At 48.4% G+C, this 57,671-nt stretch carries 48 protein-coding genes and 3 tRNA genes (2 of these 51 running past the window's edge); 23 read left to right on the top strand and 28 right to left on the bottom strand.

Features of this window, described 5'->3' with window-relative positions:
- The 4 genes from AMJAP_RS01065 to argA form a co-directional block, all read left to right on the top strand.
- A protein-coding gene (locus tag AMJAP_RS01065; RefSeq protein WP_019621030.1) for a TIGR00153 family protein crosses the window boundary here: on the top strand, window positions 1-517 show its 3' portion. The gene continues 164 nt to the left of window position 1, outside the view; the window shows 517 of its 681 coding nt (coding positions 165-681); its start codon lies off the left edge, out of view; the stop codon is at window positions 515-517.
- A 42-nt stretch (window positions 518-559) separates the two neighbouring features.
- Window positions 560-1,825 (top strand): inorganic phosphate transporter, encoded by a 1,266-nt coding sequence (locus tag AMJAP_RS01060; protein ID WP_019621031.1) that lies wholly within the window; start codon window positions 560-562, stop codon window positions 1,823-1,825.
- Between the two features lie 104 nt (window positions 1,826-1,929).
- The gene (gene argE / locus AMJAP_RS01055; protein WP_019621032.1) at window positions 1,930-3,081 is read left to right on the top strand and encodes an acetylornithine deacetylase; all 1,152 of its coding nucleotides are present in this window, start codon (window positions 1,930-1,932) and stop codon (window positions 3,079-3,081) included.
- A 2-nt stretch (window positions 3,082-3,083) separates the two neighbouring features.
- On the top strand, window positions 3,084-4,421 hold the full coding sequence (gene argA / locus AMJAP_RS01050) for an amino-acid N-acetyltransferase (protein WP_019621033.1): 1,338 nt from the start codon (window positions 3,084-3,086) through the stop codon (window positions 4,419-4,421).
- Here the strand turns inward: argA and AMJAP_RS01045 are convergent.
- The 7 genes from AMJAP_RS01045 to AMJAP_RS01015 all read right to left on the bottom strand — a co-directional run bounded on the left by AMJAP_RS01045 (window position 4,418) and on the right by AMJAP_RS01015 (window position 8,781).
- Window positions 4,418-5,767, bottom strand: coding sequence for an ATP-binding protein (locus AMJAP_RS01045; protein ID WP_019621034.1), 1,350 nt, complete (start codon window positions 5,765-5,767; stop codon window positions 4,418-4,420). The two genes, argA and AMJAP_RS01045, sit on opposite strands and share 4 nt — an antisense overlap.
- On the bottom strand, window positions 5,764-6,456 hold the full coding sequence (locus tag AMJAP_RS01040; RefSeq protein ID WP_019621035.1) for a response regulator transcription factor: 693 nt from the start codon (window positions 6,454-6,456) through the stop codon (window positions 5,764-5,766). Before AMJAP_RS01040 ends, AMJAP_RS01045 begins: the two co-directional genes overlap by 4 nt.
- Before the next feature lie 38 nt (window positions 6,457-6,494).
- Window positions 6,495-6,803 (bottom strand): PepSY domain-containing protein, encoded by a 309-nt coding sequence (locus AMJAP_RS01035; protein WP_019621036.1) that lies wholly within the window; start codon window positions 6,801-6,803, stop codon window positions 6,495-6,497.
- Window positions 6,804-6,855: 52 nt separating this feature from the next.
- On the bottom strand, window positions 6,856-7,404 hold the full coding sequence (locus AMJAP_RS01030; protein WP_019621037.1) for a glycine zipper 2TM domain-containing protein: 549 nt from the start codon (window positions 7,402-7,404) through the stop codon (window positions 6,856-6,858).
- Between the two features lie 177 nt (window positions 7,405-7,581).
- Window positions 7,582-7,779 carry a YgaP family membrane protein gene (locus AMJAP_RS01025; protein ID WP_019621038.1) on the bottom strand — a complete coding sequence of 66 codons (198 nt, stop codon included), beginning with the start codon at window positions 7,777-7,779 and terminating at the stop codon, window positions 7,582-7,584.
- Between the two features lie 89 nt (window positions 7,780-7,868).
- Window positions 7,869-8,534 carry a Crp/Fnr family transcriptional regulator gene (locus tag AMJAP_RS01020; protein ID WP_019621039.1) on the bottom strand — a complete coding sequence of 222 codons (666 nt, stop codon included), beginning with the start codon at window positions 8,532-8,534 and terminating at the stop codon, window positions 7,869-7,871.
- Entirely contained in the window at window positions 8,527-8,781 is a 255-nt protein-coding gene (locus AMJAP_RS01015; protein ID WP_156815142.1) for a hypothetical protein, read from the bottom strand. Before AMJAP_RS01015 ends, AMJAP_RS01020 begins: the two co-directional genes overlap by 8 nt.
- A gap of 205 nt (window positions 8,782-8,986) precedes the next feature.
- Between AMJAP_RS01015 and ilvD the strand changes: the two genes are divergently transcribed.
- On the top strand, window positions 8,987-10,822 hold the full coding sequence (gene ilvD / locus AMJAP_RS01010) for a dihydroxy-acid dehydratase (RefSeq protein ID WP_019621041.1): 1,836 nt from the start codon (window positions 8,987-8,989) through the stop codon (window positions 10,820-10,822).
- Window positions 10,823-10,877: 55 nt separating this feature from the next.
- Here ilvD and AMJAP_RS01005 read toward each other — a convergent pair whose 3' ends face one another.
- Window positions 10,878-11,627: a sulfite exporter TauE/SafE family protein gene (locus AMJAP_RS01005; RefSeq protein WP_019621042.1), complete on the bottom strand. Its 750-nt coding sequence runs from the start codon at window positions 11,625-11,627 to the stop codon at window positions 10,878-10,880.
- Between the two features lie 103 nt (window positions 11,628-11,730).
- Window positions 11,731-12,966 (bottom strand): EAL and HDOD domain-containing protein, encoded by a 1,236-nt coding sequence (locus AMJAP_RS01000; protein WP_019621043.1) that lies wholly within the window; start codon window positions 12,964-12,966, stop codon window positions 11,731-11,733.
- 259 nt (window positions 12,967-13,225) lie between these two features.
- Between AMJAP_RS01000 and AMJAP_RS00995 the strand changes: the two genes are divergently transcribed.
- From AMJAP_RS00995 to AMJAP_RS00985, 3 genes are all read left to right on the top strand, one after another.
- Entirely contained in the window at window positions 13,226-13,954 is a 729-nt protein-coding gene (locus AMJAP_RS00995) for an SH3 domain-containing protein (protein ID WP_019621044.1), read from the top strand.
- Window positions 13,955-14,249: 295 nt separating this feature from the next.
- Window positions 14,250-15,746 carry an ArnT family glycosyltransferase gene (locus tag AMJAP_RS00990; protein WP_019621045.1) on the top strand — a complete coding sequence of 499 codons (1,497 nt, stop codon included), beginning with the start codon at window positions 14,250-14,252 and terminating at the stop codon, window positions 15,744-15,746.
- 3 nt (window positions 15,747-15,749) lie between these two features.
- Window positions 15,750-16,445 carry a phosphatase PAP2 family protein gene (locus tag AMJAP_RS00985; protein WP_019621046.1) on the top strand — a complete coding sequence of 232 codons (696 nt, stop codon included), beginning with the start codon at window positions 15,750-15,752 and terminating at the stop codon, window positions 16,443-16,445.
- Window positions 16,446-16,707: 262 nt separating this feature from the next.
- Here the strand turns inward: AMJAP_RS00985 and AMJAP_RS00980 are convergent, their stop codons facing one another.
- The 5 genes from AMJAP_RS00980 to AMJAP_RS00960 form a co-directional block, all read right to left on the bottom strand.
- The gene (locus AMJAP_RS00980) at window positions 16,708-18,351 is read right to left on the bottom strand and encodes an AMP-binding protein (protein ID WP_019621047.1); all 1,644 of its coding nucleotides are present in this window, start codon (window positions 18,349-18,351) and stop codon (window positions 16,708-16,710) included.
- A 162-nt stretch (window positions 18,352-18,513) separates the two neighbouring features.
- Window positions 18,514-19,281, bottom strand: coding sequence for a 3-hydroxyacyl-CoA dehydrogenase (locus AMJAP_RS00975; protein WP_019621048.1), 768 nt, complete (start codon window positions 19,279-19,281; stop codon window positions 18,514-18,516).
- Window positions 19,282-19,316: 35 nt separating this feature from the next.
- Entirely contained in the window at window positions 19,317-20,474 is a 1,158-nt protein-coding gene (locus AMJAP_RS00970; protein ID WP_019621049.1) for an acyl-CoA dehydrogenase family protein, read from the bottom strand.
- Between the two features lie 108 nt (window positions 20,475-20,582).
- The gene (locus tag AMJAP_RS00965) at window positions 20,583-21,770 is read right to left on the bottom strand and encodes an acetyl-CoA C-acyltransferase (RefSeq protein ID WP_019621050.1); all 1,188 of its coding nucleotides are present in this window, start codon (window positions 21,768-21,770) and stop codon (window positions 20,583-20,585) included.
- Window positions 21,771-21,859: 89 nt separating this feature from the next.
- Window positions 21,860-22,633 carry an enoyl-CoA hydratase gene (locus AMJAP_RS00960; protein WP_019621051.1) on the bottom strand — a complete coding sequence of 258 codons (774 nt, stop codon included), beginning with the start codon at window positions 22,631-22,633 and terminating at the stop codon, window positions 21,860-21,862.
- Between the two features lie 192 nt (window positions 22,634-22,825).
- On the opposite strand from AMJAP_RS00960, the gene AMJAP_RS00955 reads away from it, so the two are divergent.
- On the top strand, window positions 22,826-23,830 hold the full coding sequence (locus AMJAP_RS00955; RefSeq protein ID WP_019621052.1) for an AraC family transcriptional regulator: 1,005 nt from the start codon (window positions 22,826-22,828) through the stop codon (window positions 23,828-23,830).
- A gap of 123 nt (window positions 23,831-23,953) precedes the next feature.
- Here AMJAP_RS00955 and AMJAP_RS00950 read toward each other — a convergent pair whose 3' ends face one another.
- Together AMJAP_RS00950 and AMJAP_RS00945 are read right to left on the bottom strand one after the other, a co-directional pair.
- Window positions 23,954-24,496 carry a YcbK family protein gene (locus tag AMJAP_RS00950; protein WP_019621053.1) on the bottom strand — a complete coding sequence of 181 codons (543 nt, stop codon included), beginning with the start codon at window positions 24,494-24,496 and terminating at the stop codon, window positions 23,954-23,956.
- A gap of 132 nt (window positions 24,497-24,628) precedes the next feature.
- Window positions 24,629-25,888, bottom strand: a complete 1,260-nt coding sequence (locus AMJAP_RS00945; RefSeq protein ID WP_083935284.1) for a L,D-transpeptidase family protein — start codon at window positions 25,886-25,888, stop codon at window positions 24,629-24,631.
- Between the two features lie 323 nt (window positions 25,889-26,211).
- Here AMJAP_RS00945 and AMJAP_RS00940 point away from each other — a divergent pair, with 323 nt between their 5' ends.
- Window positions 26,212-28,929 carry a sensor domain-containing protein gene (locus AMJAP_RS00940; RefSeq protein ID WP_019621055.1) on the top strand — a complete coding sequence of 906 codons (2,718 nt, stop codon included), beginning with the start codon at window positions 26,212-26,214 and terminating at the stop codon, window positions 28,927-28,929.
- A 286-nt stretch (window positions 28,930-29,215) separates the two neighbouring features.
- On the opposite strand, the gene AMJAP_RS00935 is transcribed toward AMJAP_RS00940, so the two are convergent.
- From AMJAP_RS00935 to AMJAP_RS00915, 5 genes are all read right to left on the bottom strand, one after another.
- Window positions 29,216-30,133 carry a pseudouridine synthase gene (locus tag AMJAP_RS00935; RefSeq protein ID WP_019621056.1) on the bottom strand — a complete coding sequence of 306 codons (918 nt, stop codon included), beginning with the start codon at window positions 30,131-30,133 and terminating at the stop codon, window positions 29,216-29,218.
- Window positions 30,134-30,410: 277 nt separating this feature from the next.
- Window positions 30,411-30,486 (bottom strand) — tRNA-Thr (locus AMJAP_RS00930).
- Between the two features lie 48 nt (window positions 30,487-30,534).
- Window positions 30,535-30,610: transfer RNA gene (locus AMJAP_RS00925), tRNA-Thr, on the bottom strand.
- Between the two features lie 125 nt (window positions 30,611-30,735).
- Window positions 30,736-30,812, bottom strand: a tRNA-Arg gene (locus AMJAP_RS00920).
- Window positions 30,813-30,933: 121 nt separating this feature from the next.
- On the bottom strand, window positions 30,934-33,042 hold the full coding sequence (locus AMJAP_RS00915; protein WP_019621057.1) for a putative bifunctional diguanylate cyclase/phosphodiesterase: 2,109 nt from the start codon (window positions 33,040-33,042) through the stop codon (window positions 30,934-30,936).
- Window positions 33,043-33,468: 426 nt separating this feature from the next.
- Between AMJAP_RS00915 and AMJAP_RS00910 the strand changes: the two genes are divergently transcribed.
- Window positions 33,469-33,891 carry a c-type cytochrome gene (locus AMJAP_RS00910; protein ID WP_019621058.1) on the top strand — a complete coding sequence of 141 codons (423 nt, stop codon included), beginning with the start codon at window positions 33,469-33,471 and terminating at the stop codon, window positions 33,889-33,891.
- A 52-nt stretch (window positions 33,892-33,943) separates the two neighbouring features.
- On the opposite strand, the gene rep is transcribed toward AMJAP_RS00910, so the two are convergent.
- Complete coding sequence (gene rep, locus AMJAP_RS00905) at window positions 33,944-35,959, bottom strand: DNA helicase Rep (protein ID WP_019621059.1); 2,016 nt, start codon at window positions 35,957-35,959, stop codon at window positions 33,944-33,946.
- Between the two features lie 257 nt (window positions 35,960-36,216).
- Here rep and AMJAP_RS00900 point away from each other — a divergent pair, with 257 nt between their 5' ends.
- A complete protein-coding gene (locus AMJAP_RS00900; protein WP_019621060.1) occupies window positions 36,217-37,956 on the top strand; it encodes a bifunctional diguanylate cyclase/phosphodiesterase in 1,740 nt (579 codons plus the stop codon).
- Here AMJAP_RS00900 and AMJAP_RS00895 read toward each other — a convergent pair.
- The 3 genes from AMJAP_RS00895 to AMJAP_RS00885 form a co-directional block, all read right to left on the bottom strand.
- Complete coding sequence (locus AMJAP_RS00895; RefSeq protein ID WP_019621061.1) at window positions 37,928-39,427, bottom strand: YifB family Mg chelatase-like AAA ATPase; 1,500 nt, start codon at window positions 39,425-39,427, stop codon at window positions 37,928-37,930. The two genes, AMJAP_RS00900 and AMJAP_RS00895, sit on opposite strands and share 29 nt — an antisense overlap.
- A 72-nt stretch (window positions 39,428-39,499) precedes the next feature.
- Window positions 39,500-41,416, bottom strand: a complete 1,917-nt coding sequence (locus AMJAP_RS00890; RefSeq protein WP_019621062.1) for an EAL domain-containing protein — start codon at window positions 41,414-41,416, stop codon at window positions 39,500-39,502.
- An 18-nt stretch (window positions 41,417-41,434) separates the two neighbouring features.
- Window positions 41,435-41,692: an accessory factor UbiK family protein gene (locus AMJAP_RS00885; protein WP_019621063.1), complete on the bottom strand. Its 258-nt coding sequence runs from the start codon at window positions 41,690-41,692 to the stop codon at window positions 41,435-41,437.
- Between the two features lie 390 nt (window positions 41,693-42,082).
- On the opposite strand from AMJAP_RS00885, the gene glnK (AMJAP_RS00880) reads away from it, so the two are divergent.
- The 10 genes from glnK (AMJAP_RS00880) to AMJAP_RS00835 all read left to right on the top strand — a co-directional run bounded on the left by glnK (AMJAP_RS00880) (window position 42,083) and on the right by AMJAP_RS00835 (window position 54,335).
- Window positions 42,083-42,421 (top strand): P-II family nitrogen regulator, encoded by a 339-nt coding sequence (gene glnK, locus AMJAP_RS00880; protein WP_019621064.1) that lies wholly within the window; start codon window positions 42,083-42,085, stop codon window positions 42,419-42,421.
- 52 nt (window positions 42,422-42,473) lie between these two features.
- On the top strand, window positions 42,474-43,733 hold the full coding sequence (locus AMJAP_RS00875; protein ID WP_019621065.1) for an ammonium transporter: 1,260 nt from the start codon (window positions 42,474-42,476) through the stop codon (window positions 43,731-43,733).
- Between the two features lie 176 nt (window positions 43,734-43,909).
- A complete protein-coding gene (gene glnK / locus AMJAP_RS00870) occupies window positions 43,910-44,248 on the top strand; it encodes a P-II family nitrogen regulator (RefSeq protein ID WP_019621066.1) in 339 nt (112 codons plus the stop codon).
- A 132-nt stretch (window positions 44,249-44,380) separates the two neighbouring features.
- Window positions 44,381-45,595 carry an aspartate aminotransferase family protein gene (locus AMJAP_RS00865; RefSeq protein ID WP_019621067.1) on the top strand — a complete coding sequence of 405 codons (1,215 nt, stop codon included), beginning with the start codon at window positions 44,381-44,383 and terminating at the stop codon, window positions 45,593-45,595.
- Between the two features lie 13 nt (window positions 45,596-45,608).
- Window positions 45,609-46,859, top strand: a complete 1,251-nt coding sequence (locus tag AMJAP_RS00860; RefSeq protein ID WP_019621068.1) for a hydrolase — start codon at window positions 45,609-45,611, stop codon at window positions 46,857-46,859.
- Complete coding sequence (locus AMJAP_RS00855; protein ID WP_019621069.1) at window positions 46,849-47,658, top strand: DUF1338 domain-containing protein; 810 nt, start codon at window positions 46,849-46,851, stop codon at window positions 47,656-47,658. Before AMJAP_RS00860 ends, AMJAP_RS00855 begins: the two co-directional genes overlap by 11 nt.
- A 3-nt stretch (window positions 47,659-47,661) precedes the next feature.
- Window positions 47,662-48,696, top strand: coding sequence for an arginine N-succinyltransferase (astA, locus tag AMJAP_RS00850; RefSeq protein WP_019621070.1), 1,035 nt, complete (start codon window positions 47,662-47,664; stop codon window positions 48,694-48,696).
- Window positions 48,697-50,172, top strand: a complete 1,476-nt coding sequence (astD, locus tag AMJAP_RS00845) for a succinylglutamate-semialdehyde dehydrogenase (RefSeq protein ID WP_019621071.1) — start codon at window positions 48,697-48,699, stop codon at window positions 50,170-50,172. It abuts the gene before it with no gap.
- Between the two features lie 22 nt (window positions 50,173-50,194).
- Entirely contained in the window at window positions 50,195-51,541 is a 1,347-nt protein-coding gene (gene astB, locus AMJAP_RS00840; RefSeq protein ID WP_019621072.1) for an N-succinylarginine dihydrolase, read from the top strand.
- Between the two features lie 52 nt (window positions 51,542-51,593).
- A complete protein-coding gene (locus AMJAP_RS00835; protein ID WP_019621073.1) occupies window positions 51,594-54,335 on the top strand; it encodes a bifunctional diguanylate cyclase/phosphodiesterase in 2,742 nt (913 codons plus the stop codon).
- Here AMJAP_RS00835 and AMJAP_RS00830 read toward each other — a convergent pair.
- The gene (locus tag AMJAP_RS00830) at window positions 54,315-55,631 is read right to left on the bottom strand and encodes a sensor histidine kinase (RefSeq protein WP_019621074.1); all 1,317 of its coding nucleotides are present in this window, start codon (window positions 55,629-55,631) and stop codon (window positions 54,315-54,317) included. The genes AMJAP_RS00835 and AMJAP_RS00830 overlap by 21 nt on opposite strands.
- Before the next feature lie 16 nt (window positions 55,632-55,647).
- Window positions 55,648-56,349, bottom strand: coding sequence for a response regulator transcription factor (locus AMJAP_RS00825; protein ID WP_019621075.1), 702 nt, complete (start codon window positions 56,347-56,349; stop codon window positions 55,648-55,650).
- 163 nt (window positions 56,350-56,512) lie between these two features.
- Between AMJAP_RS00825 and AMJAP_RS00820 the strand changes: the two genes are divergently transcribed.
- Window positions 56,513-56,971 carry a Spy/CpxP family protein refolding chaperone gene (locus AMJAP_RS00820; protein WP_019621076.1) on the top strand — a complete coding sequence of 153 codons (459 nt, stop codon included), beginning with the start codon at window positions 56,513-56,515 and terminating at the stop codon, window positions 56,969-56,971.
- Between the two features lie 186 nt (window positions 56,972-57,157).
- Here AMJAP_RS00820 and AMJAP_RS00815 read toward each other — a convergent pair whose 3' ends face one another.
- Window positions 57,158-57,671, bottom strand: the 3' portion of a protein-coding gene (locus AMJAP_RS00815; RefSeq protein ID WP_019621077.1) for a DUF2799 domain-containing protein. 119 nt of this gene lie beyond the right edge of the window; the window shows 514 of its 633 coding nt (coding positions 120-633); its start codon lies beyond the right edge, outside the window; the stop codon is at window positions 57,158-57,160.

Below are 57,671 nucleotides of genomic sequence, written 5' to 3'. Positions count from 1 at the left end.
TGCGGTTCTCGAAGGTGAAGCAGATACCATGAAGAAGGAGATTCGTATGAATCTTCCTAACAGTATATTCCTGCCCGTACCCCGCACCGACCTTCTCGAACTACTGCGCATGCAAGATAAAATTGCAAATCGTGCAAAAGATATTGCCGGACTTATGCTAGGCCGAAAAATGTCTCTCCCTAAACAGATTCAGCCAATTGTTGCTGAGTATGTCCGCGCTTCTTTGAAAACATCCGGCCAGGCGTTAACCGCCCTGAACGAGCTGGATGAATTGATTACGGCAGGCTTCCGAGGCCATGAAGTTGAAGTCGTAGAGCAAATGATCCATGACCTGGATGATTTGGAACACGACGCTGACGAAATGGAACGCGAAGTTCGCTCCGCCCTTTTTGAGGTGGAGAAAGAGCTGAACCCAATCGATGCCATGTTCCTGTATCAGGTTATCCGTTGGATTGGTGATCTCGCTGATAAAGCACAACAGGTAGGTAGCCGCCTGCAATTGTTGCTGGCGAAATAAGCCTCACATTAATTTTTCTGAATCTTAAATTAGGTAGTTATCATGAGCATCATTGCGGAATATGGCAGTATCCTTGTCATCATGGCGTGTGTGTTTGGATTCTTTATGGCCTGGGGTGTGGGCGCTAACGATGTAGCAAATGCGATGGGAACCTCGGTAGGTTCCAAAGCCCTGACCCTGAAACAAGCGATAATCATCGCTATTATCTTTGAGTTTGCCGGAGCCTACCTTGCAGGCGGCGCGGTAACAGCGACCATTCGTAAAGGCATCATAGATCCGGCAATTTTATCCGGTACGCCGGAACTATTGGTTTACGGGATGCTCTCAGCCCTGCTGGCTGCGGGTATCTGGCTACTTATTGCCACTGCTATGGGCTGGCCCGTATCCACAACCCACTCTATCGTCGGAGCCATTGTTGGCTTTGCAGCGGTGGGTATCTCAGTAGATGCGGTTCACTGGGCAAAGGTAGGAAAAATCGTCGCCAGCTGGGTTGTCTCGCCGTTGACGGCCGGGTTTATCGCCTTCTTTCTGTTCCGAAGTGTGCAAAAGCTGATACTGGATACTGAAGACCCCTTCAAGAACGCGAAGAAATATGTACCGATGTACATCTTCCTCGTTGGTTTTATGATCTCGATGGTTACCTTCACAAAAGGTCTAAAGCACATCGGTCTTAATCCTGGTTTTGCTAACAGCGCTCTGATCTCTATAGGTATCGCTTTTCTGACCATGCTGCTGGGCATATTCATGCTACGGAACATTAAGGCTAAAACAGAAGACGATCGCGATTACCATTTCGCCAGTGTAGAAAAAGTCTTCGGCGTCCTGATGATGTTTACTGCCTGCGCGATGGCATTTGCTCACGGCTCTAATGACGTTGCCAATGCTGTTGGACCGTTGGCCGCCGTTGTCGGTGTTGTCGGCTCAGCAGGTGAGGTTGCACAAAAATCCGCCATGCCAGTCTGGATCCTATTACTGGGTGGAGCGGGTATCGTTGCCGGCCTGGTGATGTACGGTCATAAAGTGATCGCTACCGTCGGTAATAACATCACCGAACTGACCCCTAGCCGAGGTTTCGCAGCAACACTGGCTGCCGCCTCTACGGTTGTATTTGCTTCGGGCACCGGCCTGCCCATTTCAACGACCCATACGCTTGTAGGAGCAGTACTCGGCGTAGGCCTGGCACGGGGACTGTCAGCCCTGAACCTGCAAGTAGTAGGCACTATTTTCGTCTCCTGGCTGGTCACACTGCCTGCCGGAGCCTTCCTTTCAATCGTGATATTCTTCACCCTGAAAGGCATTTTCAGTTAAACGTACTGGCAAACAAAAAAGGCGATCACACTGTGATCGCCTTTTTTATTTCTGTCGAAAGCTGCACAATACCCGGATAACTTATAAAAAAACCGGATCTATCTATGCAACTCTCACCACCCGATCTGCTCACTATGCTGACCGAACTGATCGCCACTCCATCCGTAAGCTGTACAGCTGCCCACTGGGATCAGAGTAATCTGGGCGTAATCGAGAAGCTTGAATCCTGGTTATCCGGCTTAGGCTTTCAGACAGAAGTGATGGCCATTCCCGGGCATCCGGAAAAAGCCAACCTGATCGCGACACTCGGCAGCGGCCCAGGTGGACTGGTACTATCCGGCCATACTGACACAGTCCCTTTCAACGCTGAACTGTGGAACAGCGACCCTTTTAAACTAACAGAAAAAGATGGCCGGTTTTATGGTTTAGGTACCTGCGATATGAAAGGTTTCTTTCCTATCGCTATTGAAGCCGCTCGTAAGTTTACTGACAAAACCTTACAGCAGCCCCTGATCATTCTGGCCACTGCCGATGAAGAAAGCTCAATGAACGGGGCCCGGGCACTGGCAGAAGCCGGTTACCCTAAAGCTCGCTATGCAGTCATTGGCGAGCCCACTAGCCTGCGGCCAATCTATATGCATAAGGGGATGATGATGGAACAGGTTAAGGTGAAAGGGAGTGCCGGCCACTCATCCGACCCTAGCCTGGGCGCCAGTGCGCTAGAGGCGATGCATTCAGTACTGGGGGAACTCATCAGCTTCCGCAAAGAGCTTCAGCGTGACTATCAAAACAGCGACTTTAAGGTTTCAGTCCCTACACTAAATCTGGGATGTATCCATGGCGGCGATAACCCCAACCGTATCTGTGGCGCATGCGAAGTTGAATATGATCTCCGTCCACTGCCCGGGATGTCTGCCGACTTACTGCGCGAAGGTGTGGCCAAGCGGCTTTCCCCTCTGGAAAAGCAGTTCGGTGTGACCATTTCCACTGAACCTCTCTTTCCGGGGATCCCCGCCTTCAGTAATGATAAGCACTCTGAGCTTGTCACGACAGCAGAGCGTTTAACCGGCTACCAGGCTGAAGCGGTTGCCTTTGGCACCGAAGCCCCTTTCCTGCAATCATTGGGCATGGATACTATTGTCATGGGACCTGGATCGATAGATCAGGCGCATCAACCCGATGAGTATTTGGCTTTTGACCAGATTAGGCCTACAGTAGCAGTATTGGAACAACTGATTGCAAGGTACTGTTTTTAATCGTGATTAATGATAACAATCCATATGTAAACTGGTTTCGTCATAGCTCCCCCTATATCAACGCGCATCGGGGGAAAACGTTCGTCCTGATGTTAGGAGGGGAAGCGCTCGCCGACACAAACTTTGGCAACATCATTCACGATATTACTTTGCTCAATAGTCTCGGCGTTAAGCTGGTACTGGTGCACGGCTCCCGGCCACAAATCGAAGCTAAACTAGAACAGCAGCAGATCAGTGATAAAGTACACCACCACCTGCGCGTCACCGATAGCGACACACTTCAATGCGTGATCGAAGCTGCGGCCAGCCTGCGTACCGAAATTGAAGCCAAACTTTCTATGGGGCTGGCAAACTCACCGATGCATGGCGCCCAGATCAGGGTCTGTAGTGGTAATTTTGTGACCGCACGGCCTGTGGGTATCTATAAAGGTATCGATCTTTGTCACACCGGCGAAGTTCGTCGGGTAGACAGTGAAGCGATCCGTCAACAGCTGAGTATCAATAATATCGTGCTGTTATCGCATCTGGGCTACTCCCCTACGGGTGAAATTTTTAATCTGGCGGTTGAAGATGTGGCAACGCAAGTGGCCATCAGCCTGAACGCGGATAAACTTATCATGTTTGGTGAGGACGGCGGTGTTCGCGATAGTAATAACGAACTTCGTTCTGAAATTCTGGCTGATACTGCGGAACGTCTGGTCAGTCAGTACATGGCTAAGCATGACGAACCAGATCAGACGCCTTCAGAGCTTTCGCGCCACCTGAAAGCCGCTGTCGAAGCGTCTCGAAACGCGGTTCCCCGCAGCCACCTGATCAGCTATCGGGAAGACGGCGCGTTGGTTTCAGAGCTCTTTAGTCGTAACGGTATCGGCACTATGGTGATCGAACAATCCTACGAGCAGATTCGTCCGGCAACGATTGAAGATGTTGGCGGCATCCTTGAGCTGATTCAACCGATGGAGCAAGCCGGTGTACTGGTGCGTCGTTCACGGGAACTACTGGAAGCTGAAATCAGTTGCTTTACGGTCATCAGCCTTGATGGTGCTATTGTCGGGTGTGCCGCACTCTATCCTTTCAAAGAAGAGCGCGCCGCCGAGCTGGCCTGCGTGGCAATTGCACCGGAATACAGAGGCGGAGATCGTGGTGAAAACCTTCTTCAGGCAATCGAGGAATCTGCACGTCGTCAGCAGTTAAATCGGTTATTTGTGCTCACAACCCGCACCGCCCACTGGTTTATTGAAAGAGGCTTTATCGAGACTGAGGTCAGTAATCTGCCCAATGGCAAGCAAGCGCTATATAACTTCCAGCGAAACTCTAAAGCGTTCTCTAAATCTATTTAGCTTAAGGGGAATCTGATTGAAAATAGCGCCCCGCCAAACGTTGATTCACTAATTTCCAGCTCACCGTCATAGCTACTTAGAATATCAACGACAACAGAAAGACCAATACCCTGGCCCGGCGCTGAGGTATCAGCCCGCTCACCCCGTTTCAGAATAGTCTGGCGCAGCTCTGGGGAGACTCCCTCCCCATCATCGGCAATATCAATCTGTAGCATGCCTGCGCCATTACTAAAGCTAACCCCGACCCGGCTATGACCATATTTGAACGCATTCTCAAGCACATTACCCAGTAACTCCATCAGATCCCGTGCATCCGCCGCTAACTGGTAATCTCCATGCAGATCAAGCTCTACCTCTATCTCTTTATCCCGATAGACTTTGCCCAATGCGGTGACCATTCGCTGAACTAAAGGCGCCACCGACGTCTTCTTAGCCAACGTCCGTCCCTGCCCTTTAACTGCTCGGGATAACTGATACTGCACAATCTGATCCATCCGAGCAGCCTGCTCAGTCACCAGGGTCTGATACTCGTTAAAATTAAGTTTCTCTTGCCCCGCACCACGGATAACCGCCAACGGCGTTTTCAGACTGTGAGCCAGATCTCCCAACGTATTTCGATAGCGTTCACGCTGCTGACGTTCATTGTGTATCAACAGATTAAGATTATCTGTGACCGCCTGAACCTCCGTCGGATATTCTCCGGTTAACTTATCGCTTTGGCCAACCTCAATCCGCTTCAAATCGGCCGCTAACCGGGTTAGCGGTTTAAGTCCCCAGCGAATCAACGCTGTTTCAACTAAAAGAAAGAAAAAGATTGCTGCGCCCAGCCAGCCCCAAAGACGAGTGTTAAACGCTTTTTGCTCAGCCTTAACCGAACTATCAGACTCCAGCACGGTGAATACATAATTGTGCTCTTGTCCGGCGATTTCCCAAAGCAGGGCAAACTGATACACAAAGACACCTTGCGCCGGCAATTGATAAAACCTCGAGTCTCCCGTGCTGAGCCCATCAAACGCTAGCTGATCCAACAGGTTATCACTGATCAGTTTGGCTGACTCTGAATACCACACCAGCATCTCATCACCCTCATGCAGAAAACCGTACAGACCTGACTCAACCTGCGCATAGCGGGGTTCCTGCAAACTATCCGGGATCATTATCCGATCGCCATTCAACTCAGCGGCACCCAGTATCAGGTAAACCTGCAGTTTGAGTCGCTCCTCTTCGGCCACCTCCAGACTATGGTGAAAAGCCTGCTGCAGGGCAAAACCTGTCAGGCCAAAGAAGACAGGCAGCAATAGCAGCGAAGCGAGAAGCAGGCGAGCTCTTAGGGCACGGGGCATCATGCGTTATTTACAGCTCCTGCGGCCAGATCAAAGCGATACCCCAGGCCTCGCACAGTGGCTATAGGTTGCAGTGTCTGATCCGGATCAAGCTTCTGACGCAAGCGACGAATAAACACTTCCAAAACGTTACTGTCGCGGTCGAAGTCCTGATGATAAAGGTGCTCCGTTAGCTCGCTCTTAGATATTACCTTTCCCGCATTGAGCATCAGATATTCCAGAGTTCTGTATTCGTAGCTGGTCAGCTTTACCGAGGCCTCATTCAGAAAGACATTACGACCACTGCTATCCAGCTTTAAAGGACCAAATTCAAGCATAGGCTTAGCATGCCCGGCCGCTCGTCGTAACAATGCATTCAACCGTGCCATCAGCTCTTCAATATGAAACGGTTTGACCAGATAATCATCGGCACCGGCTTCCAGGCCTTCCACTTTATCCTGCCAATCGCCCCGGGCAGTGAGGATAATAATGGGGAAATTAATATCATTTTCCCGCCAGCGGCGAATCACTTCCACGCCGGATAGCTTAGGCAAACCGATATCAACAATCGCCAGATCATAGGGAAACTCATTTCCCAGATAGAGTCCCTCTTCACCGTCTTCCGCTTCTTCTACTGTATAACCACTATCGGTCAACGCCGTCACCAGCTGACGACGCAGATCCAGATCATCTTCAATAACCAGCAGTTTCATTACTTACTCCATTCCGTTGGGTCGCTATTGCTAACCCCTTAAGGGGAAACTTCCTGACCCGTAGCTGCGTCGATCAGTACTGTCTTTACCCGGCCCGTTTTGATCAGCCGAATATGATGCACTTGCCGCCCGCCACGAGTCCGCGTTTCCGCTTTGACAACTTTTCCACCATGACTCTGCTTAACACTCGCTGCGGCTTGTTGCAGCGACACCGTATTCCCGGCAAGCACCATGGATTCACTTCTAGATTCAGGCATTAACTCAACCGGTAGCCTTGCCGCTGCCGCAGTTCCTGCGGCAGACATTACCAACAAGACAAGGAGTGTTTGAGAAAAAGCTCTGAGCATTATGACTACCTTTCATTAGCCGGAGATTCCACGGCTTATTAATAACTGCTGATCATGAAACTGGCACAACCTTCACCCGTACTTTAATTCGCTTACCTGGATGATTGTCCATCCGGGTGTGATAAGTACGACCATTATAACGATAAGTCACGTTATAGCCGGTGACCCGTTCATAATACTCGACATCATGCTCAACATTACAGCGTCTTTCTGTCCGATACTGTACCCGGTTATCACGGTGGTTACGATTATGGCTGAGATCATTCCCAATAGAGGCACCCAGGACTGCACCGACGACTGCACCTACCTTTTTATTGTCCTGACCTGCTCCCAGCTCATTACCAATAGCACCTCCGATGATACCGCCCAGTATAGGCCCTGTATAAGATTTACGCTGGTGACGAGGCGTCTCATAACGTACCTCTTCTTCCCAACACTCACGTCTGGGGGTACGACGCTCAGACTGCACAACGATTGGCTGAACATGCGTCACCTTAGCAAAATCACGATGATGATTATCTTTCGCATGGCGGGAGCCCGCTTCAGCCATACCGGAAAAAAGTCCCAGTGAGATCAAGCTAGCTGCAATTATCTTATTCATGACTACTCTCCCTTCTCTATTCTTTGGAGTATGTAGCCCATTCTCGTGCCACAGGACTGAACCGATCCTGAACTGTCCCCGACCGACCTCAACTTTACGTTTCTTTACACTTAGAATGTTTATCTACAGACACAAAAAAGCCGGCCTCAGGGCCGGCTTTTGCATTATCTTTATCTGCTATTCAGCCGCACACTTCTTACATGTGCTCACACCAATTATCCGATACAGAGGACACCAGCCAAAGAGAGCAATAGCAATCACCGGTACGCCGATCCAGCCCCACAGGGTTTGTGGCCCGACAAAAACCAGCGCAATCAGTACCAAACCAACCAACACTCGTATCGCTTTATCAACAGATCCTATATTTTTTCCCATCATCCCATCCTCAAAAAATGATTAACCTTTGAGGCAATTATGAAGATGCTCAGTCATTCTGTCTGTGACAAAGTCACATAGTAGAGAGTTCATTCACTTTTGGCAGTAGCGCGTATCGCGTCTTTATTCAGGTACATCACCTGATTCCGACTCAACGCAACCCATTCCTTCTGCTCAAATACTTTTAATTGTCGGCTAACCACCTCACGGGCAGTCCCAAGCTCATCGGCTATTTCCTGATGTGAGCGGAGCAAAATAAATCCTGAGCCTGAATTTTCAATCAGATAGCGTGCCAATCGTTTCTCAATTCGTTCGAAGGCAACTTCTTGCACCAGCCCGATCAGCTTTGCTAAACGCTCACCATACGAATCGAATATAAATTGTCGCAAGCCTACAGACTCCGCAAGCGCACGTTGAAACTCAGCTAGCGGGATCATAAAAGCGGTGACGTCAGTCTCCGTAACTCCTTCAGCGGGATAAGCTTCAGCCCCCAACAAACAAGATGTAGTCAGTACACAGGAACCTTGATTCTCGATACGATATAACACTAACTCCCGGCCATTAGCGTTACGCCCAAGCACTTTCACAATACCGGAAACGACAATAATGTAATGGGTACAAGGGTCACCCTGATGAAACACCATCTGATTTGCCGGCAATTCTACTTTGCTGGCCTTTCGAAGTATTGCCAGCCCTGCTTCATCCATCTGTTGAAGCACCGGAAACTGCTCTTTTAGCTGCTCGATATCACTCATTATCCGAAACATTATCAACTGATGAGCGCTGCGCTCTGACCGCCAGCATCACATACCGAATATTGTAGGAAAAACCCAAAACTAGAGCGATCGGCATCGTAATCAGAAACACACTACCAAAAGCAGGCACTGAAAGCAGATGCCCCAGCCATAAACAAAGAATACTGACAATACCCACCGGCACTCCGGTACGCGCCATCATTTTTAACCAGCGATCAGCCCGTATCTGTTTTTTATCAACTGCCATTATTGTCTCCATAAAGATGAATCGCATAAGAATACGATTAATATTAGTCAAACAATAGCCCGACATTAAGGTTACTAAGCCTTCCTCCTGAAGAGATTTCATATCTCACTACCGTTATTCAGCGGAATAGTAAGTATTCCGGTTAAGAGTTTTGCTATAATCTCCGGTCTTAAATAAAACCACTCAAGCCGCTGAGGATCTGTGCATGCCACAATATCGCTCCAAGACCTCCACTGCAGGTCGTAACATGGCCGGTGCCCGTGCACTATGGCGCGCCACAGGCATGAAAGATGACGATTTCCAGAAACCGATCATCGCTGTTGCCAACTCATTTACCCAATTCGTTCCAGGACACGTACACCTGAAAGATATGGGCCAACTGGTCGCCCGTGAGATAGAAAAAGCCGGCGGCGTGGCAAAAGAGTTTAATACCATTGCGATCGACGACGGCATCGCCATGGGTCACGACGGAATGCTCTACTCGCTTCCTTCCCGGGATTTAATTGCAGATTCTGTAGAGTATATGGTGAACGCTCACTGTGCCGACGCTCTCGTCTGTATCTCTAACTGTGACAAAATCACCCCCGGAATGCTGATGGCTGCTATGCGCCTCAACATCCCTGTAATCTTCGTTTCCGGTGGACCAATGGAAGCCGGTAAGACAAAGCTTTCTGAACATAAGCTGGATCTTGTTGACGCTATGGTATTGGCCGTTGATCCAACCGCTTCTGATGAGATGGTTGATGCCGTAGAACGCTCAGCCTGCCCTACCTGTGGTTCTTGCTCCGGTATGTTCACTGCGAATTCAATGAACTGTCTGGCTGAAGCGCTGGGTCTTGCCCTGCCCGGTAACGGTACTCTGCTGGCAACCCACGCAGACCGTAAAGAACTGTTCCTGCAAGCCGGTCGCAGCATCGTTGAAATGGCCAAGCGCTACTATGAACAGGATGATACTTCGCTTCTTCCTCGCTCTATGGGCTTCAAAGCGTTTGAAAATGCCATGTGCCTGGATATCGCCATGGGCGGCTCCACGAACACTATTCTGCATCTTTTAGCGATTGCCCAGGAAGCAGAGATCGACTTTACGATGGAAGATATTGATCGTCTCTCTAAAGTGGTACCACAGTTGTGTAAAGTCGCACCCAATACACCTGAGTATCATGTCGAGGATGTTCACCGCGCAGGCGGCATTATGGCAATTTTGGGCGAACTGGATCGTGCAGGAAACCTCCATACTGACGTTCCCACTGTTCACGCGCCAACTATGAAAGATGCGTTAGATAAGTGGGATATCATGCGCAGCCCTACTTCCCCTGAAGTAATGGAGTTTTTCAAGGCAGGTCCTGCTGGCATACCCACTCAGGTAGCCTTTAGTCAGGCTACTCGCTGGCCGACCCTTGATGGCGATCGCGCCAACGGCTGCATCCGCTCATTGGAAAATGCGTTTTCCCTCGAAGGCGGCCTGGCAGTATTACGCGGTAACATCGCACTGGATGGCTGTGTCGTAAAAACCGCCGGCGTAGACAACTCCATTCTTGTATTTGAAGGTCCTGCACATATTACTGAATCTCAGGATGAGGCTGTGGCCAATATTCTCGACGATCAGGTTAAGTCCGGGGATGTGGTTATCGTACGCTACGAAGGACCAAAAGGCGGTCCGGGTATGCAAGAGATGCTATACCCTACCTCTTACATCAAGTCCAAAGGGCTGGGTAAAGAGTGCGCACTGCTAACCGACGGCCGTTTCTCTGGCGGTACTTCAGGCTTATCCATTGGCCATGTATCCCCCGAAGCGGGCGCAGGAGGTGCTATCGGTCTGGTACGTAACGGTGACCGAATCCGGATTGATATCCCTAACCGTACTATTGACGTACTCCTGTCTGACGAAGAGCTGGCTAAACGCCGTACCGAGCAAGATGCACTTGGCTGGAAACCAGTAGAAGCTCGTCCTCGTAAGGTATCTGCCGCACTGAAAGCCTATGCATTACTGGCAACATCGGCCGATAAAGGTGCTGTACGGGATCTTGATCAGCTGGATTAATCACCCACTAAACGAAAAAGCAGCCTGATGGCTGCTTTTTTTTGGCGTTAAACTTTCAATATGTGCTGAATACCTGCCAAATCAGCCTGAATGCCAATGCTGTCACCAGCAGCTTAAAAATTATTTGGAATCGCTCTGCGGGTATCTTCTTCAAGAGGTGCAACCCTATCCAGGTACCAAGAAAGCCCCCTGCAATCATCAGTAGCATCAACGGAAGCCATTCGGTAAAAGCAAAACCAATGACGCCAAACACAAACATCTTCAACAGATGCTGGATCGTCATACAAGCAGCAAAGGTGGCGACTGTACGATATTTTTCATAACCAAGACGGTGAACAAAAGCGGCCACTAAAGGCCCGGTAGCCCCAACAAACATACTGATCAGCGTAGTACCTCCTCCTGCCAGAAATAATCCTGCAGCGGGTACCTCCTGCTTACTTAATTTAGGACCCCAGACCAGAAACAGAATAAACCCGGCAACACAAAGCTGAATCACTTCAACCGGTAACTGCACTACCACAAAAAAAGCAATCAGCGCTCCAACGACAGCTCCCAGCGTAAACAACCGTACCAACGACCAGTCAATGTACTCTCGCGTCAGTAGCGCCCGGTTTCCATTCGAACCGAGCTGAACCAAACCATGCACAGGAATCAACGCAGCAGCAGGCACGACCGTGGCCATGACCGCTAACAGCAACACGCCCCCGCCAATACCCATGGCCGCAGTCAGCATTGATGTAAGAGTACTGGTGATAATAAGCAGCAGAGCTGTATCCAGACCAACAAGTTCAGGTAACCAGTTCATCTTTGCTCCTGAGGCTGAGTTTCGATTAAGAATTTATATGATTTACGAAGCAGTAAACGCAAAACACACCACTGATGCGGTGTGTTTTTTCAATGTGAAGAGCTTAGCCCTGAAGCGAAGCAAGCACCTGATCAGCCCACTGCAAACTATGACGATAAGCGACCTCATAAAAAGGACGATCGAGCATACCGCTCAAATCATCCCATTCGGCACGCTCGTAGTGCTGAACTTCTGTCAGGATTTCACCCATCTGATTATCACGGGAGAGAATCGCTTGCTTAATGGAATCGTTCAAAGGGATTTCATCCATCAGCGCCTGCATCTCCATATCCATCATCGCATCCAGTTGAGAGAGCAGGCCCACCATGAAGAAGTTAATCGGCTGTGAATAACTCAGCATCTCTGCTAACAATTCACACATCCGACCACGAATCAGCATTATACGAGTCAGTTCAACCGGTTTCCCGGACTGACCACTCAACAGAAACAGGGTCGCCCATTTCTTCACCTGATCCATACCGATCAGTGATATTGCATGGGAAATTGACTCTATCTGCTTTGGGGTACGGAAAGCAGCCGAATTCACCAACCGCAGAATTTTATAGGCCATCACCGGATCATTGATCACAATCTGTTCAACAGAATCTGCCGTTGATACAGGGTTCTCAAGTTCAGCCAACAGCTCTAACAGCAAAACTTTAGAGCTGGTAAAGCTCTTACCTTTGACAGAGACTGGACGACAAAGGAAAAAACCCTGAAAAAGATTAAAACCTAAGCCCATTGCCCGACGAAAATCATCCTGACTTTCAACTTTATCCGCCAACAGATCAAGGTGATACGGTTTACAAAAATTAACCAACTGTTTAAGTTCTGCATCACTATGGCGTTGAATATCAATTTTGGCCACATGCATCAGATCCAGCAATGCTGTTTGGGCTTTATCGCCAGTATAGTGCGTCAGTGCAAACCGGTAGCCTTGTTGTTTACGTTCCCGCAGAATCGCCAACAGCTCCTTTGAAATGCCATCTTCCCTTAGCAGTTCAAAAATCACATTATTTTGAGGAAGGTTTGGCAACATATCCGATAGCAGCATGCTCTGAGTCAATTTGACATAGAGCGGCAGATGCTTGGTTTTGCCATCAGAAGAGGCTACCGCGTAGTTGTTAAGAATCACCGACGCAGTGGCCTGCTCATCGGAAAATTCCTCGGGCAAAGTCCCATCATCAGACCGATATAGCAGGCTGTATGCTTCTACATCCTGATTTTTATTAAACACCGGCTGTCTGGCTAATAATACTGAGCCATCTTTCAACTGCTCTTCATCAAGCACCTTGCTCACTACTTGTCCCCTAATCAGATACTTACGTCAGTATAACTCAACCTACCCCCCTATAAGAACGAACCGCAAAAAAAACTATCTGCTCTGTCTTTACACTAAAAAAGACAGTTATATAGACTCAGGTCTCAGTTTAGACTGTTACATATTGACCGTACCATCAATCCACCATACCCTGATACCCCCTTCAAAGGACCGAAAGCGGGCTATTTCAACAGACTTTGAAAAGTTAAACTTAATTTTTAATACACTTAGATAATCTATGATTCTTCTACGCAGTTTTATTATCTTTATGTTATTTCTGATAACAACTCAGCCCTATCAACTATCAGCGGCGGAACGACTCGAAGTAGAAGTCGGTTCCACCATCCTGAACATCAGAGAAATAAGATCTACCAGCAGTCCGGTAATTGGAGTCCTGAACCAGGGAGATCGACTCACTGTCACCACAACAGATATGCGGGACTGGTTGGATCTGGACGATGGCAGAGGGTTTATTTCAATTAACTACGTAAACGTGCTCTCCAGAACACCCGTGCTGTTAGCTCCCCCTGAAGAAGAGTCGATAGCGAAAACCCAATTAAGCCTTCCTGCTAAGGCACTTGTCACTGGTCTCACAGAAAATAACACTGACCTCCCCCTGCCAGCTTGTAGCCCACAAAACACTGACTATCAGCTTCAAATCAAGTCATCCAGTAAAACCTGTCGTAAAAACCTCAGCACACTTGGATACGAATCCTGCCAACTGGTATTAAACCTCTCTCTGACTAGCGCCTGCATTAATAGTGAACAACTGAAAATAACCTGTTCTGCTACCGCATTGGCTATCAACAGTCAGAATAACCAAAATCTCTATGAACTGACCAATACCCGCTTAATAAATAACTCAGTCACCGACACATCGATTCTACTGGATTGGCTTCCTATTTCTGAATCAACAGCGATCCAGAAAATCAGCCTGAGTGATGGCCAGTGCAGGATAAGCAAGTAAAGCCAGGTTTTAATAAACCATACAGTACTGCCTGAATCAGAGTTTAAATACCTAACTCATTCGGAGATTTTTCATCCTACCGGCGCTCGTAGAATCCGACAGTACCTGAAAATAGAACACTCAGAGCGGCTCCGTTTAATACTACTGGCAAAAGGACTGCTCTGAACCGTCCCACTATATCCCTGACAGTCTGTCACTACGTCCATTTGCTTGCTTATGGGGGTCTGTTAAACTTGGCTCCCAATACGTACCGGCCAATTGCCGGACGCTCAACCTGCTAGTCCGGAAAAACAGAATGTCTGCAGCATCATCCGAATCTTCCAAGCTGTTTACCGCCTATCCATTCAGGTGGTTTCTCGCTTTGCTTGCCGTTCTGTTTGTTTATCGTGGCTGGATTGTCATCGACAGCCCGATCACCCTGTTCTACGACGAAGCTTACTATCTGGGCTGGGCTCAGACACCCGACTGGGGCTATTACTCCAAACCACCGATGGTGGGTTGGTTAATCGCTTTAACAACGTCTATATTTGGCAATGCTGAATGGGCAGTAAAACTGGCAGCACCGGTGCTCTATTCCAGTGCTGCAATTTTAATCTATCGCACAGCAGACTTTCTTGCGGGTGCAAAAGCAGCGCTGGCCGCTGGGGCAATCTTCCTATTAATGCCCTTGGTGGGCTTCAATAGCCTCTTTATCACTACTGATGCGCCCCTGATCTTTTTCTGGTGCCTCTGCTTCTACGCTTTTCTCCAGGCGAAAACTAACAATAGCTGGGCCTGGTGGTTACTGGCCGGAGTGGCTGGAGGGTTGGGGCTGCTATCGAAATATACCTTTGTTCTGCTACCGGTGACGTTTCTGCTTTATGGCGCTATCAGCCCTGTCGGACGTCAGTTACTGTTGAATCCCCGCTTTTGGATGACCTGCCTGCTGGCAATCAGCTTTCTGCTGCCCAACCTCTATTGGAACTATCAGCATGACTTCATTAGCTTCCAGCACACCGCAGAAATATCCCACCAAACCAGCAGTTCACTGAGCTTTACCCGGCTGATTGAGTTCTGGGGTGGTCAGCTATTCGTCTTTGGTCCGGTCCTGCTCATCTATATGGTCATTCGCGGACTGAAGCGCCAACCCCGCAGCGATACAGAAAAACTGTTATGGAGCCTTTTCTGGCCAACCTTTGCTGTGCTGTCGATTCAAGCCCTAATGGCCCGGGCAAACGTCAATTGGGCAGGCCCTGCTTATATCGGCGCTTCCCTGCTCACCGGTTATTACCTCAGCCAGATAAAAGGATACCGGATACTGATTATCGGCCTGCTGGCTAACTTTCTTCTGGCGGTTTCTTTCTATCATTACGCTGCGATTACTGACGCTGTAGGTATTGAACGGAAGCATGGCACCGACCCTTATAAACGTCTGCGGGGATGGCCTGAATTTGTTAATCAGTTTCAGCCCTGGTTTGATCAGTATCCCGATTACAAACTCGCCAGTGATTCTCGTAAACTACTGGCCTATTTCGGTTATTACATTTCCCCACAAGATTTCAAAGGCGTAGCGCTGAGTGACGATAGTTATATTGAAGATCACTACGAGCTGAAGTACCCCTTGTCAGACAGTAAAGAGACACAATTTCTGTTTGTAACAGAGGAAGATATCGAAGCGAAGCTGAACCGTTATTTCGATGATGTCACCTTGCTCACCGAGCAAAAGCTACAGTTGTATAGCAACTTCATTCGCACTGCGAAGCTCTATAAGGTCAGCGGATTTAAAGGCCTTCCAAGTAAAACCGGACAGTAACCCATGTCTAAACCCAGTATATTCTCAGCGTTCAAACAGTACAGAGACCTGTTTCTATTCCTGATCTGTGTCGCCCTGCTTGTGAGTTTTCCACAGATCGATCTATTTGTAACCGGCCTGTTTTATGACCCGCAAACAGAGCAATTTTTTTTAAAGCATAACCCTTTTTTCAAGTTTATCTATTGGGTATTTGCAGTGATACACATCCCACTGCTGTTAGGACTGATGGCCGCAGGTCTGCTGATTAAATATAAAAAGCTTAACCTTCAACGCTACAAAAAATGGAGTATTACCTTTCTCCTGCTGGCGCTGATCATCGGCCCTGGGTTACTGGTTAATACCGTATTGAAAGATAACTCTATAGGCCGTGCCCGCCCCGTACAGGTCGAAAACTTTGGCGGTACTAAACAGTTTACCCCAGCCTTTATATACTCCGGCGAGTGTAAACGGAACTGTTCCTTTGTCAGTGGCCACGCGGCGATGGGTTTTTATTTTATGATTTTGGGCTGGTTATTTGCGTCACCCAGAGCGTTTTGGGCGGGCTGTATCGTAGGCGTAGTATTAAGTTTCACCCGAATCATCCAGGGAGGGCATTTCTTCAGTGATACTGTCTTTGCCTTCTGGGCAGTCTACTTTGTCACCTCAGCATTAGGAGCCCGATTTGGCTTCATTCATCCGCTCAGGATAAAACAAAGTTAATAATCGCTACTCCAGTTAGTCTGTAGTAGCACAGGCGATACTTCTCAGAAACACCGTAACCGCTCTCTTAATCTATCGAATACACTTCAGCGTCAAACCAATTTAGCTATATAAACGCTGATGATACAGAGCGTAATAAAAGGCGAGGAAGTATACGCTTAAGCATCGCTGGAACAACGAAGGAAAGCATCAATACAGACGTATCTGGACAACCAAGAAAAAGAAGAGCCAACTCTGCGAATGAGTCGGCTCTCAGGAGTGGCTACTGAGTCGCTTCGTCAACCGCTCGCTTACGCAACAAGAAGCGTTGCAGCTTGCCACTAGGGGTTTTGGGCAGCTCATCAACAAACTCGATCTGTCTTGGGAACGAGTGGGTTGATAAACGCTTACGAACAAACTGCTGAAGCTCCTCAACCAATGCAGGCCCTGCTTCGTATTCGGACTTAATCACTACATAGGCTTTGACAATACTGCCTCTTTTTTCATCCGGTTTACCGACCACCGCGCTTTCATTAACAGCGGGATGCTCAAGTAACGTACTTTCAACATCCGCAGGTCCGATACGGTACCCGGCAGAGGCGATAATATCGTCATCACGACCGGTGTAAGAATGGGAACCATCGCCATTACTAATGACGATATCACCTGTCAGGTAATATTTTCCTTTGAACGGGTTTTTCTCACCCCATGTATAACCCTGGAAGAAGAATTGTGGCGAGGATTCGATGTCGATGGCCAGTTCGCCAGTCTCACCCGCACCCACTTCGTTCAACTCTGAATCCAGCGTCACCAAACGATAACCGGGCAGCGGATAACCCATACAAGCCGTACGCTCTTCATGCTCCAGGGCATTAAAGTTAGCGGACGTCATACCTGTTTCGGTTTGTCCGTACTGATCCATTACCGGGCAATCAAAGATACGTCTGACCCAGGTAACTACTTCAGGATTCAACGGTTCACCTGCACTACTGGCCGCCCTGAGATTGATTTCATAATCAGCACGCTGATCTTCATGGGCCATCAGCAGACGATAAGCGGTAGGGGCCGCAGCCAGATTAGTAATACGATAATCTTGCAGGAACTTAAACGTATTATCCGCAGTAAATCCATTCTCATTGAAATGCGTAGTACAACCCAGCAAGAGAGGCCCGACTACAGCATAATATAGACCGTAGGCCCAGCCTGGGTCAGCGACGTTCCAGTAGCGATCTTCTGGCAAGACTTCGATGGCATAGGTCATATACGTCCAGAACGAGATCAACCCCTTCGCTGGTACGGTAACGCCTTTGGACTTTCCGGTTGTACCCGAGGTAAACATCTGCAGGAAAGGATCATTTTTGCCGATCAGAACCGGTTCAAAGGTATCCGCCTGACCAGACTGAGCCTGATCAAACAGCGCATCAGCTTCAGCTGCATACTGGTCTCCGGCATCGGCCACCAGCAATGTTTTTGGCAGCCCCTTCACATCCGCCAGCTTTGGCCACTGATCTGAATTGGTTACGATCAACTTCGTTTGCGCCTGAGTCAGACGGTACTCGATAGCACCGGAGCCAAACGCGGTAAAGAGAGGCTGGTACACTGCACCGGCTCTGAGTGTTCCCAGCACGGTAATCAGCAATTCTGGCGTGCGCGGTAGCAGGCAGGCAATCCGGTCGCCTTTAGTAACGCCCTGCGACTGAAGATAATTGGCAAATTGTGCCGAGCGGGTTTTTAACTCACTGAAGCTCATCTCTCCACGTGAGCCGTCGGCCCGCTCGTAGCGAAGCGCTATTTTATCGGTGTCGGCATAGCGGTCACAGATCTCTACGCAAACATTAATACCTGTTTCGAGGCTGCCGACAAACTGGTCATCAACCATCGATGGTGAAAACTCTTTGATCAGATCTTCGTATTTAACTCTTTGCATTTGAAGCTCCCATAATCAGTTCTAATTGTTATATCTTTGTTCAGATATCACTCAGCCCCGACGTAAAAGAAAGGGCTTCCCGAGGAGTCGAACGATATACATTCCACTACGCGACATAACGGCACCTCCCCGGGCTAAGCACTATCGTCAATTGCCAAATTATTAACGTGGCTCCATCCGGATGGCACCATCCAGACGAATAACATCGCCATTAAGATAGTTATTGCTGATTATGTGAGCTGCCAGAGCAGCGTACTCTTCAGGTTCACCGAAACGTTTAGGGTTCTGTACCATTTCGATAAGCGGGTCACGTACTTCGTCAGTCATACCTTTCATCATCGGAGTATCAAAAATGCCCGGTGCGATGGTCATAATGCGAATACCCAGCTTAGCCAGATCGCGAGCAATCGGTAACGTCATGCCAACCACACCAGCTTTACTGGCAGCGTAGGCAGATTGCCCCATTTGACCATCAAAAGCGGCAACGGAAGCCGTATTGATAATGACACCACGCTCACCGTCAGAACCCGGCTCATTTTTCGCCATCTGTTCAGCAGCCAAGCGCAACACATTGAAGGTGCCGATCAGATTGATATTGATAACCTGCGCAAACTTTTCCAATGGCAGAGCGCCATTTCGGCCAACCGTTTTTCCACCAGGAGCAACACCGGCACAGTTAATACACACATGGATGGTTCCGAAGGTTTCGACTGCCTGAGCAATACCCGCTTCAACAGAGGCAGCGTCGGTAACATCGACTTTAGCAAAGATCGCCTGCCCCTTGAGCTCTTCGACCAAGGCCTGGCCAGCATCTTCATTCAAGTCAAAAGCGACGATTTTAGCGCCTTGTTTAGCCAGCTGCTGGCAGGTGACTAAACCCAGACCAGATGCTCCGCCGGTGACAATGACAACTTTATTATTCAGATCCATGTTTTTATCCCTTCTCTAGAATTCTTTTAATTGTTTTATGCGATTTCGCGTAGCAGTTCACGGGCAATAATGACCCGTTGAATCTCACTAGTCCCTTCGTAAATAGAAGTTATGCGAACATCACGGGCATAACGCTCCAATGGATACTCTTTGATATAGCCATAGCCACCCATCAGTTGCAGAGCGGTATAGCAGGCCTTATTCGCTTTCTCAGACGCAAACAGCTTAGCCATGGATGCCTCTTTAGAAAAAGGCTGACTTTTGGCTTTTTTATCCGCAGCGTTCATCAATAGCAGACGAGCCGCTTCCAGATCGGTAAAAGCATCAGCCAGCATCCACTGCAGCCCCTGGAAGCTCGCAATAGGCTTACCGAACTGTTGGCGCTCAGTGATGTAATCTCGCGCGTAATCCATCGCAGCCTGACCAATACCCAGAGCGATAGATCCAACACCGATACGACCACCTGCTAACTCACCGACCGCCACTTTGAAGCCCTGATTCAATTCGCCCATCAGCGCACTTTTGGGAATGCGGCAATTTTCGAACAGTACTTCATTGGTGGCCGACGCATGCTGACCCATTTTCTTTTCCGCTTTAGATACAGACAACCCGGGAATGTTATTTTCAACCAGAAAACAGGAGATGCCTTTACCTCTGGGCTGACTCTTATCAGTCACGGCCCAAACAACAAAAACTCCGGCGTATTCTGCACTGGTGATAAATTGTTTAGCGCCATTCAGTATCCACTCATCACCTTCCAGAACCGCTGTGGTTTTCATATTGGAAGGATCAGAACCGGCAGTGGTCTCCGTCAGACAGAAACCACCCGCAGGGTATTCACCACTGCACAGCTTGGGCAAATAACGCTTTTTCTGTTCTTCAGAAGCAACCGCCTGAATAACTTCAGCAACCATGTTAGTGACCGACATCGTCACAGCAGTTGAAGCACAAGCCCGGGCGATCTCAGTAACCGCGAGGCTAAACACAACGGTGCCCGCTTCGGCACCACCGTATTGATCATCAACATTTAGCCCCATAAAACCAAGTTCAGCCAAACTGTTCAGGTTTTTAAGGAACAATGCACGATCACCTTCCTGATCTAGTTTCTCGGCAACAGGAGCCAGTTCAGTCTGGGCAAACTTACGCGCCATATCCTGAATCATGGACTGGTCTTCGGTTAGGGTCATATCCATCAGGTGGTTCTCTCTTTCATGTACTCTTTAACAAGTACGCTTTAATCAGGTAAAGGGGCGGAATAACCAGCCCCTGAATGAGATCATTTAAGCACAGCGTAGCGCTGTTCAGATCATTTCGATTGCAACAGCCGTCGCCTCACCGCCACCGATACAAAGGGACGCTACGCCACGCTGCTTGCCCAGTCGTTTCAGCGCGTGGATCAGGGTAACCAGAACCCGGGCGCCGGAACAACCGATGGGATGACCTAATGCGCATGCGCCACCGTGAACATTGACCTTTGCTGAATCCAGTTCCAGTTTCTGCGTTGCCAGCATGGTCACAACGGCGAAGGCTTCGTTAATCTCATAAAGATCAACGTCATCGCTGGTCCAATTTACCTTATCTAACAGTTTCTGAACGGCTGAAATCGGCGCTATTGAAAAATCAGCGGGACGTTGAGCATGTGTCATATGCCCGGTAATGCGAGCCAGTGGTTGCAGGCCCCGCGCTTTGGCCTCACTTTCGCTCATCATCACCAGCGCAGCAGCACCATCAGAGATAGAGCTGGAGTTAGCCGCCGTCACCGTACCGTCTTTTTTAAAGGCCGGACGCAGTTGTGGAATTTTGTCCGGATTCGCATTACCCGGCTGCTCATCTATCGCTACTTGCGTATCGCCTTTACGACTCTTAATCGTAACCGGCGCAATCTCATTCTCAAACCAACCTTCGTTGATCGCTTTGTTCGCACGGCTCAGAGATTCAATCGCAAAATTATCCATCGCCTCACGAGTCACACCAAAACTGTCAGCTGTTGCCTGGGCGAAAGATCCCATCAGGCCACCCTCGTAAGCATCTTCAAGCCCATCAAAAAACATCGAATCCAGTACCTGGCTATGACCCATACGCATACCGCCACGACCTTTTGGCAACAAGTAAGGAGACTGGCTCATGTTTTCCATGCCGCCGGCCACCATTACTGAGCTGGTGCCTGCCTTGATCTGATCATGGGCATCCATTACCGCCTTCATTCCTGAGCCGCACATCTTATTGATAGTGACACAGCCAGCAGACAGCGGTAATTCAGCACCCAGCGCAGCTTGTCGAGCGGGAGCCTGCCCCAGACCACCAGGTAATACACAGCCCATAATGACCTGATCAACATCGCTGGCATTAAGCCCGGAACGATCTATTGCCGCTTTAATCGCCGTTGCACCCAGTTGAGGCGAGGGTACTTCGCTCAAGGCTCCCATCAGCCCTCCCATCGGAGTACGGGTTGCGGCAACAATTACAATCGGATCTTGATTCTGTGACATTGGTCTTCTCTCGATGGGGCTTGCCCATTCAGCTTATTTATTTTGATAGCAATTTGATCTGACGACATGCTTCTGTACACATGACGATATCAGGCATTTTTCCACTCGGGCGAGCGCTTTTCCAAGAAGGCGCTAACACCCTCGCTCTGGTCAGCGGTATCGAACAGGTCGATAAACAATTCCCGTTCGCGGAGTAGTCCCTTTTCCAGCTCAGTACGTGACTCCTGAATCAGTGATTTACAGGCAGCAACACTGGAAGGACTCTGCTGGGCTACTTTTTTCGCCATCGCCATCGCCGCTGCTTTAGCTACTCCCCGGTCAACCACTTCTTCGATAATACCAACGGTGTGGGCCTGTTCAGCGGTTAATCGCTCACCGCAGAGAATCATACGTTTCACCCAACCCTCTCCGGCCAGACTTAACAAGCGCTGAGTTCCACCAGCACAAGGGAGTAAACCTACTTTAGCTTCGGGTAGTGCAATTGAAATCTGCGCTTCGGCAATACGAATATCACAAGCCAGTGCGCACTCAAGCCCACCCCCCATTGCATAGCCGTTCATTGCCGCAATAGATACGCCACGAAAACAGCTTAGCGCTTCAAAAGCTTGTCCGAATAAACTGGAAATCTCACGAGCGTTACCTTTATCCCCGTCAGCAAACATATTCAAGTCGGCACCAGCAGAGAAAAACTTATCCCCAGAACCGGTCAGTACCAGACTGTAAACCTCAGAGTTAGCGTTAAGCTCTTCAACCAGTAGCTTAAGTGCTGCCAGGCTTTCTCTGTCCCAGGTATTCGCCGGAGGGTTGTTAATCGTGACTACGGCGGTGTGCTCAACCAACTCAACCAATAACTTCTCAGACATATTTGGTACCTACAATCGGTTTTCCTATAGCGAACACTCACTATGGCGGAAAACAAGTTGTCATAAAATGTCCTAATATGACGACTTACGTCACAAAATATTACATACTATCTATTAGTCGAACAGCTTCTCCGGTAGTTTCCAGCATCCAGTACGACGGGCAAAAATCAGTTAATGTATAACGGATAGACTATGGCGACAGTTGATGTTCATTACATTCAGGCAGCACTCAATTGTGCTGCGAGGAAGGGCCTCGAAACCAATAGCCTGTTAGAGGAACTTGGTATAGAACGGGCACACTTAAAGCAAGCTGGACTCAGGATCCATGGCGATCAGATGACTCGGCTGGTACAGACGATTTGGTCGATGTTAAGTGATGAGTTTTTGGGCTGTACCGCTCACCCCTGTAAATCAGGAGCATTCGCCTTTATGGCGCGACACTCATTAAACTACGACTCCCTTGAAGCGGTGTTAGCGCAGGGTATCCAGTTCTATAACCTGTTTACCGATGATATTCAGATGAACATGCAGCAGCGGGATAATCGGGTTGAATTTGAAATTATTTTTGCCCAACCGGAACTTGATCCTGACTTTTTTTACCAAGAATTTTGGATGGTTATCTGGCATCGTTACGCCAGTTGGGTGGTGGGTAAAAAAATACCCCTTAATCAGGTCAGCTTCACCTACTCTGAACCAGACCATAGCAGCGAACTGAAACACCTATTCCCCTGCCAGCATTATTTCAGTCAACCCAGTCTGAAATTCAGCTTCAGTGCCGATTTTCTCGCACAACCCCCGGTTAGAACTCAACGTGATCTATCACAGTTCCTACGGCACTCACCGGCAGATCTGATTACGATTCCCGGCGATGAGCAAGGTTTTCGGGCACGTATCCGGGCACTATTACTGCAACAGGGGAATGAGGTGCTTCAATGCCCCTCGTTTGAAGCGCTTGCGCAGCAGTTTAATATCAGCTCCCAAACACTACGGCGTAAACTTAAGAGCGAAGGAAGTTCTTATCCACAAATTAAAGATGAAATTCGACGAGATCTGGCCATCGAGAAGCTGTTTTCCCAGAAGCTATCCGTATCTGAAATCGCGCACACACTGGGATATAGCGAGTCCCGCTCTTTTACCCGGGCATTTAAACAGTGGACCGGGTTAACGCCCACCAGCTATCTACAATTAAAGCGCTAATGCCTGAGAACGAACCAGCGAACGAACGTCTCTGAAGCGATCAAGGCCTTAACCCTTTCAACACGAAGCCCCGTACTGGTCTGTCAGACTCCTTCAGATGAAAATCCTCACAGGTTAAATCTGTTAACTACCCCAGTATCTGGGCCTGCCTGTATCTAAATGAACAAACCGACTACCCGTATAGAGGCCAACGCCACCACGATCTATCTGGCGTGCAGCCCGATGCAGGTCCGTCAGACGAATCCCCGGGATACGAATATCAACCGCTTTGCCCTGCATATGCAGACTTTTCTTTGCAACTTTACTGCTTCGCTGACTTAACATTGCATTGGTGGCCGGCGACCGGTAACCGGAAATCACTTCAAAGGGCTGATCAACCTCAAGTGTCTGTTGCAGGTCATGTAATAACAGCATCAGATCGGGGCTCATCTTACCGACTTCATTATTTCGATGATCCCGCAGCAGATGACAGATCGCATCCATACTTTCATTGACAAAGTTTCCCTCACAAAAGAAGGTTGTCTTCAGCTTTTCTCCGGTATGAAGATTACTAAACGAGAGAGACATCTCTGAAGGAAAGGAATCCACAACCCCTGTTACATTGTGATTTGCAAAGGCCCTGGAAGGGAGAGCCGCACCTGCAGATAACAGTGCGATATTGCGCAAAAAGACCCTGCGCGAGTGTTTTATATTTGTCATTAAGTAAAAACGCTTCAAGCTGGTTAAAATTCAGCCAGCAATTATCCACGAACACATCATGTCTGTACAGTTTTTAATCACTTGTTTAAATATACCTGCTCAGAATTTGGGACTCCCTAACTGACTGGTAGCAAAAAGCTGGCTATGCTCCCACTCATCACGACGATAAATATCATCACGAAAATTTAACAGGCCCTGATTATCCACCCAGGCAGTCCAGTACGTCATATGCACCGGTACGGGATGACGCAGATAAATCTCGCTGGTTTTCTCTGTCATCAGGGTAGAGCCAAGCTGGGGCAACTGCTCAGGGCTGTCTAGCTGTATCAGATGTTGAGCCAAATCTTCCGCCCGCTCAACCCGGATACAGCCGGAGCTCAGATCACGCCTGTCCCGGTTAAACAACCCAGGTGCCGATGTGTCATGCAGATAAATAGCATAACGGCTGTGAGACAAAAATTTGATGCGCCCCAGCGTATTTCCCTGCCCAGGCGCTTCCCAGAAGTAACGATACTCATCACTGTTATACATCGACTGCGGCTCGACTTCGCTACTGGGCAGTAATACTCGCTGATTGCCCCAACCCTGAGCAACACTGAGGTTTTTTCGACTCAGGTATTCAGGGTCGGCTTGCCATGCTGGAATAATATCCTTCCAACCAATACTTTTAGGGACTGTCCAGGAGGGGTTCATCACCAGTGCCTTAATATCGGTAGTAAACACCGGTGTTTTACGTTTTTTACGACCCACTATGGTTTTCAGCTGCAATACGGTATCTCCCTGATCTACCAGGCGTAACCTGAATTCAGGAATGTTGACCTGAATATAACGCCCCAGAGCCAAGGCCCTGAACTGGCTGACTCGATATTGATTTAAACTTAGCTGATTGAGTCGTTGAGAGGGAGGTACGTTCAAGAGGGCACGACTCTTCGGACCTAGAATCCCATCCACTTTTGCACCATGGCGGTACTGAAACTGTTTCAAAGCCTCAGACAGTTCCTGGTCAAAATACTCTTCATCAATAAGAGCCTGAGTTAGGCGCCGATAGTCCCCCAGCAGCATCAATTGTTGGCGCAGGATAGTGATCTCAGTATCGCGATCATCCTGACGCAAAAGCGAACCCCCAGCTAACCGGGGCCAGTGAGCCTGCTGGTTCAGCCGTTGATAAAAAAGAGAAGCCTCCTCTAAATTACTAAACCGGGCATCGGGCACTCCGGTACCCTGCTGATGCTGATTCAGCAACGCTGATAACATTGTCGGAGGCTCTACTGCGGATACACTACTACTGGTAAAAAGCATTAAAGCAGCACAAACGCAGAAAAACCGGGAAAGCCCCATACTCACTCCTCCAGATTCCATTCAACTGGAAATCTGTGTCCATTAATTACAGACCCTAAAAGCAGAAAAATCAAAAGCAGATAAGACAAACGCCCCTGATAACCAATTTAGATAGCCTTTGTAGGTACAAAGCTGTGAATTCAGATATAGGACAAAGACTACAGTCACTGAGGTCCGGTAATATCAAACAAACGGTATCGCGGTAGTGCTAATACACCGCCTTCAAATACTCAGAAACTTAATATACACTCAAAACGTGCGGCTTTATTTCAAACGAAACACGCCACCATCATGAAGGAATATTTTCCTTCGGACTGTATGATTTCAATAGCAAGGCGGCATCAATGTCTTTGAATAAGAAGCCCTTCACCTACATAGCAATCCTTCTATTAATACTGGGTATCACTACCCCCACATATGCTGAAATCAGCTTTAATGATGCGTTTACACGACATAACGCTGTTATGTTGCTGATCGACCCAATGAGTGGTGAAATTATTGATGCCAACCAGGCAGCCAGTCAGTTTTACGGATATCCACTCAATACTCTGCGCAGCATGGTAATTCAAGAGATCAATACGCTGACAAAAGAACAAGTCGCTAATGAGCGTAAACTGGCTCAGAAGGAGGGCCGTAATTATTTTATTTTCAGACACAAAAGTGCCGACGGCAGCATCCGCACTGTCGAAGTACATTCAACCCCGATAACCAGCAACAACCAAAAATTACTGTTTTCAATTATCACCGATGCTTCAGCAGCGAGTGGTCGTAATCAGGGACTATGGCAATACCAGGAAAAGTTAGAAGAGATGGTCGCCATACAAACATCTGAGCTCAGCAGTAAAAGCCAGCAGGTTATCTACATCATGGGGCTTTCAATCACGCTCCTTCTGGCCCTTCTCTTCTTATTAGCCGTCGTCAATAAACGCAACATCGCCTTAAGGCAAAAAGCAGAAGAACAGGAGGTCACACTAAATACCATCCTGAATAACATTACCGATGCGATTATATATACCGACTGTAATCGGAATATTATCACCGCTAATAAAAGTGCAGAGAGTATTTTTGGTTATAAGTATCAGGAATTTAAAGGTGAAAGCGCTGCCATTCTATATGCGGATATTGCTGACTTTATATACCAGGGTAAACTACGTTTCTCACTTGATGCCAGCCCCAAAACTGATTTATATGAAGTGACATACAAGCGTCATGACGGCGATACTTTTGTTGGAGAAACACTAGGCTCCGTCATCAAAAACTCCGCCGGTGATGCCTTAGGTTTTATTGGCGTTATTCGTGATATTACTGATCGAAAAACAACAGAAGAAGGTTTACGCCAGGCCGCCAGTGTATTCCAGAATGCTTCAGAAGGAATCATCATCACCTCCCCCACCGGGACAATTCTTGATGTCAACGCTGCCTACACAGCGATTACAGGTTACAGCCGCGAAGAAACGCTGGGGCAAAGCTCAAAAATGTTGAAATCAGGCCTCCAGGCAGATGCGTTTTATGAAACCATGTGGAAACGTTTACTTAGCAGTGGCCATTGGGAAGGGGAAATCTATAATCGACATAAAAATGGCCATACCTACCTGGAACAACTATCGATTAACGCTGTACAGGATGATCAGGGCCAGACAAAGTGCTATATCGGGCTGTTTTACGATATAACCTTGCAAAAAGAGCATGAAAAACAATTGCACCATATCGCTCATTTTGATGCACTCACCGAATTACCAAACCGACTTCTGCTGGCAGACAGGTTACAGCAAGGTATTTTACATGCTGACCGCCAGATGGATTCACTCGCGGTTGTTTATATTGATCTGGATGGTTTTAAAGCGATCAATGACCAATACGGCCATGATGTCGGCGATAAATTACTGGTAGAAGTAGCCCAGCGGATGAAGCAGGTTCTCAGGGAAGGCGATACTATCGCAAGACTTGGAGGGGATGAGTTTGTAGCGATCTTTACCGACCTGGCTGATACCGAGTCCTGTATTCCCCTGCTAAACCGTATACTTCAAACGATCTCCGCTGGCGTGAAAATAGATAATTCATTACTCCATGTCACCGCCAGTCTGGGGGTTGCATTCTACCCCACAGAAGACCCCGAACCTGACAAGCTCCTGCGCCAAGCAGATCAGGCCATGTATCAAGCAAAATTGAAGAGTAAGAATTGTTACCATATTTTTGATCCGGTACACGACCGTTCGTTAAAGGGCCGTCATGAGCGAATAGAACGGCTGCAGCAAGCACTCGCTGACAATGAATTTATTCTTTATTACCAGCCTAAAGTTCATTTGCGCACCGGCGAACTTATTGGAGTTGAAGCCTTAATTCGCTGGTTACATCCCGAAAAAGGATTATTGCCACCGGCTGCCTTTCTACCAGATATTGATAATCATGATCTGGATATTGAACTTGGACAATGGGTTATTACCAGTGCATTGAAGCAGCTATCGGCGTGGCAAAGCATCGGCTTAAATATCCGGGTCAGCGTTAATATCAGCGCGCAACAACTTCAAGACAGCCGTTTCTCAAAACAACTACATCAATTATTAACGGCTCATCCAACGGCTAATCCTGCCAATTTTGAGCTAGAGATTCTTGAAAGCAGTGCACTGCAAGACCTGCAGCAGGTCTCGAAAACGATGAAAATCTGCTCTCAGATGGGCGTGAAATTCGCTCTGGACGATTTCGGAACCGGATATTCCTCGCTCACCTACCTTAAGTATCTCCCTGTTGAAGTACTTAAGATTGACCGGACTTTTGTAAACGGCATGCTCAGCAACTCAGAAGACATGGCAATTATTAAAGCGGTGCTCGGCCTGGCGAAAGCATTCCAGCGCGATATCGTTGCAGAGGGTGTTGAGACTCCTGAACAGGGGGTATCTCTGTTACAACTCGGCTGTGAGATAGCTCAGGGCTACGGTATCGCACGCCCTATGCCAGCAACAGAGATCCACAGTTGGTCCAAAAACTGGCAACCTCCAGCGGTATGGGTTAACTCTTCAACAGGCGCTGAAGGAAAAGCTGCTCCCCATAAAACACTAACCTAAGCACTAGATGCTCACGATGAAAGGTAGTGACAATATTAACTCACATAATAGAACCAAGTCCGATCAAATAACCGCCAACCACTCAGTCCCCTGTAAATCAGGCCCTCCAACTAAAGAGCCCATATAATTTACACACAGTTATCCACAGGAACCGTGCATAACACTTAGCGATACATCGCTGAGGATAAGGCCGATAGGTTCTCTATCGATATCAGATCGGTCTGCCCTTTTAGAGGCTTTATCTCACACTAAAGACAGCGTTGCTAAAACACTTAAACAGCGATGCTTACACCTTTTCAAACAGCCCCGTCACCGGGTTTATTTCAAAACCACAATGAAAGGCTCTGGGTTGCGATCTCACCGGATCGATAAAACGTAACTGCTGTGCCAGCAACTGCAAAGGCTGGTCAACATTATCGGCCGACTTAGATTGTAATACCGGGTAATAACGGTCGTGTAAGATGGGCCATCCAAGCGCCTGCATATGAACCCGCAACTGATGCGTTTTACCGGTAACCGGTTCTAACTCAAATAGCGCCTTATCCTCGAATCGATCTAAGCAACGAATCCGAGAATGACTATTAGGGGTCCCATCAGTAACCCGCATCAGAAAACGCGGTTCAGCAGATTCCATCCGGTTAGCAACCTCCCATTGCTGACCACGCGTAGGCTCATCAGAACCGATATCAATCCTGGCTACTGCTTGATAGGTCTTATGTATTTGTCTGGAGGCAAACAACTGGTGGTACAGATGACTCGTTTCAGGGTTAACCGAAAACATCACCAGTCCAGTTGTGACACGATCAATACGGTGTAAAGCCTGTAGGTTATCCATCCCCGTTTTTACCCGTAACCGATTCTGCAGACATTCGTTCACATAATTTCCACCAGGCGTGACCGGAAGAAAGGCCGGTTTATAGGCGACCAGAATATCCGCGTCTGTAAATAAGATTGTTTCGTTAAAGGGAACCACAGACTCGCATTCCACTTCTCGGTAATAATAGACGCGTTGCTGCGACCGATAGGGCGTCGTAAAGGATATAGTGGTTCCATCATGCCAATGCAACTTCCCATCGATCGCCCGTTGCTGCCATACCTGGGCACCGACCTGCGGAAACTTGTGAATCAGGTAGTCTACAACCGTAACAACGCCCGGATTAATCCGCGGTAAGGTTAATTTAGACGGAGATTTAGCGATAGCCATCTTTGGATCCAGAATGCGACTTTATCGTGAGAGTAAATAAGATGCTGCGGCTTTATGCTTCATGATAAAAGCCTATGCCGATTCATGAGTTTAACATGGAGCTTATACCTCAGAGGAACAATACTTGTCCGGAAAGAAACTAACTAGACTCTGTATTTTAGCGTAACCGAATCACGCTAAGAACAAAGAGCTAAACTCTAAAAAAAGAGGCTGCCACTAGGACTTTTTGGCGTCTGCTTAAATATTTTAAAAGCATTTGGGAAGAGAAAGGAAGAAATGGTGCCGGCACCAAGAGTCGAACTCGGGACCTACTGATTACAAGTCAGTTGCTCTACCAACTGAGCTATACCGGCATAAGAAATCAAACATTGTACGGTTTCGATAAAGAAACCTGATAAAAATGGTGCCGCCACCAAGAGTCGAACTCGGGACCTACTGATTACAAGTCAGTTGCTCTACCAACTGAGCTATAGCGGCACTGTGACCATACTGTGACCACTCCATACTTTCTCATGAACACGAAGCGAACTGTGCGCCTGTAGCTCAGGTGGATGGTGTAGCAAATTCCGTATGGAATCAGAACGTTATAAATAACGTTTATTTGGCGCGCCTGGAGGGATTCGAACCCCCGACCAACAGGATCGGAACCTGCTACTCTATCCAGCTGAGCTACAGGCGCGCAGTTCATCACGAATGATGAGGGCGTGTATATTACCGATCTAACTATACACTGTCTATCGCTAAGGCAACTTTTTCAATCTTAATGCAGGGCTTCAGATCAAACTAAATATAGCGAATACTTAGTCTGTAAACTGATGCGTTGGCAACGTTTGTATCTGCACCTCACACACTTGATCCTGCTGTTTTGAAGGGATCAGGCTTGCCATGCGTTTCGCCCGGACCGGACGACTGAAGTAAAACCCCTGAAACAATGTGCAGCCGCACTTGATGAGATACGCCAGTTCTTCTTTCTTCTCAACACCTTCAGCCACGACATCAATATCCAGACTTCTTGCCATGGCGATGATAGTTGCAACTATGGCAGCATCATTACTATCAGTGGTGATATCTCTGACAAAGGACTGATCTATCTTCAAGGTATTGATTGGTAACTGTTTAAGGTACTGCAACGATGAATACCCAGTGCCAAAGTCATCCAGTGAGAAACGAATACCTAGCTCAGACAGGCGTCTCATTTTGTTTCTTACTTTATCAACATTGGTTAACAGCACGCCTTCTGTCAGCTCAAAGACTAAACAGTCCGCCCGAACCCCGGTCGATATGACAACTTCCTGTACCTGTTCTACAAAGTTTTCCTGCTGAAATTCGCGCGGACTGATATTGACTGACACCACTAAAACCCGCCCTTGAGCCTCCCACTCGGCCATCTGGCGGCAGACTTCGGTCAAGACCCAGTTACCCAGACAGCATATCAAATCGGTCATCTCAGCAATCGGTATAAAGGCTGAAGGGTTAATTAAACCATTTTCCCCATCGGGCCAGCGAAGTAGCGCTTCAGCACCCACTATCTTACCAGCACCCCGCACCAATGGCTGATAACTGACATAAAGCCGGTCTTTTTCAATCGCTTCTCTTAGGCGCTCTTCAATCTGTTGCCGATGATCTGCATGTTCCTGCATCTGCTCAAGAAAAAATTGAACCTGATTACGCCCCTCTTCTTTTGCCCGATACATTGCCAGATCAGCTTGCATTATAAGGTTCTCAAACTGGTCATTAGCGCCGTCAAACAACGCAATACCAATACTCGGAGTCACATGTAAGGACCGGCCCTCAATAGAATGCACTTCAGAGATCGACTGACGAACCTTTTCCGCCACGCTCAGGGCATTATGACTGGCAGAAGACTCATTTTGCCCCAGCTCCGGCAGTAACACGACAAACTCATCCCCCCCTAAACGCGCGGGCGTATCCGCTTGTCGTATCGCTTTTCGTATGCGAGCAGAAACACTGTTCAGAATTGCATCACCAACACTGTGCCCCAGAGAATCATTTATCGTTTTAAAGTGATCCAGATCCATGTAAACCAACGCACCAAACTGCTTAGTTCGTCGCGCGCGTACCACCTCGCGCTCCATGTTTTGCATAAGTAGTCTGCGATTCGCCAAACCCGTCAGGGGATCAAAATACACATGTTGTTCAATGACTTTTTGATGGCTCTTCAGCTCGCGGGCATTTTTATTTATTTCGACCAGCATACGATTAAAGCCGCTAATTAAACTACTTAGTTCAGTTTTCTTGCGGCTTTCATAGATCTTTAAGTCGTAATTCTGATGCACGCTAACCTGCTCCATGGCATCTAACAACTGATCTATCGGCTCCGTCAGACCCGCTTGAATCCGTTTAGATAACAGGTAAACCCCTAAGAGCGATAAGAGGTATAAAGAAACACCAAACAACAGATAAAACAGAACTTTTTGCTTTACCCCGGCAAGACTGTATTGAAGATAAATCTGCCCTTCCAGACCCCGATTTGTTCTGACAGGCATACTGTACTCAAACAGATCAAAGCTGAAGCTATGTGATACCTCAAGCTGGGATCTCAACAGGAAGGACGGTTCAGGAAGCGGCAGAGTTAACTCAGGCTTGCTCAATTCGACAAGCAAGCTACCGTCATTACGATAAACATAAATACCCAGCAGATCCGGCTCAGAAAAATAGTTCTCCAGCAGCTTATGCGCCAGAATGGGCGAATCGAGAGCTAACACATTGGCCAAATGGGGAGAGGTAAGCCCGGTAAACAATCCCGCTCTTTCAATTAACTGATTCCGGCTGGTTACCAACTCAACACAAAGCACTACCAGCCCAGTAATTAATAGAACTACCGCGGCAGAGGTAACAAATAAACCGTGAAGGCGGCGAGTAACAGAAACGAATGGCTTCTGGTCCATCAAAAGCCTCCTGCAATCCCTTCACTTCGACCTTGGTCGATAGATGAAGTACTTACAGTAAAAAATAAGCAACTAGCCACCATAATAAGTCCTTTTACGGTATTTAAGTTACGCGACATCTGACTGGCTTGCAGCCCTGCAAAAGAAAAGAAAAAAACAGACGAATAAAATACCCTTTACGTCGCTATCCGGCAACATGAAATGCGTTAATTACCCCTCCGTCAGGTCAATCCTTTGCGTCGAACTTCAAACATTTCCCTTATCTGTTACTAATTATTTAGTCCTTATCAGAGCTACACCCATTTTCGTTGTGTCTATTTACCGTTATAATCCCGGCCGACAAAAAATTATTGATGCTGTAACAAGCCATTGAGGCTATCCCTACAGCACCCTTTTTCTATAATTAGCGATGATGAGGTCGTGACTGTGAGTAAATTTGCTGCCAAAGCTATTTCTGCCCTGTTTGCTGTTGCATTGGGTTTCCTGGCTACCTCTACTATGGCCAACACTGATAACGATGCTATTGCAGAGCGTATCAAGCCCGTTGGTTCTGTATGTGTAGAAGGTGATGACTGTGGCGGCGCTGCTGCTCCTGCTGCTGCAGGTGGTGCGCGTTCAGGTGCTGATGTATACAGCGCCAGCTGTGCTGCATGTCACGCTTCAGGTGTTCTGGATGCACCTAAATTTGGTACCAGCGATTGGGCTGAGCGTGCCAATAAAGGTCTTGATACACTGGTGAGCAACGCTATCAACGGTATCAATGCCATGCCTCCACGTGGTACCTGTGCAAGCTGTTCAGATGATGAGATCAAAGCTTCTATAGAGCACATGCTCGACAGCGCGAAGTAAGTGTAACGAATTAAAAAAGGCCGCTTTCGCGGCCTTTTTTAATTTATATCCTTCAAAGATCATCTAATAACCCACGCAACCCACTCAACGTCGCATTCCCCCGCGCTTTGTTAGCAACTTCGCAGACTTCACCCCGACCTTCATACACTAAGTCATCTTCCGGTAATTCATCGAGAAAGCGGCTTGGCTGGCAATCGATCAGCTCACCAAATTGCTTCCGCTTTCGCGCCAGCGTCATAGTCAGTGTCTCTTTTGCTCGAGTTATCCCTACATAGGCTAACCGGCGTTCCTCTTCAATATCACCATTTTCAATGCTGTTTCGATGAGGCAGGATCTCCTCTTCCATCCCCATCAGGTAAACATGAGGAAATTCCAGCCCTTTAGAGGCATGCAGTGTCATCAATTGCACCCGATCAGAATCATCCTCTTCCTCCTGCCTTTCCATGATATCCATCAGTATCAGTCGGGCAATGGCTTCGCGAAGCCCCGCATCAGGGTCATCTTCCTGTAACCGATCGAGAGTATTACGCAACGAATCAACTAAGATCCAAACATTCTGCATCCGTCGATCGGCCACCGTTTCACCAGAGCTGTTCTGTGCGATCCAGCCAGCAAAATCAATATCATCCACCATCTTTCGTACAGCATCGATCGGATCTCCCCTTTCACTCTGCTGGTAAATACCTTCCAGCCAGTTTTTGAAACGCCGCAACCGATCGACCTGCGCCGGCTTTAATACTTGCTCAAGCCCTAACTCACTGCAGGCATTAAACAGACTGGTATGACGCTCAGACGCATACTCCCCCAAACCCTGAAGGGTCGTATGCCCAATCTCCCGCCGGGGTAAATTAATGATTCGAAGAAAAGCATTATCATCATCAGGATTCACCAATACTTTCAGGTAAGACATGATGTCTTTTATTTCGGCACGCGCAAAAAATGAAGTGCCCCCATTGAGCTTGTAGGGCACCTGATAGCTTTGTAACTTCAGCTCCAATAATCGAGCCTGGTGGTTACCCCGATACAAAATGGCAAAGTCTTTGAACTGGCGTTTTCGGCGCAGATGAAAGTCCAGTATCTCTGTCGCTATACGCTCACATTCAGCATCTTCGTTGCGGGTAAATACCACCCGAATAGGATCACCAAATCCCATATCGCTCCACAGCGTCTTATCAAAGACATGAGGGTTGTTTGAGATAACGGTGTTTGCCGCTTTCAGAATGCGGCCCGTAGAGCGGTAGTTCTGTTCCAGCTTAACAACTTTTAACGATGGAAAATCATCTTGTAGCTGCACCAGGTTCTCGGGACGAGCCCCCCGCCAGGAATAGATGGATTGATCATCATCTCCCACTACTGTCAGCATTCCCCTGACACCGACCAGCATTTTAACCAGAAGGTATTGAGTAACATTGGTATCCTGATACTCATCAACCAACAGGTAGCGGATTTTATTCTGCCAACGTTCAAGAATATCCCCATGATTGATAAACAGCTCCACCGGCAACAAAATCAGATCATCAAAATCCACAGCGTTATACGCTTTTAAACTCTTCTGATAAGCCTCGTACGCCCGGGCAGCCAGCACATCAGCAGGGCCTTCCGCTTGGGCCAATGCCTGTGCAGGCCCCAACATATCGTTCTTCCAGTTAGATATTGTATGTTGGATAAAATCCAGTTGATCCGTTTCTTCGCCTTCATGCAGCAACAGACTTTTCAATAGCGCTTTAGTATCCTGATCATCAAACAGTGAAAAGCCGGCTTTAAAGCCCAGCGTTTTATGCTCTTTACGGATAATGGTCAGCCCCAGGTTATGAAAAGTAGAAACGGTCAAGCCCCGGGTCGCATTGCCCTGTACCAGAGAAGAAACCCGCTCCTTCATCTCCCGGGATGCCTTATTGGTAAATGTCACTGCGGCAATGTTATGTGCTTTTATCCCGCAAACCTCAATCAGATAAGCGATCTTACGGGTAATCACGCTGGTTTTACCCGAGCCAGCCCCAGCCAAAACCAAGAGAGGGCCGCTAATATAGTCCACAGCTTCACGTTGCTTGGGATTAAGTTTTGCCATCTAAATAACAACCTTTACAGCTAAAGTTTTAGACACACTCAGCCGATACAATATAGTTAACCGTAGAAAATACGCAGATAAAGACGCTAATTCATTGTTTTAAATGAATTAATTAATCGAACATCTGTTTGACCATAAGCTTTGACGTGTTACTCTTAAAAGGCTTACAGGGGGACAATTATCGCACGGATTGAATTGTCTTATCAGTAGAAATAAACGAGAACAAACATGGCTGTTTATTCTCAAGAACATTAAATATGTTATCTGTAACTCGCAGCGATACAGAACAAACAAAATGCCTGATCATCGACAGTTGTGGTTTTGATACCACTACGCTGGTCGACTTACTGGCACAAAATCAATGCGACTTCCAGCAATGTAGCTTTGATCAGGCTACCGAAAAACTAGATAAGAATGTTTTCAAACTTATATTTCTACACAGCTGTTTTACTGACACCAACGCCCTCTCTGAATTACACTTCCTACGACAGCAGCACCCTCTGATCCCTGTCATTATATTTGACCACCAATTAACGACAGACCGCATTGATGAATTTATGCTCTGGCGCGCCAGCGACTTCGTCATCACCTCAGAACTCACAGATGAAATCTTTAAGAGAGTCATTTGCTATAACCTGATGGTGAATCGATACAATACCGAGTTAACCCATCTAAAACAGTTAGATCCGCTAACCGGCATGACAAACCGGCAGCAGTTCTATAAACAGTTATCACAGAAGCTGCAACGGATCAGGAAGGGTGATACATCCTCTCAGTTAGCACTCATCAGTGTCGACCTGGACGGTTTCAGACGATTTAACAATATCAACGGTTATTCTGCTGGCGACATAATCGTTAAGGAGATGAGCAAACGGCTCGCAGCCCTTATCCCAGGCCAATTATCACGACTCGGTAATGATGAATTCGTTCTGCTGCAAGAAACGCCGGTAGATGAAGACCTGACATCTCAGACAACACAGCTCTGTAATAAAATATTACATAGCTTGACCGAGCCCTACCTTTATCATGAGCTGGAGGTTATTCTTCCTTGCAGTATCGGGGTCGCACTTGTCCCGGAACACAGCTGCGAAATAGACACTCTGGTTCATCAGGCAACCCAGGCCCGCATAAAAGCAAAAGCAACTAGTAGTTGCAGCTATGCAATTTTTGATCAGAAACAACACCGCTCTGACGAATCCCAGATCGCTATTGAACCAGAGCTCATCAACGCCATACGCCGTAACGAATTCGAACTCTTCTATCAACCCAGAGTCGATATCAGCAGCGGGAAGATTATTGGCGCAGAAGGGCTGATACGCTGGAGACACCCCGAGAAAGGATTAATTTACCCCGATGCCTTTATTCCTACTGCTGAGCGTACCGGCCTGATAGTACCTATTGGCTACTGGGTAATTCAGCAGGCAGGCGAAGACATTCAGCGACTTCAGGCAAGTGGATTAGCAATTGAAAGACTCAGTATAAATCTCTCCTTCCGACAGTTTCAGGACAGTTACCTGTGTCGGACAATCCAGCGTCTGATCGAGAAATACTCAATAGACACCGCTATTCTCGAGTTTGAATTAACCGAATCTGCTTTGTTTAATAACGAACTGCATGTTCGGGAAGGCATCGAAGGGCTTCATAAACTGGGGATCAATTTTTCTTTGGATGATTTTGGCACCGGTTACTCTTCTTTCTCGCTACTACAAACACTGCCTATCAGCAGCCTGAAAATCGACCGCTCTTTTGTCTCAGGCGTGAATCAAAATCCCGATGACCGGGAAATAGTCAAAGCGATTATTCGCCTGGCGCGCAGCCTGAACAAAGAAGTGATCGCTGAAGGTGTAGAAACCTCACAACAACTTAATTTCCTGGCCCGCTTTGGCTGCCATCAGGCTCAAGGCTATCTCTATAGCAAGCCCGTCTCTTATGACAAATTCAAAGTACTGCTCGAAAGCGGTTGTCAGATCACAGCGGAGAGCGCCGCAAACCAATAGCCTCCAACAATGCCGCACTACTAATTTCCGATTCGTCATGCAAATCTGCAATCGTTCTCGATACCTTTAGCACCCGGTGCGTAGCCCGGGCAGATAAGCCCATACGGCTCATAGCCTGCATTAAAAGCTTTTCCTGCTCGGTACCCAGGCAGCAATATTGTTCCAACCCTTTAACCCCGAGGCGATCATTAATACAACCCTGTCTCTGCATCTGACGGGCACGTGCCTTGATAACCCGGGCCCTGATCTGCCCGCTGCTCTCACTGCTTTCAAGCGGCCCCATTAGCTGTTCCGGGGTCAACCCGGGCACCCAGCTCTGCAAATCTATCCGGTCCAGTAACGGCCCGGAAATTTTCCCCTGATATCGCTGCACCTGATCCGGTGTACAGCGACACCGACCACTCTGGTCTCCTCTATATCCGCAAGGACATGGATTCATAGCAGCAATGAGCTGAAAACTGGCGGGAAAACTAGTTTGAAGTGCCGCCCGGGAAATATGGATCTCGCCGGACTCTAGCGGCTCGCGCATAACTTCCAACACCTGCCGACTGTACTCCGGCAGTTCATCCAAAAACAACACCCCCTGATGCGCCAAAGAAATCTCACCAGGGCGAGGGTTACTACCACCGCCCACCAACGCCACGGCTGATGCCGTATGATGGGGATTACGAAACGGACGAATACCGGCAAATAATTTCGGTTCCTTCACTCCGGCTACCGAATAGATAGCGGCAATATCGAGTAATTCATCGGACTCCAGTGGTGGAAGAATACCCGGCAAACGGCTGGCCAACATGCTTTTCCCACTCCCGGGAGGGCCACAAAGCAGTAGATTATGCCCTCCTCCTGCCGCTATCTCTAACGCCCGTTTAGCCTGATATTGTCCTCTGACATCAGCCATATCAGAACCACCGTCCGCTATCTCTACCGACCTGTTTGATACCGCAGTCTCAATCAGCTGGGCACCCGAAAGATGATTGCTAACGGCCAACAGGGAGTTGGCACCAAAAAGTGTTAACCCGTTTACTAACTCCGCTTCACTCAGACTTTCACTCGCCAACCAAAGGCTTCGCCCCGCCTCACGGCAACTTCGCGCCACTGGAAGCACGCCTGAAACCGGGCGCAAACGACCAGACAGAGCCAGCTCAGCAAGGAACTCGAATTCATCAGCACAGTGCTGCGGGAGCTGTTTACTAGCGATCAGAATACCGATCGCAATCGCTAAATCATAACGCCCCCCCTCTTTAGGCAGATCGGCAGGAGCCAGGTTGACGGTGATACGCCGGGCAGGAAACTCAAAACCGCTATTTAGTAAAGAACTACGTACCCGTTCCCGGCTCTCTTTCACCCCGGTTTCGGGCATGCCAACAATTATAAAACAGGGGAGACCACCCGATAGATGAACCTCCACTGCAACCGGAGGTGATTGGATACCGAGCTGCGCCCGGGTGTTAACTATTGCTAATGTCATAGTAATCCATCCATGGATTCATAAAGGTACGTATACATTAAATCGTTACGCACTTGTTATATGTTAAACCGCTTAATGCTCCAGATCTAACCGCTCGATCAGCTGTTCCAGTGACAGATCACGGCCCACATAATTGCCACTCATACGACTACAACCCTGCAGCGTTAGCCGAGTCATTTGCCCTGTCGTTCGAACCCCTTCCGCTAACACTTCCAAACCGTTCTCCCGGGCGGAGGCAATCAGCTGCTCAACTCTTCTGCTCGACCGGTCTTCACGCATCTGCGTCTCAACCAGCTCGGCATTCAATAACAGCATATCCGGGAAAAGCGGATCTGGCAGCCGCTCTATAGAGGTTTCTTGCAAGTCCAGTAGTAGTAACGCCCCTTTTGCTTTTAGCTCTTCTATTTCATCCGGAAACAGGTACATCTGAGATGCGTTCAGAATAATCATCAGGCGCTGTGGCGGAAGCCCGGCCTTAACCATCAGACGAATCAGGTTATCAATGACCGCTATCGAAAACAGCTCTTCATCCTGTAGCCGAATACAGAGATTATGAAACTGCTCAAAACCACCCCAAAGTTTAATCATGGGGGACAACTGTTGTTCCAGTTGCTGGTGATACTCTTCCAATAAACCGTAACGGGAGAGCTGAGGGATAAACTGCTCTGGCGACAGATTCCCTTGTTGCGGGTGGTTCATCAGTAACGTCACTTCAGCCGCAGTAAGGTGGTGCCCTTCTAATGCATAAACCGGATTGAAACGCAGCTGTAATCCACTACCCGAAACCCCCGCTAACAATTCATCCCGGCTTAACACTTTGCCGCTGCCCAGCGATGAGTCATACAGTCGGAAACCTGTCTCTCCTTCCGCTGAGTTCACTACCAATCGGGCACGGTCGAGCATCAGTTCGGCACTCAGCCCCTTATTATCCGCCAGGACTCCTGCTACAGAGAAGGTAAAAGGTATCAGCTCACCGGACACCTCAACATCCTCCTGCAAAACAGCCATAACGCGATCGGCAAACTGCTCCATGACCATCTCATCAGGGCAGTAATCCAATACCATCACAAAATGATTCATCTGATCGAGCGCCAACAGGTCTGATTCCCGTACCTGAGCACCTAACCTCGCAGCCATCGCTGTGATTACCTGCTCGGTTTCACACCCTCCACTATCAAGCTGTATCAGAATAAGGCCACTATTTTGGTTATACAGACTGCCTTTCAACAGCCGCTGATTTAGCTGATCCAACAGCATCTGCTCATCAGGCAGTCCGGTCAGCGCATCATAACTGGTATGGCTGAAACGATGCTGGCCACTATAACAACTGGTGATATCCGAAAACTGAGCAACAAAACCGGTAATGTCTGAACTTTCATCCCGAAGCGCCATCAGGCTATACCAGGCCGGATAACTATGGCCATCCTTATGCCGATTCCATAATTCACCTTCCCAGTAACCCCGCAACATTAATTGCTGCCATAGATGATCGAATAACTCTGGGGCAATATCCCGGTTAGTCACTATCCCGGGCCCCTGACCGACGACATCTTCAAGAGAGAAACCACTCACTTCAGAAAAGCTGGGGTTAATGCGGTAGATTCTATTCTCATCATCGAGCAACATGACGGCCTGGGGTGTATAAGCAAAAAGCCCATCATCCGGATCCCTCGCTAACTCCCGGGCAGCCGCCTGCTGAGTCCGCATCGCATTTACAATGTAAAGCTCTGCAATAGGATTCCAGCATATTTCCAGCTGCAGCCAGAGGCCGTTATCCTCTTCGAAAGGCCGCCAGGTCAATGCAGAACTACCATTAGACCGAGCCAGCATCATGCCATGCTGCAGCTCAAATAACGTTTCATCAGAGTGCACCTGCGCTAAGGGAGTACCTGAAACATCACTTTGCCAGCCCAGCATATTCAAATACTCCCGGGTCGCAAACTGATAGCTTAAATCAGGTAAAATACAGGCATACATCGGCTGATTCATAAGTTTATCCTTCAGCGACTAACGATCCGATCTGGCAGAATTTTCCAATTGATCTAATTGTTGCTGTAGCTGTTCAAGCTTTATCCGGGTCCTGGCCAGCACAGCACTTTGCGCATCAAATTCCTCGCGAGTAACCAGTTCCATCCGACTAAATGTACCCTGCAGCAACGCTTTTATCTGAGGCTTTAGTTCCGCATCAGTTGAGCTCTGCCTGGCCTGTTCAAACAACTGGCCAATCTGTTCGCTAATACCTTCCAGTAACTTAGAGTTGATCATATAACTTTATATTCCGACAGGTTGTTTATACAGCTGAGACGTTATTAAGCACTTTTATCCGCCACAGAGAGATGACTATTCAAACAGTAACTACAACTATAGCAACAACAGGACCTGCTTTTTAGCCTGCACCGAAAAACAGCACCCGCACCACTGCACCAAAAAAGGGCCTGCACAAAAATCGTGCACCAGTAACCTCTCCCGAATTCACACCAAAACCGCTACCCCCTCACAAACAACTGCCCAAATAACCCTGCAACCTATTGATAATAAACAAATATTAAAACAATGGCATGTGCAGTGCTTTATTCAAGCCAATCCTTTAACCGCTGCACTGCTTAATCAGCGTAGTTTTTTAAAACAGTTTTACTTAGTGGAGATTCAGATCCCATGAAACTTATCTCAGCAATCATTAAACCGTTCAAGCTGGATGATGTCCGTGAAGCCCTTTCCGAAATCGGCGTACAAGGCATCACTGTAACCGAAGTAAAAGGCTTTGGTCGTCAGAAAGGCCATACCGAACTTTACCGTGGCGCAGAATACGTCGTAGATTTTCTACCCAAAGTTAAGGTCGACGCTGCGGTGGAAGACAGCATCGTAGATCAGGTTGTCGAAGCGATCAGCAAAACGGCTCAGACCGGTAAAATTGGCGACGGAAAGATCTTTGTAATGCCGGTAGAACAAGTCATCCGAATCCGTACCGGTGAAACTGGCGACAGCGCGCTGTAAGTACTTTTTAAACACTTTAAAACAACTCTAAGCATAGGCTTCAGGGGGAATGATGGAAAACCAAATTTTTGAATTACAATATGCAATGGACACCTTTTATTTTCTGGTGTGTGGTGCATTAGTTATGTGGATGGCGGCGGGTTTCGCCATGCTTGAAGCAGGTCTGGTACGTTCTAAGAACACGACAGAGATTCTAACTAAGAACGTTGCACTGTTTGCGATTGCCTGCATCATGTATCTGGTATGCGGTTATGAATTAATGTACGGCGGCGGTATCTTCTTAAGCGGTATCGAATCCGTCGATGTTGAACAGGTTCTGGCTGACTCTGCTGAAGAAGGATTCAACGGTGGTTCTGTTTACTCAGGCGCGTCTGACTTCTTCTTCCAGGTCGTATTCGTAGCAACCGCTATGTCTATCGTATCCGGTGCTGTTGCCGAGCGTATGAAGCTTTGGGCTTTCCTTGCGTTCGCAGTAGTTATGACCGGCATAATCTATCCAATGGAAGGTGCATGGACCTGGAACGGCGAAGACGTTTTCGGCATGTACAATCTCGGTGATCTTGGCTTCTCTGACTTCGCAGGTTCCGGCATTGTTCACATGGCCGGTGCTGCTGCAGCTCTCGCTGGTGTTCTGTTACTGGGTGCCCGTAAAGGCAAATATACTGCGAACGGCGTAAACGCGATTCCAGGTGCTAACCTGCCGATGGCGACACTCGGAACGTTTATCCTATGGATGGGTTGGTTCGGTTTCAACGGTGGTTCTGTTCTGAAACTGGGCGATATCAACAGCGCTCACTCGGTAGCAATGGTTTTCCTTAACACCAACGCTGCGGCTGCAGGTGGTGCTATTGCAGCTTTGATTACCGCTCGTATGCTATTCGGTAAAGCTGACCTGACTATGCTGTTGAACGGCGCTCTGGCTGGTCTGGTTGCCATAACCGCTGAACCATCAACGCCAACGGCCCTGCAAGCGACGCTGTTCGGTGCAATCGGTGGTATTCTGGTGGTCTTCGCTATCATCACCCTGGACAAGATGCGCATTGATGATCCTGTTGGTGCGATCTCGGTCCACGGTGTATGTGGCCTGCTGGGACTGTTACTGGTACCTGTGACTAATAGTGATGTAAGCCTGAGCGGCCAGCTGATCGGTGCGGTAACTATCTTCGGATGGGTATTCGGAACCAGTCTGATTGTGTGGTCTATCCTCAAAGCAGTTATCGGTATCCGTGTTAGCGAAGAGGAAGAGTACGAAGGTGTCGATATCGCAGAATGTGGTATGGAAGCTTACCCAGAATTTACATCGGGTAAATAACTCCCCCCGCAGAATAAACATATCAACCTAAAGGGGAGCTTCGGCTCCCCTTCTGAGATTTTATTAAGTCATTGATTCTGGGTATACTAGATCCAGTTTATTAGATTGATCTCCAACTGCCTGCTACTTGTGGGAACTACTCACAGGATACACAGACCCAAGCGAGGAAAATAATTATGAAACTGGTAAGCGCGGTAATTAAGCCGTTCAAACTAGATGATGTACGTGAAGCCCTGTCAGAGATAGGTATTCAGGGCGTCACTGTTACTGAAGTAAAAGGTTTTGGCCGTCAGAAGGGTCATACCGAGCTTTATCGCGGCGCAGAGTACGTGGTTGATTTCCTTCCTAAAGTCAAAATCGAAGCGGCTATTGAAGACAACCTGGTCGATCAGGTTATTGAAGCGATCAGCGCAACTGCAAATACTGGCAAAATTGGCGATGGCAAAATTTTTGTTACTCCTCTGGAGCAGGCAATCCGTATTCGTACTGGCGAAACAGGCACCGACGCCTTATAAGTTAGTCTATACGATAGTTATTAAAGCACCTTTTTAGGTGCTTTTTTTTGGTCATATCATCAACAAAACTACAGCTCTATCTATTCCAGCGTCTAAACTTACCAATAAGTTTGTACCTAGAGGCTCTGGAATATGGATAAAACGATTAGCCGGAAAGGCTTTGATGATGTCATGGTGCCCAATTATGCACCCAGCCAGATTATCCCTGTACGCGGAGCAGGTTCCCGGGTTTGGGATCAGGCCGGTAAGGAATATATCGATTTTGCTGGCGGTATCGCCGTTAACGCACTGGGACACTGCCACCCTGAGCTGGTTAACACGCTCCAGGAACAGAGCCAGAAGCTCTGGCATCTGAGTAACGTCTGGACTAACGAACCCGCCATCCAACTTGCTGAGCAGTTAACTAAAGCCACTTTCGCGCAACAGGTCTATTTTTCGAACTCAGGTGCCGAAGCCAACGAGGCAGCACTGAAGCTTGCGCGCAAGTACGCAAAAGACAATTTTGGTGCCGATAAAACGGAAATTATCGCCTTCAATAACGGTTTTCATGGCCGCACTCTATTTACCGTTACAGCGGGTGGTCAGGCCAAATACTGTGAGGGCTTTGAACCTCTTCCCGGCGATATTACGCATCTCCCTTATAATGATCTGGCCACTCTGGAATATCATCTGTCCGATAAAACCTGCGCCGTCATCGTCGAACCTATTCAGGGAGAGGGAGGCATTATTCCCGCAGAGCCGGTTTTTCTTGAAGGGTTACGTGCCCTCTGCACACAATATAACGCCCTACTGATATTTGATGAGATTCAGACCGGTATGGGACGTACCGGCGCTTTGTTCTCTTACCAGAACTATGACGTTATCCCGGACATTCTAACCTCGGCCAAAGCACTGGGAGGCGGCTTTCCCATAGGCGCGATGTTAACCACTAAAGTGATCGCTGAAAGCTTCAGCCTGGGCTCACATGGCAGTACTTACGGTGGCAATCCGCTAGCCTGCTCTGTTGCATCAACGGCACTCAAATTAATTAATGACCCAACTCTGCTCGCAGGCGTCAAACAGCGTCAGACAATGTTTCTTAGCGGACTCAAACAGCTGAATCAGAAAATCGGCCTGTTTAAAGATATTCGTGTAGAAGGCCTGCTTATCGGTTGTGAGCTAAAAGTATCCTGGCAGGGAAAATCGCGGGAGCTATTAAAGCTGGCTGAAGAACAGGGAGTAATGGTTCTCATTGCGGGCCCGAATGTATTACGCCTTGCCCCTTCTCTCATTATTCCTTATCCGGATATGAATAAAGGCCTGCAACGATTAGCTCAGGCGATGCTAGCCCTGAAAATGGGCTTTTAACCGGTGTTTGCCCATGAGTTCCCTACTGAGAAAAATCACAGAGCGACAACCCGCATTAACTGAATCACTGATTGAGCTGGCCGGGATCAATTCAGGCACCCTGAATAAAGCAGGCGTCGATGACACTGGAAGGCTTCTGGGTAAAACCTTCCAGCAAAGGTTAGGCTGTACACATGAGCAAGTTCAGCTGCCACCCTATCTGTTATATCAAACCGATGGCAACGAATTAGAACACCCCCTGGGGGACCTGCATTTGTTCAGGAAGCGGCCTGAAGCCCCTCTTCAGATTTTACTCAGCGGCCATCTGGATACCGTCTTTCCACCGGATTCTGATTTTCAACAATGCGACTGGCTTGACCCTCAAACACTGAGAGGACCCGGCGTTAGCGATATGAAAGGCGGTATTTTAGTGATGCTGGAAGCCCTCTCAGCATTCGAAAATTCCTCTCTAAGCAGTCAATTAGGCTGGACCGTCCTGCTGAACCCTGATGAAGAGATCGGTTCACCCGGCTCTGCCTCCATTATCACTCAACAAGCAGCGCATCATGATCTGGGAATGATCTATGAGCCGGCTTTACCCAATGGGCAGCTTGCCGGAGAGCGCAAAGGCAGTGGCAATTTCACAGTGATCGTAAAAGGCGTCGCTGCTCATGCCGGTCGTGAGCATCATTTAGGCCGCAATGCGATCTGCGCCTTGGCTGAATTCATCACAGAATTAGACAGGCTCAACGGTCAGCGTGAAGGCGTAACTCTTAATGTTGGCATCGTCAATGGTGGTGTTACCACTAATCAGGTCCCCGATCGGGCTAGATGCCGCTTTAATATCCGCACCCGGATTAGTGACGATGAGCTGTGGTGTAAGCAGCAGTTACAACGAATTCAGCAACAGATCAATCTGAAGAATGGCATCAGCCTTAACCTACACGGCGGGTTTGGCCGTCCACCTAAGTCATTGAACAAAGCACACCTATCTCTTTTTCAGCTGGTTACCGACTGCTCAAAGCAGCTGGGCACCCCGCTGGTATGGGAAGCCACTGGAGGCTGCTGCGATGGTAACAACCTGACTGCAGCCGGCCTTCCCAATGTTGACACTCTGGGGGTTCTGGGAGGAAAGATTCACAGCAGCCAGGAGTTTATCAACATTGAAAGTCTGGTTCACCGAGCCCAACTTAGCACGCTGATTCTGCTACAGCTGGCCAAACAACCGAATCGCTGGATCAGGCACCGGAAGCCAACACCTCAGGAGCTGTCCAATGAAACCTGAATCATTGAATCAGACGTTAAAGATGATGTGGAAAAACTATCTACAACTAAATCCTGATGCGCAGAACATTTATCAACTTTTTGCAGAGCGTAATTCAAAATTAATAAACGATCATATCGCTCTGCGTACCTTTGACCTGCCGCAAATAGATCTTCACCGGATTGCAACACCCTTTATCAACGCCGGCTATGTTACCGCCGGAGAGTACCACTTCCCCCAGAAGAAACTGTTTGCACAGCATTTCCAGCATCCTGATCCAACCCAGCCTAAACTCTTTATCTCCCAATTGCTTACCGGGCAATTCTCAACTTCACTACAAGGGATAGTCCGCCAGCTTACCGCTCACATTGATGCTTCAGAGCCTCTGCTAAAAGAATTCTGTTACTCCGGATGTCACTGGCCTATCCAATACTCAGTCTACCGACAACTGGAACAAGAGAGTGAGTACGCCGCCTGGGTTTACGCCATGGGGTTTCAACCAAATCACTTTACGCTGCTCATCAATGCGCTGAAGTCACATCCGGATCTCAATGCAGTTAACCGGTTTCTAATAGCGCAGGGATACACGCTGAACGACAGCGGCGGGCAGATTAAAGGCGGCCCCTCTGACCTTTTAGAGCAATCATCAACACTGGCAAACCTGATACCCATTGAGTTTGAAGAGGGCATCTATAACGTTCCGGGGTGCTACTATGAATTTGCCTACCGTTACCCACAGGCTGATGGATCTCTGTTTCACGGGTTTGTTGCTGAGTCGGCAGATAAAATATTCCAGAGTACCGACAGGCAAAGGGGTTGAAGCATGAACGACTTTAACCTCATTCGCCCCATCAGACTGTCCGATCTGGATCGACTCTGCGAAATAGCTCACCAGAGCGGCCCCGGGTTTACTTCTCTTCCCAGCAACCGCGCACTGCTAAAAGCAAAGATATCAGCCTCAGAAACGGCGTTCAGCCTCACATCACCCGATCCTCAGGGGGACAGCTATCTGTTTGCACTGGAAGAATGCCAGAGCGGTAAGCTAATCGGCATCTGCGGTATTGAATCCGCCGTGGGCCTGCGAGAACCCTTTTATCATTACCGTTTGGGAACCGTAGTCCATGCATCCCGCGAACTGGGCGTGCACAATAGTTTCCAAACACTCTACCTCTGCAACGACTTCACCGGTTACGCGGAGGTCTGCACTCTCTATCTGGATCCAGAGTACCGGCGTGATAACAACGGAGCCCTGCTGTCCCGCTGTCGCTTCCTCTTCATGGCTCAGTTCAGGGAACGCTTCTCCGACAAAGTGCTCGCTGAGATGCGAGGCGTCAGCGATAGCCGGGGAAGGTCGCCTTTCTGGAACGGCCTTGGGCAACACTTCTTTAGCATGGAATTTTCTGAAGCAGACTATCTGACCGGCAGCGGCAATAAAGTATTCATTGCCGAGTTAATGCCCAAGCATTCAATTTATATCCACCTGTTACCCGAATCAGCTCAACAAGTGATCGGCGAAGTCCATCAAAACACGCTGCCGGCCAGAAAGTTACTGGAAAGCGAGGGTTTTCGGTATGAAAAATATATCGATATTTTTGATGGTGGTCCTACCCTCGCCTGTGAACTGAAAGATATCAGAGCGATCCGTAAAAGCTATTTTATCACCGTCCACACAGGGCCTTCACTGGAGCACAGCAATGCTTATCTGATCTGTAACACTCAGTTGAGGAACTTCCGCTGCACAGTGGTTCAGATCGCACCCTCAGAAGGTAAGATCACTCTGCCAGCTGAGCTTTGTCACCGATTGCTAGTCAGCGATGGCGACCTGCTGCGGGTTGTACCATTAAAGCACAGGAGTTGAATGATGAAATCAACTGCATCCCTCTTTATAAATGGTCAATGGGTTCAGGGCGAGGGGGAAAATTTCGCCTCACTGAATCCCGCCTCAGAGCAACGAGTCTGGGAGGGGTTTTGTGCGTCAGCATCCCAGATAGAATACGCCGTTGAAGCCGCTCAGAATGCGCTACCCCGCTGGAAAGCGATGACCTTCGAACAGCGTCAAAGTTACATTCGACGTTTCACCGGACTAATTACCGAATACTCAGAATTGCTGGCAGATACCATCGGCCAGGAAACCGGAAAACCCCTCTGGGAAAGCCGAACTGAGATAGCCGCGATGATCGCTAAGGCAGAAATTTCTATCCGGGCCCACCAAGAGCGCTGCGGCACTCAGATAACACATTCCCCGATGGGGGATCAGGTTTTACGCCATAAACCCCACGGGATCGTCGCTATATTCGGCCCCTATAACTTCCCCCTGCATCTCCCTAACGGACATATCATTCCAGCACTACTAGCCGGTAACACGGTAGTATTTAAACCCAGCGAATTAACCCCCCGATGTGCTGAACTCATGCTACACCTGTGGCAAAAAGCAGAACTGCCTGATGGAGTTTTGAATCTTGTACAGGGAAATAGCGAAACAGGTAAAGCCCTCGCCTCAAATCCAGACATTAACGGTCTGTTTTTTACCGGCAGTGCAACAACAGGTCAGCTACTGCACCAACAATTTGGCGGACACCCGGAAAAAATTCTGGCACTGGAAATGGGCGGTAACAACCCACTGTTGATAACCCCCGTCGAAAACCTCAAAGCAGCCCTGCACGACACGCTTATTTCTGCATTTATCAGTGCCGGGCAGCGCTGCACCTGTGCCCGCCGCTTGTTGGTTCCGGCTAACAATTGGGGCGACCAGTTTCTGGATCAGTTCATTAAAGCCAGCAGTCAGCTTTTAATCGGTGAATATAATGCCGAGCCCCAACCTTTTATGGGAACACTGATTAATAAAACCGCAGCTGATGCTATCCTCCTGGCTCAGCAGCAGATGACATCTGCAGGAGGCTCATTACTGCTCGAGGGGCAAATATGCAATCAGGCAGGAACGCTCCTATCCCCTGCCATTGTTGATTTGTCTGCGGCCACAGAACTCCCGGATGCTGAATTTTTTGGCCCTTTACTCCAAGTCATCCGTTACCCGGATTTTGATTCCGCCATACGCCAGGCCAGCAACACCTCATACGGTCTGTCAGCCGGTATTTTTAGCGATAATCGCGAACAATATGAGCATTTTCACCGCCAAGTATCGGCTGGAATCATAAACTGGAACCGGCCGTTGACCGGAGCCAGTAGCGCTCTACCTTTTGGCGGCTGTGGCATTAGCGGTAATCACCGCCCTTCTGCTTATTACGCGACGGACTACTGTAGCTATCCGGTAGCGTCCATTGAAAGCGATAAACTCAGGTTGCCTGAAACACTCAGCCCCGGCCTGTCACTCTGATCAGGATTCAGGGAGCTATGTTATGCAGTATCAGGAGGTTAATTTTGATGGACTAATCGGCCCCAGCCATAACTATGCCGGGCTATCTCGGGGAAATATTGCTTCAGATAAACATAGAGGAGCCGTAGCTTTTCCTCGTTTGGCCGCGTTGCAGGGGCTGGAAAAAATGTGGCGTCTGGTGCAACTAGGGCAACCGCAGGGCGTATTGCCACCCGCGCCACGACCCGATATAACAACTTTGCGCAACCTCGGGTTCTCCGGCTCTACCAAGAACATTGTCACACAAGCATTCAGCCAAGCCCCCCATCTACTCGCTGCCTGTTACTCAGCGTCTACTATGTGGGCCGCCAATGCCGCTACTGTCACCGCCAGTGCCGATAGCTCTGACGGTAAAATCCATTTCACCCCGGCAAATTTGATCACTACCTTACATCGTTCCATCGAAGCCGCCTTTATCGCCCCGTTGTTGCAGCGTATTTTTAACGATCCCAGTTATTTTTATCATCACTCACCCCTACCAGGCCAGACTGACTTTGCCGATGAAGGAGCAGCCAATCACACCCGGCTCTGCCGCAATCATAACCAGCCCGGCATCAACTTATTCGTATACGGTCGGGGCCATGACAGCATCGCACCTCTGATTTATCCTGCCCGTCAGACCTACGCTGCTTCTGAAGTCATAGCTCGCCAGCACATGCTACCTGCCAACAATCAGCTATTAGCCCAGCAAAACCCAAAAGTTATTGATCAGGGCGTATTCCATAATGACGTTATCGCCGTTGGCCACCGAAACTTTCTCATGCTGCACCAACAGGCGCTGGTTAACCAGAAAGAACAGCTGAAAGCGCTGCGCAAACAGTGGCATCAGTTAAACCCTTATACCTCTCCATCGCTGATCGTTACAGAGTTCGGCGATACCCAGCTAACCGTCAGCGAAGCGGTATCCAGCTATCTATTCAACAGTCAGCTAATCAGTATGGACGATCAAAATATGCGGTTGCTCGCCCCTACTAACTGTTTGCAATCTAATCGAACAAAGCAGGCTATAGAGTGGCTAATTCAGAGTGATAACCCTGTCACCGGGGTCGAATATATCGATCTGACCCAGAGCATGAATAATGGTGGAGGGCCGGCCTGCCTGCGCTTACGGGTACCGATGAGTAAAGCAGAGTTGAGCGCTACTCACCCTGCCGTTTTTCTCGATTTAAACTTGTATACCCGGCTAAAAAACTGGATTGAAAAACACTACCGGGAAGAACTAAGACCTGAGGACCTGGCAGATCCGGACCTGCCCAGTGAGATCCAGATGGCGCTGGAGGAGCTCGCTCTTATTCTCGAATTACCCGGTCTCTACTCATTTCAGGTATAAGAAGCAAAGCTTTTAGTGGATAAAAACCTATACTGCACCTATGACTTTCAAAATGAGTAACCGGGTTTACATCGCTGTCCTGGTCTATGTTATCTGGGTGCTGGTTTATCTCGCCTGGGATTACTCACGCGAGAAAGACCGAATCTATCAACAGATAGATAGCGCGTTAGTCACTAACGCGCTGGCCGCCCCCCTTCTGTTACCCGATAATTTTCATCATCAGGGGATGGCGCCAGGCGATATCAAACCAGCAAACGACCTGGCCAATACACTTCAGCTCTCACAATACATTCGTAATACCGATGTTATCTATATCTATACGCTGCTTAAACAAGGCAATAAACTCTATTTTACGAGCTCGAGTGCAACTGAATCAGAGCTGCAAGCCGGGGAAGAATTGTATAGTTACTTCGACCCTTACGACGATGCTGACCCGAAAATAGAAAAAGCATTCCTCGATAGCACTTCATTATTTCTTGAAATAAAGGATAAATGGGGGCATTTCCGTAGCGTATTTATCCCACAGTTATCACCCGATGGCACAGCGTTTATTACCGCTGCAGATATTGAAATCGGTCATATCGAATCGATGTTGAAGCAGCGACTCATCCAGCAAGTCATGTTTGCGAGCGTATTCCTATTATTTCTGCTTCCCGTGATGTTTTCCTTTTCCGCCGCTCAACGGCGCTGGGCCAAAGAGCTGGAAGAAAGCGTCAGCGAACGCACTCAACAACTACACGCCAGTGAAAAACAGCTCAGCTCAATTATTGAACACTCTCCGGTGGGAATATTTCACTACGATCAGAACTCAGTCCTGACAATGATGAACCAGCGCTTTATCGAAATTATTGGCAGTACCGAAGAGGTACTTGTCGGCTTCAACATGCTAGAAAACTTAGAAGACACGCAGCTGCTCAATGCACTCCGCGACTCTTTACAGGGAAAGGTGGGGCAGTTCGAGGGGCCTTACACCTCTGTCACCGGGCACAAGAGTATCTACCTGATCGCCGAATTTGTGCCGATGCGGGATAGCCTGGGTAACATTAACGGAGGAGTTGCGGTTTTTAACGATGCGACAGAGCAACAAAGTACCACCAGCACACTGAGAAAGCTCTCTATGGCCGTTGAGCAAAGTCCTAATGTGGTTGTTATTACCGATGTTAACGGCCAGATCGAGTATGTTAACCACCGTTTCACAGATATAACCGGTTACGATCCTGAAGAGGTTCTGGGTAAAACTCCCCGCATGCTGAATTCTGGCGAAACCGCTAAAGAGATCTACACCGACTTATGGGAAACGCTACTTTCAGGGCAAGAGTGGCGTGGCGTATTTCATAACAAGAAGAAGAATGGAGAGCTCTACTGGGCTGAAGAGATCATCTCTCCTATCACCAATAGCCAGGGCGACATCACGCACTTTATTGCCCAGCAGGAGGATATCACCGAAGTCCGGCGAATTTCAGATGAAATCAACTTTCAAACCACCCATGACCTATTAACCGGACTCCTGAATCGTCGTCAGTTTGAAAAAGAATTAGAGCTGACGGTACAACACGCGCGAAAGCATCATTCTCATCATGCACTGTGTTTTATCGATATAGATCAGTTCAAGATTATCAATGACACCTGTGGCCATATCGCCGGCGATGAACTGCTTCGACAGGTCAGTCACCTGATTCGGGATAAGATTCGCAGTCGCGATATCCTTGCACGCCCCGGTAGCGATGAGTTTTTGATGTTATTTGAGAATGCCAGTCTGGCGCAGGCTGAACGGGCAGTTCAATCAATAATGCAGCACCTGAAGCGCTTCCGCTTTCAGTGGGAGGATCGAAGCTTCCCGGTAGAGATCAGTGTCGGCCTCACCGCCGTTGACCACAACACAGAAACCGCTGTTGAAGCGATGAAAGAGGTCGATACCGCCTGCTATACAGCAAAAGATACTGGCCGAAATAAAGTTCACATACATAATGATAACGATGAACAGCAACTGATTCATAAGGGCTATATTCAATGGGCCAGCGAGATACGTACGGCCCTCGATGAAAACAGGTTCCGGCTTTATGCTCAGCCGATTGTCCCTCTGCAACAGGATAAAAAACACGGTTACGAAATCCTGATCCGTTTACTCAGCCCCTCTGGCAATATAGTACCTCCCGGCGCCTTCCTTCCCGCTGCTGAGCGCTATAATCTGGCCGCTCAGATCGACCATTGGGTGATTCAGAATACCCTGCAATGGATATCTATAAATATTGATAAGCTTGAACATGTCGACAGCCTGGCAATCAACCTTTCAGGACAGTCTCTTGGAGATGACACACTGCTCGGGTATATTATCCGCAGCATTGAGCAAGGCTTAGTGCCCGCCCGAATGATTAAGTTTGAAATCACTGAAACCGCAGCGATCGCAAACCTCAAAGACGCTAAAATATTCATAAAATCTTTGAAAAAACTGGGCTGCCGCTTTGCTTTGGATGATTTTGGCAGCGGCCTGTCTTCTTTTGCCTACCTGAAAAATCTACCGGTAGACCTTCTAAAAATAGACGGTATGTTTGTCCGGGATATTATCACCGACCCCATTGATGAAGCGATGGTGCGTTCTATCAATGAGATCGGCCATATAATGAAAATGGAAACGATTGCAGAGTTCGTTGAAAATGATCTGATTATGGCTCGGCTGAAGCATCTCGGCGTTGATTACGCTCAGGGGTATGCGATCAGTCGTCCAGAGCCCATAGACAGTATTCTTAACGATTCACTCGAAACAGAATCGGCTTCAGAGCGGGAACTCCAGTAACAACGTTAAACCGGCTCCCGGCTTACTACGAGCAGATAAGCTGCCACCCAAAAGCTGAACCGCCCTTTGAGCAATACTCAGTCCCAGACCATATCCGTTCTGTTGTTCCGTAAAGCGCACAAAAGGTTTAAACATCTTATCCAGCTGTTCCTGACTCAGCCCTGGCCCCTTATCCTCTACAGAGATACTTAGCTTGCCGTCGAGCTGCTCGGCGCTGATACAGATCTCAGTACCCTCAGGGGTATGCTTCACCGCATTACCTAAGATATTATTCAACGCCCTTTCCAGCAGCGCCGGGTTTCCTTTAAGGCGATAATCAACGGGGGTCCAGATCAATGGGTGTTCGGCAGCGCTAAACTGGTAATCCTGCGCCAGGGTATCAATCACGGAGTTCAATGCGAAATCCTGATCGGATACTTCCATCTGTTCCAGTCGCGACAGACTCAGAATCTCATCGATCAATCGATTTATCCTGTCACACTCCAGATTTATACGTTCAATATATTCCCTATCCTCTTCAGGAAGGTGTTGACCAGCCAGGCCCGCAGCCATCTGCAAACGTGCCAGAGGCGCACGCAGCTCATGGGAAACATCCTGTAACAGGTGCTGATTTGACTGCAACGTTTGTTCTACATATTCCGCCATCCGGTTAAATTCCCGGCTCAGCTCACCAATTTCGTCTCCTCTGCGGCTCAGACAATCATCGGTTCGGGCACTCAGATCCCCCGTATAAAGGTCCCGGGTGTACTGTCGTAGGCGATTGACGGGACGCACCACCATTAAGCTGATCAATAATGCAGCGATTCCCGCCACGACTATCAGCAGTACGATCTGTACAGAAAGAAAAAAGCCAAATAATTTAGCCACCAGTGTGGGACGGATATCGGTCTCAACAACCACGCGATACTCTTGCCGGGTATCAGACACCAGGCTCAGAACCATAGGATTACGAAACTCTCTCTCATCCTTGGTTCCATAGATTACCTGACCACTCGATTTTTCCTGAATCTGTAGTTTAGGTGGAAAATATCGCCTCTCCTGATGGTCATCCCGATCATTATGAAAATGTCGCCTGTCTCGTGGCGGTTTGGGCGACGGTAACCGCCCTGTTCGCTCATAGCGATCAACCAGCAACTCCGCCTGCCCCAGTGCCTTCGCACTGAGGACATCGCGATAGCGCTCCTGTTCTGACAAATGACCAATCACAAAGGCAGTCAAAGCGATTACCAGAAAACTTGTCAGCCAGACCGTCATAAATATCTTTAGAAACAGCCGTTTATACCAGCGAATCTTCATCAGTTAAACAACCTCATCACGCTTTTACCAACATATAACCCGCCCCACGAACAGTCTTTATCAACTCGCTATCAGGCAAGACTACAGCCAGCTTCTGTCTTACACGACTGACATGCACATCGATTGCCCGATCATAAGCGGTGAGTTTTCGATGCAGCACTTTTTCGGTCAGCTCATCTTTACTGACGATGTTGCCTGCCGCCTGCATCAGCTCAGCCAGAACATTAAATTCAGCACTGGTCAGCTCCAGTTCGATCTCAGCGATGCGTACCTGCCGCTTGCCAAAATTCAACTCAATCCCATGGATGCTTAAGTGATCAGGTCCCGCCGCAGGCGCTGGCACTTGTACGCTACGACGCAAGACTGCACGAATCCGGGCAACTAACTCCCGGGGGTTACATGGCTTTCCCAGGTAATCATCAGCCCCCATCTCCAGACCAATAATCCGATCTATATCTTCGCCCCTGCCTGTGAGCATAATAACTGGAGTGGTAATACGAGGCCGCACCTGCTGCAGCAACTCAAGCCCGCTTAACCCAGGCATCATAATGTCAAAAATAAGCAGGTCGTAACTATCCGCCTTTTCCAGTAACGGCAAAGCCTGTTCAGCACTGTGGGCAACATTCACCTCAAAACCTTCTGATGTTAAATACTGCGCCATCAGTTCGCACAACTCTTTATCATCATCAACCAGAAGTAGCTTAACGGTGTCATTCATAATTATGTTCTCTGTTCAGATAGCCCCAGAGTAATGAAGCCATAGATAAATTGCATCTACCTCCAGAGGCCTTTACCAAACTTTACACCGCCTTTACCCAACTTAGCAGGGCTACGACGCATACTACACCCATCAAAACGAACAATATTTCAGGAGAACGACCATGCGTAAACAACTCATTATTGGTATCACTGCAGCAATTATTGGCGCTGGCGCCCTAACCGCAGGCATCGCCTCAGCTAAAGGCGACTGGGAACGCTGCGGTGGAGGCGAAGGACGCCACGGGAAGTATGAGCAGATGGAGGGTAGACATGATATGCGAATGTCCAGAATGGCTGACGAGCTGGAACTCAGTGACGAACAAAAAAGCCAGATGCAGGCATTAATGAAAAACAAACGCGCACAGATGAAAGATCAGCGCGGCGGAATGAGAGGGATGCATAACGCGTTTAAAGATCTGGAGGTCAATGCCGCTGATTACGACCAACAAGTAGCAGCATTGGTAACCCAGGCACAAGAAAAAACCGCCGAAATGATACAGATGCGCGCTCAACAAAAGAAAGCGATGTTTGAAATTCTGACTCCTGAACAACAGGAGAAATACCTAGAGATGCGTCGTTAATATCTTCACTTCAAAAAAGAGTAACACCAGGAGGTATCATTGAAGGTCCGGTTGAATCAGGCTCCAACTGGACCTCACTGGATAGGGACGTTATAGAGTTAACGTCCCTATCATACTCCCACTTTCATCAAGTTTACCCTGAAGTAAAGTTTATACCCGGTCTCCCGACAAGGCTTTTTTATCCCGCTATAACTGTTGGCGAAGATCCGCTTCCAGCTGTCGAAGATAGCGACGCTCCATATCAACTTTGTGCTTTTGCTGCTTGATCTGACGGGAACGGCGAGCCACCTGTTGCTGCAGTTCATCTATGTCCAAAAGTAGACCAGCGCGTTGATCTGATGAGATTCCATCCGCGATCAGTTGGTCTCGCTTTTCACTGACTTCACTTTCATCAGCACGCTGCTCTTTCCTGAGTTGCTGAAGCGTTTTAGTCATTCGTTTCACCCGATCAACCTGCTCGAAAGCCTCTTGACCCAACTCAAAACCCCGTTCAAAACCGGGATAGTAATCCGCAATACAGGCCGATGTATAAGCCTGCCCCGCACGCGCTATTTTATAACCATTCGCCGCCGTACAATAGCGATCAGTTCCCCGGTCATAACCCTGTAGGTAGTCCTCCATCTGCGGCACAACACCATACTCAGAACAGGCTTCCCGGTGTTGCTCTAATCGTTCTGCAGAGCGTCCGACTACGCCATCA

Origin of the sequence: Amphritea japonica ATCC BAA-1530 (assembly GCF_016592435.1) — a bacterium.
In the GTDB taxonomy this organism is placed as follows: Bacteria; Pseudomonadota; Gammaproteobacteria; order Pseudomonadales; family Balneatricaceae; genus Amphritea; species Amphritea japonica.
This window is presented reverse-complemented; position numbering and strand designations above follow the sequence as displayed.

Bases quoted from the DNA above. Each gene is read 5' to 3' on its own strand.
- AMJAP_RS00980 (WP_019621047.1), bottom strand. From the start codon at position 18,351: ATGCAAAGAGTTAAATACGAAGATCTGATCAAAGAGTTTTCACCATCG.
- AMJAP_RS00960 (WP_019621051.1), bottom strand. From the start codon at position 22,633: ATGTCTGAGAAGTTATTGGTTGAGTTGGTTGAGCACACCGCCGTAGTC.
- AMJAP_RS00875 (WP_019621065.1), top strand. From the start codon at position 42,474: ATGGAAAACCAAATTTTTGAATTACAATATGCAATGGACACCTTTTAT.
- AMJAP_RS00975 (WP_019621048.1), bottom strand. From the start codon at position 19,281: ATGGATCTGAATAATAAAGTTGTCATTGTCACCGGCGGAGCATCTGGT.
- argE (WP_019621032.1), top strand. From the start codon at position 1,930: ATGCAACTCTCACCACCCGATCTGCTCACTATGCTGACCGAACTGATC.
- glnK (WP_019621066.1), top strand. From the start codon at position 43,910: ATGAAACTGGTAAGCGCGGTAATTAAGCCGTTCAAACTAGATGATGTA.
- AMJAP_RS01040 (WP_019621035.1), bottom strand. From the start codon at position 6,456: ATGAAACTGCTGGTTATTGAAGATGATCTGGATCTGCGTCGTCAGCTG.
- AMJAP_RS01030 (WP_019621037.1), bottom strand. From the start codon at position 7,404: ATGAATAAGATAATTGCAGCTAGCTTGATCTCACTGGGACTTTTTTCC.
- AMJAP_RS01045 (WP_019621034.1), bottom strand. From the start codon at position 5,767: ATGATGCCCCGTGCCCTAAGAGCTCGCCTGCTTCTCGCTTCGCTGCTA.
- astB (WP_019621072.1), top strand. From the start codon at position 50,195: ATGCAGTATCAGGAGGTTAATTTTGATGGACTAATCGGCCCCAGCCAT.
- AMJAP_RS00890 (WP_019621062.1), bottom strand. From the start codon at position 41,416: ATGAATCAGCCGATGTATGCCTGTATTTTACCTGATTTAAGCTATCAG.
- AMJAP_RS00935 (WP_019621056.1), bottom strand. From the start codon at position 30,133: ATGGCTATCGCTAAATCTCCGTCTAAATTAACCTTACCGCGGATTAAT.
- AMJAP_RS00835 (WP_019621073.1), top strand. From the start codon at position 51,594: ATGAGTAACCGGGTTTACATCGCTGTCCTGGTCTATGTTATCTGGGTG.
- AMJAP_RS00900 (WP_019621060.1), top strand. From the start codon at position 36,217: ATGTTATCTGTAACTCGCAGCGATACAGAACAAACAAAATGCCTGATC.
- AMJAP_RS00990 (WP_019621045.1), top strand. From the start codon at position 14,250: ATGTCTGCAGCATCATCCGAATCTTCCAAGCTGTTTACCGCCTATCCA.
- AMJAP_RS00945 (WP_083935284.1), bottom strand. From the start codon at position 25,888: ATGGAATCTGGAGGAGTGAGTATGGGGCTTTCCCGGTTTTTCTGCGTT.
- AMJAP_RS00885 (WP_019621063.1), bottom strand. From the start codon at position 41,692: ATGATCAACTCTAAGTTACTGGAAGGTATTAGCGAACAGATTGGCCAG.
- astD (WP_019621071.1), top strand. From the start codon at position 48,697: ATGATGAAATCAACTGCATCCCTCTTTATAAATGGTCAATGGGTTCAG.
- AMJAP_RS00985 (WP_019621046.1), top strand. From the start codon at position 15,750: ATGTCTAAACCCAGTATATTCTCAGCGTTCAAACAGTACAGAGACCTG.
- AMJAP_RS01025 (WP_019621038.1), bottom strand. From the start codon at position 7,779: ATGGGAAAAAATATAGGATCTGTTGATAAAGCGATACGAGTGTTGGTT.
- AMJAP_RS01060 (WP_019621031.1), top strand. From the start codon at position 560: ATGAGCATCATTGCGGAATATGGCAGTATCCTTGTCATCATGGCGTGT.
- AMJAP_RS00855 (WP_019621069.1), top strand. From the start codon at position 46,849: ATGAAACCTGAATCATTGAATCAGACGTTAAAGATGATGTGGAAAAAC.
- AMJAP_RS00970 (WP_019621049.1), bottom strand. From the start codon at position 20,474: ATGGATATGACCCTAACCGAAGACCAGTCCATGATTCAGGATATGGCG.
- AMJAP_RS00865 (WP_019621067.1), top strand. From the start codon at position 44,381: ATGGATAAAACGATTAGCCGGAAAGGCTTTGATGATGTCATGGTGCCC.
- AMJAP_RS00825 (WP_019621075.1), bottom strand. From the start codon at position 56,349: ATGAATGACACCGTTAAGCTACTTCTGGTTGATGATGATAAAGAGTTG.
- glnK (WP_019621064.1), top strand. From the start codon at position 42,083: ATGAAACTTATCTCAGCAATCATTAAACCGTTCAAGCTGGATGATGTC.
- AMJAP_RS00940 (WP_019621055.1), top strand. From the start codon at position 26,212: ATGTCTTTGAATAAGAAGCCCTTCACCTACATAGCAATCCTTCTATTA.
- AMJAP_RS00995 (WP_019621044.1), top strand. From the start codon at position 13,226: ATGATTCTTCTACGCAGTTTTATTATCTTTATGTTATTTCTGATAACA.
- AMJAP_RS01035 (WP_019621036.1), bottom strand. From the start codon at position 6,803: ATGCTCAGAGCTTTTTCTCAAACACTCCTTGTCTTGTTGGTAATGTCT.
- AMJAP_RS01015 (WP_156815142.1), bottom strand. From the start codon at position 8,781: ATGGCAGTTGATAAAAAACAGATACGGGCTGATCGCTGGTTAAAAATG.
- AMJAP_RS01005 (WP_019621042.1), bottom strand. From the start codon at position 11,627: ATGAACTGGTTACCTGAACTTGTTGGTCTGGATACAGCTCTGCTGCTT.
- AMJAP_RS00830 (WP_019621074.1), bottom strand. From the start codon at position 55,631: ATGAAGATTCGCTGGTATAAACGGCTGTTTCTAAAGATATTTATGACG.
- AMJAP_RS00820 (WP_019621076.1), top strand. From the start codon at position 56,513: ATGCGTAAACAACTCATTATTGGTATCACTGCAGCAATTATTGGCGCT.
- ilvD (WP_019621041.1), top strand. From the start codon at position 8,987: ATGCCACAATATCGCTCCAAGACCTCCACTGCAGGTCGTAACATGGCC.
- AMJAP_RS00895 (WP_019621061.1), bottom strand. From the start codon at position 39,427: ATGACATTAGCAATAGTTAACACCCGGGCGCAGCTCGGTATCCAATCA.
- astA (WP_019621070.1), top strand. From the start codon at position 47,662: ATGAACGACTTTAACCTCATTCGCCCCATCAGACTGTCCGATCTGGAT.
- AMJAP_RS01020 (WP_019621039.1), bottom strand. From the start codon at position 8,534: ATGAGTGATATCGAGCAGCTAAAAGAGCAGTTTCCGGTGCTTCAACAG.
- rep (WP_019621059.1), bottom strand. From the start codon at position 35,959: ATGGCAAAACTTAATCCCAAGCAACGTGAAGCTGTGGACTATATTAGC.
- AMJAP_RS00965 (WP_019621050.1), bottom strand. From the start codon at position 21,770: ATGTCACAGAATCAAGATCCGATTGTAATTGTTGCCGCAACCCGTACT.
- AMJAP_RS00860 (WP_019621068.1), top strand. From the start codon at position 45,609: ATGAGTTCCCTACTGAGAAAAATCACAGAGCGACAACCCGCATTAACT.
- AMJAP_RS00915 (WP_019621057.1), bottom strand. From the start codon at position 33,042: ATGGACCAGAAGCCATTCGTTTCTGTTACTCGCCGCCTTCACGGTTTA.
- AMJAP_RS00955 (WP_019621052.1), top strand. From the start codon at position 22,826: ATGGCGACAGTTGATGTTCATTACATTCAGGCAGCACTCAATTGTGCT.